The sequence below is a fragment of the Paenibacillus rhizoryzae genome, assembly GCF_059686995.1.
In genome coordinates this window covers 346,030-403,700 of sequence record NZ_JCAALT010000006.1, presented here as the reverse complement: position 1 = coordinate 403,700, position 57,671 = coordinate 346,030, and the positions used below count along the sequence as shown (strand labels likewise).

46 protein-coding genes and 2 pseudogenes (2 of these 48 only partly in view) are annotated in these 57,671 nt (G+C 52.7%); 38 read left to right on the top strand and 10 right to left on the bottom strand.

The genetic code is table 11. The features are described 5' to 3' along the window. Positions 1-2,713, top strand: partial view of a cellulase family glycosylhydrolase gene (locus tag AC6ESO_RS19810; protein ID WP_497092867.1) — the 3' portion only. Its footprint begins 284 nt before the window's first position; only the last 2,713 of its 2,997 coding nucleotides appear in the window; its start codon lies off the left edge, out of view; its stop codon occupies positions 2,711-2,713. A gap of 171 nt (positions 2,714-2,884) precedes the next feature. Here AC6ESO_RS19810 and AC6ESO_RS19805 read toward each other — a convergent pair whose 3' ends face one another. Continuing rightward, entirely contained in the window at positions 2,885-5,014 is a 2,130-nt protein-coding gene (locus AC6ESO_RS19805; RefSeq protein ID WP_497092866.1) for a CBM96 family carbohydrate-binding protein, read from the bottom strand. Positions 5,015-5,287: 273 nt separating this feature from the next. On the opposite strand from AC6ESO_RS19805, the pseudogene AC6ESO_RS19800 reads away from it, so the two are divergent. From AC6ESO_RS19800 to AC6ESO_RS19775, 6 genes and pseudogenes are all read left to right on the top strand, one after another. Next, positions 5,288-5,494: pseudogene (locus tag AC6ESO_RS19800) on the top strand (YiaA/YiaB family inner membrane protein); the annotation flags it as partial. Positions 5,495-5,524: 30 nt separating this feature from the next. Beyond that, entirely contained in the window at positions 5,525-5,788 is a 264-nt protein-coding gene (locus AC6ESO_RS19795; RefSeq protein WP_497093011.1) for a YiaA/YiaB family inner membrane protein, read from the top strand. A gap of 332 nt (positions 5,789-6,120) precedes the next feature. Next, positions 6,121-9,537 carry a fibronectin type III domain-containing protein gene (locus AC6ESO_RS19790; RefSeq protein ID WP_497092865.1) on the top strand — a complete coding sequence of 1,139 codons (3,417 nt, stop codon included), beginning with the start codon at positions 6,121-6,123 and terminating at the stop codon, positions 9,535-9,537. 173 nt (positions 9,538-9,710) lie between these two features. Then, positions 9,711-10,241, top strand: a complete 531-nt coding sequence (locus AC6ESO_RS19785; protein WP_497092864.1) for a DUF4358 domain-containing protein — start codon at positions 9,711-9,713, stop codon at positions 10,239-10,241. A 141-nt stretch (positions 10,242-10,382) separates the two neighbouring features. Beyond that, entirely contained in the window at positions 10,383-11,852 is a 1,470-nt protein-coding gene (locus tag AC6ESO_RS19780; protein WP_497092863.1) for an aminoacyl-histidine dipeptidase, read from the top strand. Between the two features lie 191 nt (positions 11,853-12,043). Then, positions 12,044-13,360 (top strand): M48 family metallopeptidase, encoded by a 1,317-nt coding sequence (locus AC6ESO_RS19775; protein WP_497092862.1) that lies wholly within the window; start codon positions 12,044-12,046, stop codon positions 13,358-13,360. Between the two features lie 131 nt (positions 13,361-13,491). On the opposite strand, the gene melA is transcribed toward AC6ESO_RS19775, so the two are convergent. The 3 genes from melA to AC6ESO_RS19760 form a co-directional block, all read right to left on the bottom strand. Continuing rightward, the gene (gene melA / locus AC6ESO_RS19770) at positions 13,492-14,904 is read right to left on the bottom strand and encodes an alpha-galactosidase (protein WP_497092861.1); all 1,413 of its coding nucleotides are present in this window, start codon (positions 14,902-14,904) and stop codon (positions 13,492-13,494) included. A 573-nt stretch (positions 14,905-15,477) separates the two neighbouring features. Beyond that, on the bottom strand, positions 15,478-16,554 hold the full coding sequence (locus AC6ESO_RS19765) for a Gfo/Idh/MocA family protein (RefSeq protein ID WP_497092860.1): 1,077 nt from the start codon (positions 16,552-16,554) through the stop codon (positions 15,478-15,480). Between the two features lie 4 nt (positions 16,555-16,558). Beyond that, positions 16,559-17,647, bottom strand: a complete 1,089-nt coding sequence (locus AC6ESO_RS19760) for an FG-GAP repeat domain-containing protein (protein ID WP_497092859.1) — start codon at positions 17,645-17,647, stop codon at positions 16,559-16,561. A gap of 179 nt (positions 17,648-17,826) precedes the next feature. Between AC6ESO_RS19760 and AC6ESO_RS19755 the strand changes: the two genes are divergently transcribed. The 17 genes and pseudogenes from AC6ESO_RS19755 to AC6ESO_RS19675 form a co-directional block, all read left to right on the top strand. Continuing rightward, a complete protein-coding gene (locus tag AC6ESO_RS19755) occupies positions 17,827-18,654 on the top strand; it encodes a helix-turn-helix transcriptional regulator (protein WP_497092858.1) in 828 nt (275 codons plus the stop codon). A gap of 145 nt (positions 18,655-18,799) precedes the next feature. Then, the gene (locus AC6ESO_RS19750) at positions 18,800-18,943 is read left to right on the top strand and encodes a hypothetical protein (protein WP_497092857.1); all 144 of its coding nucleotides are present in this window, start codon (positions 18,800-18,802) and stop codon (positions 18,941-18,943) included. A gap of 61 nt (positions 18,944-19,004) precedes the next feature. Beyond that, the gene (locus AC6ESO_RS19745; RefSeq protein ID WP_497092856.1) at positions 19,005-19,568 is read left to right on the top strand and encodes a hypothetical protein; all 564 of its coding nucleotides are present in this window, start codon (positions 19,005-19,007) and stop codon (positions 19,566-19,568) included. Between the two features lie 113 nt (positions 19,569-19,681). Then, the gene (locus AC6ESO_RS19740; RefSeq protein WP_497092855.1) at positions 19,682-20,551 is read left to right on the top strand and encodes a phytanoyl-CoA dioxygenase family protein; all 870 of its coding nucleotides are present in this window, start codon (positions 19,682-19,684) and stop codon (positions 20,549-20,551) included. Positions 20,552-21,005: 454 nt separating this feature from the next. Next, the gene (locus AC6ESO_RS19735) at positions 21,006-21,737 is read left to right on the top strand and encodes a class I SAM-dependent methyltransferase (RefSeq protein WP_497092854.1); all 732 of its coding nucleotides are present in this window, start codon (positions 21,006-21,008) and stop codon (positions 21,735-21,737) included. Then, positions 21,734-22,357, top strand: a complete 624-nt coding sequence (locus tag AC6ESO_RS19730) for a hypothetical protein (RefSeq protein WP_497092853.1) — start codon at positions 21,734-21,736, stop codon at positions 22,355-22,357. Before AC6ESO_RS19735 ends, AC6ESO_RS19730 begins: the two co-directional genes overlap by 4 nt. A 38-nt stretch (positions 22,358-22,395) precedes the next feature. Further along, positions 22,396-22,638, top strand: a complete 243-nt coding sequence (locus tag AC6ESO_RS19725) for a hypothetical protein (protein WP_497092852.1) — start codon at positions 22,396-22,398, stop codon at positions 22,636-22,638. Positions 22,639-22,652: 14 nt separating this feature from the next. Then, on the top strand, positions 22,653-23,120 hold the full coding sequence (locus tag AC6ESO_RS19720) for a RidA family protein (RefSeq protein ID WP_497092851.1): 468 nt from the start codon (positions 22,653-22,655) through the stop codon (positions 23,118-23,120). Next, entirely contained in the window at positions 23,117-23,707 is a 591-nt protein-coding gene (locus AC6ESO_RS19715; RefSeq protein WP_497092850.1) for an HAD-IA family hydrolase, read from the top strand. Before AC6ESO_RS19720 ends, AC6ESO_RS19715 begins: the two co-directional genes overlap by 4 nt. A 252-nt stretch (positions 23,708-23,959) precedes the next feature. Next, complete coding sequence (locus tag AC6ESO_RS19710; RefSeq protein ID WP_497092849.1) at positions 23,960-25,690, top strand: sensor histidine kinase; 1,731 nt, start codon at positions 23,960-23,962, stop codon at positions 25,688-25,690. 4 nt (positions 25,691-25,694) lie between these two features. Continuing rightward, positions 25,695-27,263, top strand: coding sequence for a response regulator transcription factor (locus tag AC6ESO_RS19705; protein ID WP_497092848.1), 1,569 nt, complete (start codon positions 25,695-25,697; stop codon positions 27,261-27,263). Positions 27,264-27,372: 109 nt separating this feature from the next. Further along, positions 27,373-28,806, top strand: a complete 1,434-nt coding sequence (locus AC6ESO_RS19700) for an ABC transporter substrate-binding protein (RefSeq protein ID WP_497092847.1) — start codon at positions 27,373-27,375, stop codon at positions 28,804-28,806. A gap of 106 nt (positions 28,807-28,912) precedes the next feature. After that, the gene (locus tag AC6ESO_RS19695) at positions 28,913-29,791 is read left to right on the top strand and encodes a carbohydrate ABC transporter permease (protein WP_497092846.1); all 879 of its coding nucleotides are present in this window, start codon (positions 28,913-28,915) and stop codon (positions 29,789-29,791) included. 1 nt (position 29,792) lies between these two features. Continuing rightward, positions 29,793-30,620, top strand: coding sequence for a carbohydrate ABC transporter permease (locus tag AC6ESO_RS19690; RefSeq protein ID WP_497092845.1), 828 nt, complete (start codon positions 29,793-29,795; stop codon positions 30,618-30,620). A gap of 605 nt (positions 30,621-31,225) precedes the next feature. Beyond that, the gene (locus AC6ESO_RS19685; RefSeq protein ID WP_497092844.1) at positions 31,226-32,317 is read left to right on the top strand and encodes a glycoside hydrolase family 99-like domain-containing protein; all 1,092 of its coding nucleotides are present in this window, start codon (positions 31,226-31,228) and stop codon (positions 32,315-32,317) included. Positions 32,318-32,451: 134 nt separating this feature from the next. Next, complete coding sequence (locus AC6ESO_RS19680; protein ID WP_497092843.1) at positions 32,452-33,405, top strand: hypothetical protein; 954 nt, start codon at positions 32,452-32,454, stop codon at positions 33,403-33,405. Positions 33,406-33,676: 271 nt separating this feature from the next. Further along, a pseudogene (locus AC6ESO_RS19675) lies at positions 33,677-35,455 on the top strand (collagen-like protein); the annotation flags it as partial. Between the two features lie 69 nt (positions 35,456-35,524). Here the strand turns inward: AC6ESO_RS19675 and AC6ESO_RS19670 are convergent. The 3 genes from AC6ESO_RS19670 to AC6ESO_RS19660 all read right to left on the bottom strand — a co-directional run bounded on the left by AC6ESO_RS19670 (position 35,525) and on the right by AC6ESO_RS19660 (position 38,967). Continuing rightward, positions 35,525-36,526 (bottom strand): NAD-dependent epimerase/dehydratase family protein, encoded by a 1,002-nt coding sequence (locus AC6ESO_RS19670; RefSeq protein WP_497092842.1) that lies wholly within the window; start codon positions 36,524-36,526, stop codon positions 35,525-35,527. A gap of 103 nt (positions 36,527-36,629) precedes the next feature. Beyond that, positions 36,630-37,844, bottom strand: coding sequence for a ParB/RepB/Spo0J family partition protein (locus AC6ESO_RS19665; protein ID WP_497092841.1), 1,215 nt, complete (start codon positions 37,842-37,844; stop codon positions 36,630-36,632). 79 nt (positions 37,845-37,923) lie between these two features. Further along, the gene (locus AC6ESO_RS19660) at positions 37,924-38,967 is read right to left on the bottom strand and encodes a YheC/YheD family endospore coat-associated protein (protein ID WP_497092840.1); all 1,044 of its coding nucleotides are present in this window, start codon (positions 38,965-38,967) and stop codon (positions 37,924-37,926) included. A gap of 204 nt (positions 38,968-39,171) precedes the next feature. On the opposite strand from AC6ESO_RS19660, the gene AC6ESO_RS19655 reads away from it, so the two are divergent. The 6 genes from AC6ESO_RS19655 (at position 39,172) to AC6ESO_RS19630 (ending at position 46,814) form a co-directional block, all read left to right on the top strand. Next, positions 39,172-40,107 carry a hypothetical protein gene (locus AC6ESO_RS19655; protein WP_497092839.1) on the top strand — a complete coding sequence of 312 codons (936 nt, stop codon included), beginning with the start codon at positions 39,172-39,174 and terminating at the stop codon, positions 40,105-40,107. Between the two features lie 203 nt (positions 40,108-40,310). Next, a complete protein-coding gene (locus AC6ESO_RS19650) occupies positions 40,311-41,138 on the top strand; it encodes a sugar phosphate isomerase/epimerase family protein (RefSeq protein WP_497092838.1) in 828 nt (275 codons plus the stop codon). Positions 41,139-41,154: 16 nt separating this feature from the next. Further along, complete coding sequence (locus AC6ESO_RS19645; protein ID WP_497092837.1) at positions 41,155-42,030, top strand: VOC family protein; 876 nt, start codon at positions 41,155-41,157, stop codon at positions 42,028-42,030. 202 nt (positions 42,031-42,232) lie between these two features. Then, the gene (locus AC6ESO_RS19640) at positions 42,233-43,981 is read left to right on the top strand and encodes an ABC transporter ATP-binding protein (RefSeq protein WP_497092836.1); all 1,749 of its coding nucleotides are present in this window, start codon (positions 42,233-42,235) and stop codon (positions 43,979-43,981) included. Continuing rightward, on the top strand, positions 43,974-45,866 hold the full coding sequence (locus tag AC6ESO_RS19635) for an ABC transporter ATP-binding protein (RefSeq protein WP_497092835.1): 1,893 nt from the start codon (positions 43,974-43,976) through the stop codon (positions 45,864-45,866). The genes AC6ESO_RS19640 and AC6ESO_RS19635 overlap by 8 nt, the downstream gene beginning before the upstream one ends. Before the next feature lie 273 nt (positions 45,867-46,139). Next, complete coding sequence (locus tag AC6ESO_RS19630; RefSeq protein WP_497092834.1) at positions 46,140-46,814, top strand: TerC family protein; 675 nt, start codon at positions 46,140-46,142, stop codon at positions 46,812-46,814. Positions 46,815-46,906: 92 nt separating this feature from the next. Here AC6ESO_RS19630 and AC6ESO_RS19625 read toward each other — a convergent pair whose 3' ends face one another. Next, positions 46,907-47,284, bottom strand: a complete 378-nt coding sequence (locus tag AC6ESO_RS19625) for a beta-galactosidase trimerization domain-containing protein (protein WP_497092833.1) — start codon at positions 47,282-47,284, stop codon at positions 46,907-46,909. A gap of 43 nt (positions 47,285-47,327) precedes the next feature. After that, the gene (locus tag AC6ESO_RS19620) at positions 47,328-48,395 is read right to left on the bottom strand and encodes a beta-galactosidase (protein WP_497092832.1); all 1,068 of its coding nucleotides are present in this window, start codon (positions 48,393-48,395) and stop codon (positions 47,328-47,330) included. Between the two features lie 154 nt (positions 48,396-48,549). Here AC6ESO_RS19620 and AC6ESO_RS19615 point away from each other — a divergent pair, with 154 nt between their 5' ends. The 4 genes from AC6ESO_RS19615 to AC6ESO_RS19600 all read left to right on the top strand — a co-directional run bounded on the left by AC6ESO_RS19615 (position 48,550) and on the right by AC6ESO_RS19600 (position 51,860). Continuing rightward, positions 48,550-48,906, top strand: a complete 357-nt coding sequence (locus AC6ESO_RS19615) for a helix-turn-helix transcriptional regulator (protein ID WP_497092831.1) — start codon at positions 48,550-48,552, stop codon at positions 48,904-48,906. Between the two features lie 132 nt (positions 48,907-49,038). Next, complete coding sequence (locus AC6ESO_RS19610) at positions 49,039-50,067, top strand: ABC transporter substrate binding protein (RefSeq protein ID WP_494821502.1); 1,029 nt, start codon at positions 49,039-49,041, stop codon at positions 50,065-50,067. A 73-nt stretch (positions 50,068-50,140) separates the two neighbouring features. Then, a complete protein-coding gene (locus AC6ESO_RS19605) occupies positions 50,141-51,064 on the top strand; it encodes an ABC transporter permease (protein ID WP_497092830.1) in 924 nt (307 codons plus the stop codon). Between the two features lies 1 nt (position 51,065). Beyond that, positions 51,066-51,860, top strand: coding sequence for an ATP-binding cassette domain-containing protein (locus AC6ESO_RS19600; protein WP_494821500.1), 795 nt, complete (start codon positions 51,066-51,068; stop codon positions 51,858-51,860). Positions 51,861-52,711: 851 nt separating this feature from the next. Here the strand turns inward: AC6ESO_RS19600 and AC6ESO_RS19595 are convergent. After that, a complete protein-coding gene (locus AC6ESO_RS19595) occupies positions 52,712-53,554 on the bottom strand; it encodes an alpha/beta hydrolase (RefSeq protein ID WP_497092829.1) in 843 nt (280 codons plus the stop codon). A gap of 231 nt (positions 53,555-53,785) precedes the next feature. Here AC6ESO_RS19595 and AC6ESO_RS19590 point away from each other — a divergent pair, with 231 nt between their 5' ends. The 4 genes from AC6ESO_RS19590 to AC6ESO_RS19575 form a co-directional block, all read left to right on the top strand. Next, on the top strand, positions 53,786-54,898 hold the full coding sequence (locus tag AC6ESO_RS19590; RefSeq protein ID WP_497092828.1) for a Gfo/Idh/MocA family protein: 1,113 nt from the start codon (positions 53,786-53,788) through the stop codon (positions 54,896-54,898). 32 nt (positions 54,899-54,930) lie between these two features. Continuing rightward, a complete protein-coding gene (locus tag AC6ESO_RS19585; RefSeq protein ID WP_497092827.1) occupies positions 54,931-55,986 on the top strand; it encodes an oxidoreductase in 1,056 nt (351 codons plus the stop codon). A gap of 36 nt (positions 55,987-56,022) precedes the next feature. Beyond that, on the top strand, positions 56,023-56,853 hold the full coding sequence (locus AC6ESO_RS19580; protein ID WP_497092826.1) for a sugar phosphate isomerase/epimerase family protein: 831 nt from the start codon (positions 56,023-56,025) through the stop codon (positions 56,851-56,853). 141 nt (positions 56,854-56,994) lie between these two features. Next, on the top strand, positions 56,995-57,671 hold the 5' portion of the coding sequence (locus AC6ESO_RS19575; RefSeq protein ID WP_497092825.1) for a hydroxypyruvate isomerase family protein. It continues 82 nt past the right edge of the window; 677 of the gene's 759 nt are visible here — the first part of the coding sequence; it begins with the start codon at positions 56,995-56,997; its stop codon lies beyond the right edge, outside the window.

Here is a 57,671-nt window from a genome sequence, read left to right as displayed (position 1 = left end):
CTGGAATGCAACCCGGTTGCTGTGGGGATATCAAGACGCAAGCAACTATTACGAATTGCTGTTAGGCAATGCAAGCGTTGCGAACAATGCGGCAAACGTTTCTTTGAAGAAAATCGTGAACAATGCGGAAACCGGTTTGGCAACTGATATTGTTTACGGAGTAGGCGGCAAAACAACCACATTGCAAGTCATTCAAGAGGATGACGGGCATATCTCGGTCAATGCCCTTCAAGCGAACACGGTTACCAAATTGTTTGACCGGGTTGAGGATCACGCGTATAATGCGGGCAAAATTGCGATCGGTGTTCGAAGCAGCCCGATTGATTTCGATAATTTCCGCGTAGTTGAAGGTGTAGAAGTGCTGACCGCGCCGGAGCAGCCGGAAGTGCCGGTCGTGGAGACGCCGACTATGGCAGACGGTAACTTTATTGTCCAAGGGAGTGAAATTAAGGACCCAAGCGGAAACACATTCATCGCCAAAGGCGTCAACGTGAACGGCCCGCGCTGGCCTTGGTCTCGTCCGACATTGCCAGACGTGAATATGATCGTGGACACTTGGAAATTCAATACGGTTCGTGTGAACATGTTCCCGCGCATGGAGCATTGGAACATCAACAATAACATGGATTTGGACGGCATCGTAAATGCGTTTACTTCCAAGCATGTCGTAACCATGCTCGAGGATCATGATTTCACGGGCTCGTATCCGGGTGAAACCGGCTCAACCGCCGCGGATGGCAGTTATTCCATGTCCGTGGACGAACTGAAAGCCTATTGGATTACCCTCGCAACGAAGTACAAAGACAATCCGTACGTCTGGTTCAACATCATGAATGAACCGGGGCAGACCGGACAAGGGTATTCGACTAGCGAGTCCATTGCGCGCTGGAAAGAGGTGCATGAGGAAATCATTGCAGCCATTCGTGCGATCGGGGCGGAGAATATCATCGTATTGGACGGTCATTTGTACGGCCAAGAGGGCGGATTCCGAAATGGAACGCCTGACAGCGCGATTTTGTCTACGGGCCAGCAGCTGGCGGCATCGTACGATAATCTGGTGTTCTCGCTTCACATGTATGGGGAATGGTTTAATGGCCAGCAGCGGCTCGCGAACTATCTGGATGAAGCTGCAAGCAAAGGTTTGGCACTGATTATTGGAGAGTATGGCGGGGGAGACAGTCAGACTACGAACGTAACGGCCGCGATGTTCAATGAGGCTGTTCAGCGTCATGTGGGTCGACTTGTATGGGCATGGGAAGGCGAGGATCAATTCGATCTGACAGCCAATACGACCAAAGGCGGCGGCTGGGAAGCCGATAAGCTAGACGGCTCACGTCCGGCGAATCTGAGCTGGCTTGGCAATCAAGTGTGGGATGACAATCATAATTCGTTGACGTTACCGGTGACGCTTAACCTGCCTGCGATGGTCAACGGTAACTTTGAAGACGGCTTGACCGGCTGGTTGAACTGGTCGCGCGCTGAGCTCGCAACAGGAGTTGGAGTCGATAATTCTAAAGCGTTCAAGGTGCCCGCAGGTGGAGCGGGAGGCGGCGGTCAATTTGTTACGATTAAGCCGAACACGACGTATACGCTGACGGTTTGGGGTAAAGTAAGCGGCGCGATTGAATCAGATACCGCTGATGCGGGATTCCAGTATAAACCGACGGAGCAATCGCCGGATTCCGATCAGATCAAATTCATATTGTCGTTTGATTCGACGGCATGGACGAAGAAAGAAGTGACGTTCACGACGGGGACAAGCGTTGCGGGAGCTAACGTATTTGTATGGAAGTCGGCAGCCGGCGTGGACCTGCTGGTCGACAACGTTTCGCTTGCGGAACAACCGCCAATTGTCGTGAATGGCGATTACGAGAAGGATTTGGACGCCTGGATGAACTGGGGACGTCTTGAAGCAGCGGCAGGAGCAGGAATTGGCGGCTCGAAGGCGCTGAAAGTAACGGCCGGCGGTGCTGGCGGCGGCGGTCAATTCGTGACGGTGAAACCGAACACGAATTACAAGCTGACGATCTGGGGCAAGGTGAGCGGCGCAACCGAGGCGGATGGCGCTGCTGCAGGCTTCCAATACAAGCCGACGGACCAATCACCGGATTCCGACCAAATCAAACATGTATTGTCGTTCGACTCGACCGAATGGACGAAGAAAGAGGTCGTGTTCAAGACGGGAGCCAGTGTAGCGGCTTCGAACGTATTTATTTGGAAAAACACAGCTGGCGTCGACTTGCTGATCGACAACGTTCAACTGGTCGAAACAACGGAAGACCCGGGTGAGGTGACCCCTGAGCCGCAAGGTTTGACGCTGGATACCGCTGTATTCAAGAACGAGGCAGGCGCAATTGTTACGAGCGTGCCTGCCGAAGGGATGCTGCTCGCCGAAGTGACGGCAACGAATCATGGCGCGGCTCAGCCAGTGACCCTCGTTGTGGCGCTGTATAACAAGAAAGGCGTCATGAAGGCAATGTCGTCCGTATCGAGAACGTTGAAGGACGGCGAGACCGCTACATTCACCAGCGGTTTCGATCTGCCGAAACGCGCAGAGAAGTTTACGGTTAAGGTGATGGTTTGGAATAACCTCCAGGATAAGGTGCAATTGGCGGACCCGATTGTCATGCTGCCTTTGACTAAGGATGACAAGAAAGAAGAGAAGAAGCAAGAGAAAGAAGAGAAGAAAGACGTCAAGAAAGATAAAAAATAATCGTTGCGGAGCGGTTCCGCTCGAAGAAGCAGCCGGCCAAGGGGAGTTCCTTGGTCGGCTGTTTTTTCACTATGAACAAGTGCTGAGATGTTTGCATCAAGCAGGCGATTGATTACAATAGAAAGCACCCCTTAGAAGTTCCTAAGGGGTGCTCTTTTTAGTTGCGGCCCATCAAGGATGAGCTGCAACCCAATCCACGATGGCACGGTATTTCGGCGCGCTTGCGTTCGATTGGCCAGTGAACGCTTTAGCTCCCCACGCGCCGCCGGAAGACCAAGAACCGGCATGCGCATAATGGTTATAGAGCACGAAATACGGAGCGAATTTGTTCAGCATGTACGTGTATTCGGTGTAGATATTCTGGTTGCCGCTCCATTGATCGGCGTTGGTCAGCACATGCTGTCCGCCCTCGTAGCAGCCGAGCTTCACGTTATATTTCTGCGCGATGGCGACTGCAGTCAGTACGCGATCTGTGAAAGTAGCATCAATATCGGCGTGGAACTGGCTTTGAATGCTGGCACTTGCACCGTCTAGGCCGCTGCCGACATATGGCGCGATGGCAATCATATCGGCTTTCTGATTCGTCGGATTCCAAGTGGTGCTGTTCACGACATTCGCATAACCTTGGTCGAAGATGTCATAGTTGCCGCTGAAGGAGGCAACCCGCACTACGCGTGCGGCCATCTCGGAGCCGTACACAGTCGCGAATTGGTTCCAGATCTGAACGGATCTGTACAGGCTGAATGCGCCGCCTTGATACCATTGATTGGAGCCGGGCAAGCCCAGCGCAACGCCTTGATCGAGTGTATATTGGAACTGCGCGAAGCCGCCGTTCCATGTCTCATTCGAGTATTCAACGTACACTTTCAGCGCCGGTTTCAGCTTTGATTTGATCAGCGCAGCAAGCTGGTTGGCGTAGTTGTTATCCGCCATATGAGGCAGGGTCACCCACATATCCTTATTGGTCCGGTTACAGAGATCGATCATCCATTCATAGGCAAGGCCGGCTCTGATCGGGTCAGATGGCCCGATGTAGCCGATGTCGCTGTTCACGGGATCATTCGGCAAGCGGCGCTGTGACCACGTTTGCACCTTGGAGTTGTTGGTGCCGCCCCAATCCATGAAACGAAGCGTCGTGTAAGGCGCGAGCTCGCTAATAAACGTCGGGTTCCACACATCGTCGCCGTTTGCATAGGCAGTTGCCCAGTTCACGGTTGTTTTGAACGGCGTTTCACCGCTCCACGTGCCCATGAACCAGAAGTTCGTTCCGATCTTCATCGTCCCCGTACCGCCGCCCGGAGGGTTTGTGCCGCCGCCGCCGGTGCCGGTCGTAATGATCAGCTCCGGTTTCGTGCTGCTCTCCCGCGACTGGTACACTTCCCAGCTGCCGAGATTGGAGCTGAAGCCGAAAGTCACGGAGGAGCTGGCTGCGCTCAGCTTGCTCTGCACAGCCGATGTGACATCGAACTCCACATACCCGTTCGCCGTAACCGACTGGGTAGCGATTTGCGTACCTAATGCAGGTTTTGCACCACCTTCGCTCCAGCTCTCGGTCGAGGCACTGTTTACGATAAGGGTATGGTTATTAGCGTGGCTGCTATGGTAGATTCGGACCTTGGCGCTTGAAATGGATGTGGAAATACCGCTAAGCGAGAACTTCGTAAAGAGGTTGTTCCACTGACTGACATTCAATGCTGCATTCGTACCGGCAGCAACATCGCTCTGCGTATCCGTGTCTGCGACAGGATTCAGCGTAGAGGCTGAGCTGGCAGCGTTCGGCGTAATGACGAGTACGGGCTTGTTGCTGCTCTCCCGCGATTGATAGACTTCCCACGAGCCGATATTCGTGCTGAAGCCGAAGGTGACGGAGGAGCTTGCGGTGCTTAGCTTGCTCTGCACGGCTGCGGTTACATCAAGCTCGATGTACCCGACAGCGGACACGGCTTTCGTATTGATTTGCGAGCCTAAGGATGGTTTAGCAGAGCCTTCGCTCCAGCTTTCGGTGGAGGCGCCGTTCACGATTAAATTATGATTCGTGGCGTGCGTGGAATGATAGATTCTGACTTTCGCGCTTGCGATGGAGCTCGGCACGCCGGACAAGCTGAATTTGGTGAATAAGTTATTCCACTGACTGATGTTCAATGTCGTATTCGTACCGGCAGCGACATCGCTTTGCGTATCTGTGTCTGCGACGGGATTTAACGTAATATCTGTCGCCGCCATTACCTTGGTATCATCGCGATAAGCAGTAAAGGACCAGATTAGGGCAATTGCCAGCACAATCGAAAGCCATTTCCTCATTACATATGCCTCCTTGAATAGTGGTGTAAGAATGCCTTGTTTCGTGAATTTAAGCGCTTTCAACCTCCTTCAGTAAGAGGTTACCAAAGTGGATTTTTATGGTAAAGGCAAAGTTGTGCACTGGTGAGGGGGGAATTGTGTGCAGCATAGAAAACGGCAGCTCGGGCTAATACCTGGTACTAGAACAAGATGGTACTTATGGAGGTCGAAGGTCCGCAGTATGATTAAGCCATAACAAATAACCGAACAGGTTATACGGGAGGGCTTTAAGCCATGATGGAAACGACGACAACGAATCGCAAAAACTTTTACCGCCGCCGTAATACACCGACGTATACGTTTATGGCATGGGCAGCATTCGTATTGGCATGCGGCTTCGAATTCGTGGGGATTTACACGCTGGAGCAGCCGCTGTCGGTGCAAGGCTATTATGCGGTAACAGGCGTTCTGCTCATCATCACCTCCTTCCTGCTGCAGAAGGTTGCGCGGGATAACGACGAAGATAATTTTCTGAAGGAGTTTAATCCAAGCTACCGCAAAAGAAACACAGCGGCCTTTACCTTCCTCTCATGGGCCGGCTTCGTGCTTGCGATTCTCGCTGAATATATCGGTCTCTACACCTTGGAAGAGCCGTTCTATGTCAAAGGGTATTACGCCATCGGCGGTGCGTTCCTCATCGTTGCTTGTCTCGTCTTGCAGAAAACCATTCGCGATAACGAAGAGGATCAGCTGCATCTCAAAGAAATAGCGGATGAAAACACGGCTAATTTGTAGGCAATATCCAGAGACTTTCCTCACGATAGATGAGGAAAGTCTTTTTATTTTTCACCGCATCATTCCACATAAATCGAGGCGTGAGGTGAAGGCCAATAGCGATTCGTGAATAGTTATAGGAGATCGTGTAGGTGAGGTGCATGAATTCCTATTTAATACAATCGCTCAGTATGTATTTTCGCATTTGTTACAGTTTACGGGACTCAGGCGACATGGCAGGATGGAACTTGAGGGGAGGGATGGCTGAACTTTTGAAGAGGCGGCATGACAGGCGGATTTGTGGTTCATTAGGGCAGGCGAGATGAAATCAATGAAATGAGGGATTGTTGAGGATGAGAAGTAAGAAGGGCAAGAATGGAACGTTGAAGTTGCGGGTCATTACCATTTTATCTGCATTATCGCTTATGCTTCCGATTATTCCGGCTACGTCCGCATTTGCTGCGACACTAAATGTAACCGCTTACGGTGCGAATGGAAGCGACACGGCTGATGACTTGGCGGCCATTCAGAATGCGGTCAATGCTGCCGCAAGCGGCGATACGGTGCTGCTGCCAGCCGGTACTTATTATTTGTCTGCGAATGTGAACGGTAAATCCGGTGTCAAGATTGCGGGTGCCGGACGCGATTTGACGACGGTGAAGATGACATCAGGCTCAGCCTCCACGATGTTCTTCTACCTTCATAACGTGACCAATGCGGAAGTGGCGGATATGACGCTGGACGGCAACAACAGCACGGTATTGTTGTCCGCCGTGACGTCCGAATCTGGCGACAGCAACAAAATGCGTCACCTGCGAGTTAAGGATTTGGCAGCTTCCGCAGGCTTCGGTCCTTTCGCACTCTATGCGATTGGGTCAACCAATCTGGAGATCTCCGATAACATCGTGAACAACAGCGGCGTGAATTCGGATTGGGGCGCAGGCGTACGCGCAGGCTGGGGTTCGAGCCATGCGCTGATCGAGAATAATACGATTTCCAATACCGGTCGCGGGGGGATTTTCCTCAACGATGACAGCCCTTATGCGACGGTGCGCGGCAATACGATTACAGGAACGGGCAAGAAGATGGAAGGTCTCGGCATCGAGCTGCATACCAACGTTGACTATTCCGTCATCGAAAATAACAACGTCGACCATTGGATCAGCGCAGTGCGTTCCAAATACATTGCTGTGCGAAATAACACCGTGAAAGCCAACGATGGCTCGGTGGGCAACATGGGGCTTGAGGTCATGGTCGATCATGGCGTTACATCCGGCAACCTCGTCGATGGCGGCCAGCAAGTAGGGATGCAGCAATCGCCTGGAACAGGCTATCAGCTGTGGAACTACAATACGGTTCAGAACATCGTCATGTGGGGCATGCAGCTCCAAGGCGCGGGAACCGGATTTACCGAGCAATATCAGTACTTTTACAAAAACACCTGGAAAAACGGACCAACCGGCAATCCTGCCGCAGCCTATCCCGGTTATGACGGCAATGCGGTTCGGATCCATGGCGATACGAAGAACATCGTATTCGACAGCAACCAAATCCTCAATAACGGACGCAAAGCGATTGAGATTACGACGGCTAGCGGTACAGACCGTATTAGCTTCATTAACAACACGATTACAGGCAATGGCGGTCCATCGATTGATCAATATCCGTCCTCTGCAGCGGATCTGGAGTGGTCCAATAATACGGTAAGCGGCAATGGTACGAATACGCAGCTTACGAGCAGAGGCTTCAGCGATGCGAAGCCGGTCGCGAACTTCACGGCTCCGCTGACCGTGCAGCTGGGACAGCCGATTACGTTTACGAATACGTCCACGGATAACGGGACGATCGTTGAGAATCTGTGGGATTTGGGTGAAGGCATCCCGGTTACAACGGCAAGCCCGACTTATACGTACCAGAAGGCGGGTACTTACAAAGTCATTCTTGGCGTTTGGGATAACGGAGGAAGAGCAAGCGTGAAAGAGCAGACGGTCACGGTATTTACGGGACCGCCGGATACGACGGCTCCTACTGCTCCGGGCAGCTTGTCTGCACCTGCGAAATCGAATGTTACGGTAGATCTGTCGTGGACAGCATCCACGGATAATGTAGGCGTCATTGGCTATGATGTGTACAAAGGCGGTACATTGATCGGTTCTACAACGGGTGCAAGCGCAACGACGTTCACCGTGACGGGTTTGACGCCAAGCACGGCGTACAGCTTCACGGTTAAGGCAAAAGACGCTTCCGGCAACGTATCCGCGGCAAGCAATACCTTGAACGTGACGACAGATGCCGGCGATACGCAGGCACCGACGGCGCCATCGAATTTAGTTTCGCAGGCGAAGAACGATACGAGTGTCAGCTTGTCGTGGTCGGCGTCTTCGGACAATGTTGGCGTAACGGGCTACAACATTTATAACGGTTCAACTTTGGCGGGCACGACTGCCGGCGTAAGCGCAACTTCCTTCACGGTTGCGGGCCTCGCGTCGAACACGGCGTTTACGTTCACGGTCAAAGCGAAGGACGCATCGAACAATATTTCGGCGGCCAGCAACGCGCTCACCGTGACAACGGATCCTGCCGCGAACTGGGTGAATTGTGCGGGCGAGAACAATCCGTGCAACTTCACCGGTACGAAGCAAGTTCGCTATGGGGTACCGGGCAGCTACGTATACGGAACGTTTACGAACACGGTAATGTGTTCCAACAACGGCTTCGGAACGGATCCGGCAGTTGGGCAATACAAGACATGTGACGTCAATCAAGCTGGCGGAACAGGCGGCGACACGCAAGCACCGACGGCTCCAACCGGGCTGACTTCGCCATCGAAAACCTCGACAAGCGTTAGTTTGTCTTGGACAGCATCGACCGACAATGTCGGCGTAACAGGCTACGATGTCTATAACGGAAGCACGTTAGCAGGTTCCACTACCGGCGCGACAACCTTCACAGTGAGCGGCCTTACGGCAAGTACGGCTTATACCTTCACAGTGAAAGCGAAGGATGCGGCGGGTAATGCATCGGCAGCGAGCAGCGGTCTGAATGTAACGACAAACGCATCTTCGGACACAACAGCACCAACAGCTCCAACCGGGCTGACTTCGCCATCCAAGACGGATACGAGCGTGAATCTGTCCTGGACGGCCTCGACGGATAACGTCGGCGTCACCGGCTACAACATTTATAACGGAGCAACTCTTGCAGGCTCCACAACAGGTGCAACGACATTCACAGTCACTGGCTTGACCGGGAGCACGGCATACAGCTTCACGGTCAAAGCGAAGGATGCGGCGAATAACTTATCCGCTGCCAGCTCCGCGCTGAACGTCACGACGAATGCACCGTCTTCAGGAACGAACGGTTTGCTGGGCCAATATTATGCCGGCGAGTTTGGTACGCTGGCACTGAGCAGAACCGATGCCACCATCGACTTCGATTGGGGCGGCGGACGGCCGACGGACGATGTACCGGGTGAATGGTTCACGGTGAGATGGACAGGTAAAGTGCAGCCGCAATACTCGGAGACCTATACGTTCTACACAAATACAGATGACGGTGTGCGTCTGTGGGTGAACGGCGTACAAATCATTAACAACTGGGTCGCTATGAACGGGGAACTCAGCGCAACCGTTACACTCACCGCTGGTGTGAAATACGACATCAAGATGGAATATATCGAGAACGGCGGTAACGCGCACGCGCAGCTTTCCTGGTCGAGCGCTTCGCAGGCGAAGCAAATCATCCCTACAGGCCGCTTGTTTACAAGCTAGCAGCAGCATCTCGGCCAGCAAAAAAGGACTTTCTTTCAGCTTTTGCTGAGGGGAAGTCTTTTTTTGTACAGAAATTGGGAACGGTAATGATGTAACCTTTCAGCCACGGCTGCCGTCAATAGACGCATACGATACGATAGCTTGACCACCTCACACCAAGGAGAATGTACCCAATGAAGAAAATCATGATACTCATGCTGACCGTCGTCATCGCAATCGTACTCGGCGCATGCGGCAGCAAGGAACCAAACAAGGAACAGAACCAAGGGCAAAATCAGAATCAGGAGCAGGCCGCCGAATCGAAGCTGTCTGCGAAAGAGATGATTACTCAAATGACGAAGCAGGCGGGGCAGCCGATGTTTATGGAGCTCGACAAGTTAACGTTAAAGCGGTTCTATCAGATCGATGCGGCGCTGCTGGAGGATTTCAATGTGCGCATGCCGATGGCGAACCTGTCCTCGAATGAAGTCGCTATTTTCAAAGTGAAGGATGCTAAGGATATTCCTACCGTGGAAGCAGGAATTAAGCAGCGAGCTGAGGAAGTGCAGAAAGAATTCCAATCCAAGAAGGCCGATCAATATGAGAATGCCAAGAACTATAAGCTGCTGACCAAAGGCAAGTACGTGCTGTTCATCATCTCAAGCAAGCAAGACGAAATGACGAAGGTTTACGAGAGCTTCTTCGAGAAGAACGGCGGCGTATAAAATAAAACGGTCTGGCTGCAGGCGCAACTGGATTCCTCGCCATGCATGCGTTAAACTAGACGGTATTGAATGGAAATGGCCTGACTTTGCCTGCCTAGGGCAAGTCGGGCCTAATCTGTGTCTACATATAGGAGGATTACGATGCCGGAACTAAATAGAGTATATACCGGAGATTGCAAGGTTCTTCGTTTCTTCGAAGAGCTGTCCACCATTCCAAGGGGATCCGGGAACGAGAAGGCGGTCAGTGATTTTGTGAAGCAGTTTGCGGAAGCGCGCAACTGCACCGTGTTTCAAGATGAACGTCACAGCTTGATCATTAAGAAGCCGGCGGCGGCGGGGTATGAACAGGCACCGACGGTTATTTTCCAAGGTCACTTGGATATGGTTTGCGAGAAAAACAAATCGACCGAGCATGACTTCACCAAGGATCCGATCCGCTTCAAGCTGGACGGCGATATGATCTACGCGCAGGATACAACGCTCGGGGCGGATAACGGTATCGGGGTTTCGTTTGCGATGGCGCTAATCGATGCAACGGATCTGGCGCATCCCGCACTGGAAATTCTGCTGACGACAGAGGAAGAAACAACCATGGCCGGCGCGGAGCATATCGATGCGTCGAAGCTGAGCGGGAAGATGCTCATCAACTTCGACTCTGATCGCGAAGGCGTGCTGTTCGTGAGCAGCGCCGGAGGCGCATCGGCATTCCATTCGGTGCCGATCGCTTGGCAGGATGGAGGCGGCTCAGGCGAATCGTACACCATTGCTGTGCAAGGATTGAAGGGCGGTCACTCCGGGGACGACATCATTCACGAGCGCGGCAACGCCAATAAGCTGCTCGGACGGGTGCTGGATGACCTGCGCCGTCATACGGCATTTGAATTGGCCGCAATCAGCGGCGGAATGAAGGTCAATGCTATTCCCCGCGAGGCGGAAGCGGTGGTAGGCTTAAGCGAAGATGGGCTGCGCGTTGCGGAAGAGCGGATTGCGGAGTGGAATCGGATCCTGCAGGATGAATATGAAGTATCGGATCCGGGAGTCAAGGTGTCGATTGACGCTGGTAGCGGCAGTGGGGCGGCTGCTCGCTGGTTCGCAGAAGAGACGAAGCTGACGGTGATCCGTCTGCTCGCGCTGATTCCAAGCGGCGTGCTCAGCATGAACAAAGCGATTGAGAACCTCGTTCGGACATCGACGAACATCGGGACCTTGTCGACGCGCGAGAATGAGGTTGTCTTCGAGAGCCTCATTCGCAGCTCGCATCGTTCGCAGCTGGATGCGGTGCTGCAGCAGATGGCAACGCTCGGCGAGGCAGTCGGCGTGACGTTCCGTCACGATCATTATTTCCCGGGCTGGCCGTACCGCTCGGATTCGAAGATGCGCGAAGTATTCCAAGCGGTCTACGAGCGCACGTATAGCAAACCGCTGGAAGTGAAAGCGATCCATGCCGGTCTGGAATGCGGCATCTTAATTGAAAAAATGCCGTATCTCGATGCGGTTTCCTACGGGCCGAACATGTACAACTTCCATACACCGGAAGAGCATGTGTCGATTTCGTCCGTGGAACGGACTTGGGATTTCCTGCAGGAAATCATGCGTGAATTGAAAGCATAGAGAAGATGCGCTGCTGTAGCAGCATGGTGCGAGAAGGCGCAAGGGAGAGTTCCCTTGCGCCTTCTTTGTGTTCATTGCAGCTCCCCTCGGATTCTCGAAAATCGATGTAACCGCGTTTATATTTTATGTGCTAAACTATACCTTGCATTTAATGAGATTAAGAGTAACGCGCCGGGAGAGGATAGCTGCACATGTCCGAAAACATAGCCTTGGTTCAAGAGAATAAGGCGGCGGTTCAAGCCGAGCAATGTCCACAATGCCATTCACACGTTGCGGCACATCCGAATTTCATGTCTTGGTGCGAGTGCGGCTGGAATCTGAAGCCTCATCGACAGGAACATGAGTCATCTATTTTTGCTTCCTTTTATGAGCGGCTTGGACAACGGGTAGGAAAGCAGCTGCTTAGCGATATGGAAGTACTCGAGCATTTATTGCCTAAACCGACGAAAACCAGGCTGTTTACACTTGTAATGGCGACGGTCATTCATGCGATTTCCCTGGGCATGGTGCTGCTCTGTTTATTCGCGTTGACTATATATCGAGAGTACCCGGTGTTAGCGATTCTTGCTGCCCCAATGCTGATTTTATTATGGACGCAGCGTCCGCGGATCCCGAAACTAAGCAAGGATGAGAAACGGGACATCGTGCCAAGAGAGCAATTTCCTACCCTGTATGCCTTCGCGGATCAGATTGCGGATTATCTCCATATGCCTCATTTTGAGGGCATTCTTATCGATGAAGAATTTAATGCGTCTTACCGTCAAGTAGGGTTAAAACAGAAACGGTATTTGACGTTAGGGCTTCCTTTATTCAGCATCCTAAGTCCGGCTGAGAAGGCTGCGCTCATCGGACATGAGGTGGGACATGGAATCAATGGCGACTCCACTCGAAATTTATATACCCATACTGCAATTATTACGCTGGAAAATTGGTTTAGATTGCTCGCTTCAAGGGGTGAAGATGAGGTTCTGGTTGAAGGCAACTTATTTGGACTCGTCTCGAATGTTGTAGGGATGCTAATGAAGATGGTTTCCATAATTCCGCAATTGCTTATCAAGCTCTTTGTTCATTCGATTTATTACGATAGTCAGAAGGCCGAGTATATGGCAGATTATCTCGGGGCAAAAGTTGGCGGTACAGAGGGCGCGTTAGGATTATCGCGTAAACTGTTTTGTGACACCACCTTTGTGCTGTCGCGTCAGCGATTTGTACTACGAGGGGCGAAAGGGAATTATTTTGACGAGCTTAAGGCAGCTGCAGCCTCTATTCCGCCGCGTGAATTCGAGCGCATCCGGCGCGTCGAGATGATGGAAGGCTCGACGCCAGACCGCACGCATCCGCCAACCGCCTATCGCATCCAGACGCTGCAGCATCATGCGCAGCTTGCACCGGGGGCGATTCAGCTGACGGAGGAGCAGCTGAAGCAGCTGGATCGTGAGCTGAGTACAGTGGAAGCGAAGGTGCAGGAGCGGCTTGTTATCCAATTTAAGGAGAATCAATATTACTAAATAGAAAAAGCCTATCCGCTATGGATAGGCTTTGCTGCTGTTTGAATGGTTGCTAGTGAAGGAGGCGGCAGGCGGACTCTCGGTTCGAGGCGTAGGTGTGCTGACCTCCATCATGAGAAACTTGCCTTCTATTACTTCGCTAGCTCCCCGAATCGGGAATAGACCGCGAGTGCCGGATCGATCGGCACATCTGCGCGCTGTACATTCGCCGGGATGTTGATGGTTGGCGTCGGGCGCGGCAATCGGCCCTCGAATTGCGGCAGGTATTGCTGCTGCGCAATCATCATCTCGGTCACCATCTCGCGAATTTGCTTCAGCGTGAGGACCGAGGATGTGAGCGGATCAAGCGCAACCGCTTGCACGACCGTTTCCGGGTCGCCGGTCTTCGCGGCAAGTACGGTTAGGCGCTGCACGTTGATGTTGGTCATGTTCAGAGCGGCGCATTGCGGCGGCAGATCACCATTGACCGTGCGATGCAGGCCGTTGCGGTCTGCGAAGACAAGGCCTTCGGCGCAGCAATCTTCGGGCAGATTGGAAATCATGCCGTTATTACGCAGATTGCCGCTGAACTTGAAGGTGTTGCCTGTTTCCAGCGCTTCGATGATATAAGCGCAATACTCTACACTGCGCGGCGGGAGATCCACCGGCTCGTCGGCAAGGACATCTTTCTCGCGGTATTTGTCCGCAACATACGTACACCATGTGTAGTAAGCGCCGCTTTCGCCGCCGAAGGATGGCTCGTCGCAGTAGAGATCAAGCGCTTCTTGGCTGGAGCGGAACCAGGGGACATATTCGGAGAGGTGACCCGTCGATTCGGTCATGAAATAACCGAAGTGGCGGAAGACCTCGCCGCGCACTTTCTCATTGACATAGAATTCCGGCTCTTCGAATTTCTCGCGCAGACGAGGGTACAGGTCCTCGCCTTTGTGCGTAAGTTTCGTAAACCAGCCCATATGGTTGATACCCGCAGATACGTAGTCGATTTCTTGCTTCGGTACGCCGACATAGCCGGAGATCAGATCCAGTGTGGTCTGCACGCCGTGGCAAAGCCCGACATACTTAATCTTCGTCTCGCCAAGCGCCCAGCAAATCATGGCCATCGGATTAACGTAGTTCAGCAGCATCGCATTCGGACACAGCTCTTCCATGTCGCGGGCAACGTCGAGAATGACGGGAATACTGCGGAGTGCGCGGAAGACGCCGCCGGGTCCGAGCGTATCGCCGATACATTGGTCAACGCCGTAGGAGAGTGGAATTTTGTAATCCTTCTCGAATAGATCGACGCCGCCGACCTGGAAGGACGTAATGACATAGTCAGCGCCGCGCAGAGCTTCACGGCGATCCGTCGTAATCGTAACCTTGGACTTCAACCCATTGTGGGCAATCACTTTATCGGCAAAAGCTTTCACCTGCGTCGTCTTGCTCGTAGACGGGGCCATCAGCACAAACTCCGTCTCTTCCAGCACCTTCGTCGCCATAATGTCCAGCATCAGCGTCTTGCAGAACACAATACTGCCTGCACCAATGATCGCGATTCTTCTCATGGTATCAGCTCCTCAACATTTTTCGGGGCTACGCCCACTTCAACCGGATACGCACAACCGGCACGCACGCCCAACATGCACAACCAGGATGTGCAATCAGCACACACAAACCAGCACGAATAAACCTCAAACCTAGCTTATTAGCCCAACACATCAACCCAACACATCAACCCAACACATCAACCCAACACATCAACCCAACACATCAACCCACACCTCTGTAAACCCTCTGCACGAACCTCCGAATATTCTAACGAACCCTACAGGTCTTATTTCGGCATAATTGGCTGCGAAAATAATCTAACGAACTGTAGGGGGCTTATTTGGTCAAATTTCGAGCAAAATGCACACTTTAGGAGGAAATAGCGTCTCTACGATTCGTTAGTAATTTTAAGGCGTTCATTTGGCCCAAATAAGGCCTGTGGAGTTCGTTAGAATTTCAGGCTGGAGAACGAGCGACCTCAAGTGCTGCCGAATTGTCCCGGCACCTCACGCCAAGCGCCAAGCAGCCCCGGAGCTCCGCACCGCCAGCGCCAGCGCCGGCTCGGCGCCGACAAGCGCGCCGAGCCATCCCTACGTATTCGCGGGCTGCTGCCCGTACGTGCGCGACATGAAATCAATATAGGAGCGGGCGAGGATGAGATCCTCGAGCGCCTCCTTGGAGGTGCATGGCGCTGGGCGATCGCCGCGCACGGCTGCGAGGAAGTTCAGCGCCTGATTGCGCATCGCCGAGACGTTCGGCATGATCGGCTGCACGATTTCCGGCGAGCCAAGCTGCGGATTGTCCTTGTAGATCGTCACTTTGCCCGCCTGCTGACGAACGAGCGGAGCAGGCAGATCGACGCGGACGAAGCCTTGCTCGAACGTCGCGATAACCTGTTCATGCCACTCGATCGACGTTTGGTAAGCCGCCATCTCAAGCGAGACGGTTACGCCGCTCTCGCTCTCGCCGACGAGCAGTACGCCGGCGCGATCGCCGAACGTCAGCTTGTAGTTCTCGCCCAAGAAGAAGCGGATCGCATTGACCTGGTGAATATAATAATTTACGAATGCATCCAGATCCCGCGTCTGCTGATCCGTATAATCCGCCGGACCCTGCTCCAGTACAAGCGAAGGATACGGCTCGCCGGCACTCAGCGGCATGTCGGCCCCGGCAATCCAATCGCCCGGCGGCATCGCAACGCGGATGCTGCGCAGCTTGCCGTAGTCGCCGCTTGCTCGCCATGCATCGACTTCCTTCTTGGCGCGTTCCATCGCAGGATCGGAACGCTTATGGTAGCCCACCATATGGAGCGTGCCGGTTTCTTCACTGATGCGCACCAGCTCCCGCCCGGCTTCAACGGTTAAACAAAGCGGCTTCTCGGTGAAGACGGGAATGCCCGCGCGCAATATATCGGGAATAAGTGCAGGATGATGGCGATACTGCTGCGGCGCCACGATGGCGTCCACTTTTGCCTGAGCAAGCAGCTCGTGATGACTTGCATACACTTCCGGAATCCCATAGCGGTCGGCTACCAATCGCGCCGATTGCGGCCGCACTTCAGCCAGCGCGACAACCTCGCACTGATCTCGCAATACCGCGTAATTGCTAAGATGCGCCATCTGCCCCATGCCGCCGCCGCCGACAAATCCGATACGTAATTTGCTCATTCGATTATCCCTCTCTTTTTCCATGATTTTCGAATAGATATAAGCCGTCCTTGCCTGGAGCGACGATGTCGGGATACCCGTTGCCGGTCAGATCCTGCACCCAGAAGTAGATGCCGGCTCCGGAAGCCTCGCCCGCAGGGCCAAAGTCGATGACATGCTTCTTGAACTTGCCGCCGTCCAGCTTGTAATAGTAGATGCCAATCGGATCATGCGCCCCCGGATCGCCGTCATTATGAGCGCGATAGCGTTTGCCCGATATGAGCTCCAGCTCGCCGTCGAGATCCAGATCTACGAGCCAAAGGTCATGGAACTGGGAGCCCGACATGTCGATTTCGTGCTTCGTCCATGTTCGCGACCCGTCCTCGGCGCGGCCTTGCTCATACCAATGCAGCCCGTAATCATGCGCTTGGCCGACGATCAGATCGATCAGCCCGTCGCCATTCACGTCATGGCCGAGAACCGGCACGCTTGCGCTGCCCAGCGAGAACTCAGGGTGGAACGTCCACAGTCCGGCAAAAGGATCCTCCGGCTGCTCCAGCCAGCCGCCGGACAGCACAATATCCATGCGGCCGTCGCCGTTCACATCGACAAACCCCATGCCGTGGCCGCTTGCCCCTTCGCTGATAACCACCTTCTGAAACTGTCCGGTTCCATGGCCGTCCGCATCGCGAACCAGCTTGTAGAACGCCTGCGGCATCCCCGGCGTATTCGGGAAGATCTCCGGCACCCCGCAGCCGTCAATATCGTAATAACGAATCGTCTCAATGCTGCCGCATTTGTCGATATCGAACGTTTCCCAGGCTGTGCCGGTTTCACCCGGGTTGCGGCGCCAACGAAGCGTCTCGCCCCACCAAGCACCGGTTATGATATCGAGCCGCCCGTCGCCGTCCACATCCATCGGATAATCGGAGAAATCATCGTGATACTCCGAAATCTCCAGCACATCGCAAATGAAATGCTTCTTCTCATAGTCCGGCCCTTCGTACCAGTAGGCGCCGCTGACGATATCGGCAATGCCATCTCCGTTCACATCAAACACAGCACAAGCCTCGTATTTCTCCTCGGACAGCTGTCTCTTCTTGAATTGAAGCAAAGCAAGCACGCTCCTTAGTAAACTATTTAATGTTGTACGGAACCGGTCTTCTGGATTATGCTGAAAATAAAAATGCAAGCGTTATCTATACTAAGATTATGTCATCTGCGCAGGAGAGACAATAAGTGAACTTGGGCGAAAAGCTATTCATTCTTGCGCCGGGTTAGGGGGACGCTATTATGGGGGATTCGACAATATTTCGCAGGCCGCCGCTGTTTCTGGGAGGCAGCTCGTTTGACCTAAGCGGAGATCCGGATCGGTTCCTGCTGGAGCTGCACAAGCACGATGCGAACAGTGAAATATTGCTGATCGAGGAAGGCGAAGGCGAGTTTGAGATTGACGGGAGGAGCTACACAGCCGGAGCGGGAACGATGCTTGTCTACCATCGGGGCGTGTGGCATAAGGAGCAGTCGACGAAGCATCCTTTTCGCGCTACCTATATCGGATTTAGAGAGCTGCAGGTCGAGGAGCTTCCGCCGGATTTCTTTCTCCCGCCGGAAGCGGCGCCAATCATTCATCTGCAAGATCAACTGCCGGCCATCCGCAACCTGATGCGCGATTGTATCTCCGAGTTTCGCAAGGGGGAGCCGGAATCGCAAACCATTACGAATCATTACCTTGCGATTCTGTTCGCTAAGCTGGCGCGGATTGCTCATTACAGTAATGCGGCGGACCGAGCGCGAGTGCCATCGAAGGAAGCGGTTTGGAAGGCAAAGCGGATGATCGAGGAGAACTACAGTGCTCCGCTTACGCTGGAGTCGCTGGCCGAGGAAACCTATTTGAACAAATACCATCTCGCTCACCTGTTCAAGGACGAGATAGGCGTTAGCCCGATCCAGTTTCTAATCTACTGCCGGATGGAGGCAGCTAAGCGATATTTGCGCACCACCAACCTTCAGGTCAAGGAAATTGCCGAGATCGTCGGTTATCAGAGCGAGCCGTCCTTCTATAATGTGTTTATGAAAGTGAACGGCGTCACGCCCCGAAAGTATCGGGATACCGAATAGGCTATTGTGTTCCATTCCCTTTTATTGAAATAATTGAGGTAGCAGTGCATCCGGGAATAAGGACGTGAATGTGATGTTCAGATTATTCATCGTGGATGACAACAAATAAACGGAATACGATCAAAGAATTGGGATTTACGGTTATGTGCTGAAGCCCATTATGCCTAACGAATTCGAGCAGGCGATTCACAAGCTGCTTGCCGAGTTTACGCAGCAGCACCGCATGCAGGGGGTGAAAGACCGGCGGGAGAGCGCCGGTCTTTTGGCTTTTTCTAATGCGGGGAAGTAACCTTTTCCTGGAAGTAATCGTCCGAGGAGTAAGAAGACGAGACGGAGTATAGGAGGACGTTATGAAATCGATCCTTATGATTATGCTGATTTTGATAGTATCAGCTTGCGGCAGCTCCGGAAGCAAGAATCCCAAGGAGGCTGCCATTGACCCAGCCCTACAGAAGAAGATGTCCGCACCGCGGCTGCAGTATAGGGATGATCTGTTCGAGATGAAGCTGAACATCGCCAAAACAACCTATGCCAAGGATGAGCCGATCGTCTATTCAGCCAGCTTGACCTACATTGGCGACGGAGATTCCATAACTATTTGGGGTGGGCACACTTATATCGGATTCACCATTACGGATGGGAAGAAGTTCAATATGGAAGGCGCCAACACGACTGAATTAGTAGCGACTAAGCTCGCGAAAGGCAAAACGACAGAATATCCATTCTTTAAAAGCGGCGGTTACGGCGCGGATGATCCCGATGCCGACTTCTGGCGGGCTTTCTATGCTGAGAAAGAGCTTCGGCTTCCTCCGGGCACCTACTATATCTCAGCGGTTTGTAGTTTCTCGCTTACTCAGGAAGTCGTGGACAGTCATTACAATGGTGAGGTCTATACGACGATAACAGTGGAGTGAACAGACTGATTTGGTGGAAGTTTTGACAAAATCGTGGAAAGGAAAATAAATACATCCGCAGGCTGTGATGATACATTTAACATGTAAGCACTACAGGTTACGGGGGTATCGGAATGGCCATTCACCGTGCAACGCGTGGAAGTTTATCCAACTTGCAGCTGGAGCAGTACAATCGGGACGGTTATCTGATTTTGGAGAACTTATTGAACGAAGAAGATATGGCAGCGCCGCGGCAGGCAATGTCTGATAAGGTATCTATTATTGCCGATGATTTGGCTGCGAACGGGCTGATTACGGACAAATTGGAGCATGAACCCTTTCAATACCGGCTCGCGAAGCTGTTTGACGGACTAACGGATAAGGACTTTCTCAAGTTTGGACGCGGATGGAGAGACCGGCTTGAGGGGTACTACCATCTCTTGAGCAATCGGAAAATCATCGATGCGGTAGAGTCGCTGATCGGGGAAGAAATCTTCGCAAGCCCAGTCTATAATGTGAGGCCTAAAGTGCCTCGCGTGGCGGCAGGCGCAGTGCCTTGGCATCAAGACAAATCCTACTGGCCGGATTCCAATGCGAATCCCGTCATCACCGTATGGATTTCGTTCGTAGACGCCACACTGGAGAACGGCTGTCTCCATATTAAGCCGCGCACCCAGAACACGAAGCTGCTGGAATGGCATGCGGAAAGCTACAGCGGCACGGGCTACACCGCGCTGCACGAGAATCAGCTCGGTTCTCGCAAAACCATCGCGCTGCCGGTGAAGGCTGGTACCGCCATCTTGTTCAACGATCGGCTGCTCCATATGTCGACGCCGAACAATTCCGATCATGTCCGCTGGAGCGTGGACCTGCGCTATCAGCCGACGGATCAAGATCCCATGCCCCAGCACGGCGCAGGGTTCCTCGCCAGAAGCAGCAAGTTCCCGGAGCGCGTTGCGACGCTGGAAGACTGGCTGGCCGAACGGCCGGAGCATGAAGGCTAGACGGGAACTCGCGCAAGCGCATAAATGCTTGAAAGGCAAGCCACTTGATGCGGCTTGCCTTTTTTAGCTGCAGCTTCATTGGACGCAGCTTCATTGAACGCGCGGCTGCTGAAGGCCGACATCGGCTCGTTGCAACTAGCAGCAGGTGCGCTAACGAACCACACAGGTCTTATTTGGGCAAATTTCAGGGGTTTCAGATTCTAACGAACCGTAGAGGTCTTATTCTAGCGAAATTGGCCCAAATCTCTCCCTAAAACACCAAATAAGGCCTCAGTGGTTCGTTAGCTTTTTTTCGGTGCTATTTCCCCGCGAATAAGGCCCGTGCGGTTCGTTAGAACAAATTGCCGTCGTCCATCTCGGGCCAACACAGCCGTAAAGCTATAAATGTCAGCATAAAAAGGAAAATGTTGCTGGTTTGCGAAATAAGTAACATGTAGAAAGCAGGTGCGACAACATGAACCATTTTGCTGAGGCCAGGGAGCAGGAAACGAAGTACCACGAAGCGCTTTATCGCGAGGCAGAGCTGTTTGCACCCGGAACTTGGCTTGCTAAACCGGTTGCAACCGTCATGAATTTGCTGCAGGAGTTCAGCCAAGGCGAGCCGATCCATGTACTTGATCTGGGCTGCGGAGTGGGGCGAAACAGTATTCCGATTGCTAAGGTCGTTCAACCGGCAGGAGGTTCGGTTGTTTGCGTCGATTTGCTCCCCATTGCCACCGCGAAGCTGGAGCAGTATGCCGTTCAATATGAGGTGCGAAGCGCTATTCAGACCGTAGTAGCGGATGTCGAGCATTATGAGATCGCACAGCATGCTTACAACTACATTGTCGCCTGCTCTTGCCTGGAGCATGTCTCGGATCGCGATGCCTTTCAAGCTGTCGTCAGGCGGATGATCCGTGGAACGAAAGCTCAGGGGATCAATTGCATCTTGATCAACACGGAAGTGGTGGAATACGATATCGAGCTGGGCTCGCAAAGCCCCGGAGTAATAGAGTTGCCGATGAAGACGGAAGAAACCATCCATCTCTTGAGAGAGCTCTACCGGGATTGGGATATACGCACCGAAAGCTACATCCCCCAGAGCATCCCCGAGAAGAAGAATGGACGGGCCATCGAATTTAGAGGCAATTGGCTGACTTTTGCCGCGCAGCAACGAATCCAACCCCCGGAGGAAGAATCCCATTGAACATAAGAGGTATCATTCTGGAAGGCTACTCGAATGCTGGCAAAACCTCACTGCTGCGGGCAATCAAGAAACTTCAGGCGCAGGATGAAACGGCAGAAAACAGCGCCATCGTCCTCGGCGAGCATTATTCACAGGTTCTGAACAACGTCCAAGGCTCGTTAGAGCGGCTGTCGCGAGAGGATCATCTGCAGCTGTTACGAAGCAGAGTCGACATGTTAAAGCAGTTAAATGAATGGGCCGTCTATCTGGGGCCGCATGCTCGGAAGTCGAGAGGGCTATTTTATGTGCTGGAGCGGTTCCACTTGAATCACCGGGTTGCTTTTGCAGAGGAAGATACGACTGAGATTACGAGACTTGAAGAGGATTTGGCAGCGCTTGGCGCGAAGTGCGTGCTGCTCACGATTTCTCCGGAGGTGACGGAGGAACGGATCAAGAGCAGAGTTCCGTCGGAGTGGGTCCATAAGTCCGAGGCCGAAGTGAGACAAGCCTGCCAAGGGCTGCTGGACACGCAAGAGCGGTGCCGCATTCATGCGCTTTTGTCCAAGGTGCCGACCGTAGAGGTCAATACAGATCAGAAGAATTGGGATGAGCTGGCAAGGCTCATGATGGATCAAATCTAAGCAAGAAAACTTTCAAGCACGTTTAAGGAAGGTGTAGAATGGAAAATAAAACCTATATGGTGCTCGGTGCAATCTTTATGATGGTTGGCGCAGGCATTTACACGATCGAGCGACTCGTGAAGATGATTGCTTACGCAGTGGCGACCGCGAGCAGCGCAAATCTGGATTTGTATGCGAATCATCTTGGCGGCGTCGGCATGTTTTTCGGCAACTTCTTCGTCTGGTTCTTCTTGTTAATCGGATTTGTACTGATGGCTTTTGGATTTCCAGCAAGAAAATAAGAGGAGGTATCCGTATGGCTGAACAATCGGTTGAAGAGCGGTTAAAGGCATTAAACATTGAGCTGCCAAGCGCGAGTGAACCCGCCGCCAAATATGCCAATTGTATGATCGTGAACGGTCTCCTGTTTGTGTCAGGCAAAGGGCCGGCCGGGAACCCGAGGGGGAAGCTTGGGATTGATTATACGACAGAGGATGGCTATCGGTTCGCCAGACTGGCGGGTCTTGAAGTGTTAGCTGTGTTAAAGGATACGCTGGGCTCGCTCGATCGCGTAAAGCGGGCAGTGAAAATTCAAGGCTTTGTTAATGCAGGACCCCATTTCGAAGAACATCACAAAGTGCTGAACGGCTATTCCGATTTGCTGTTTGAAGTGTTCGGCGATAATAAAGGAAACCACGCAAGATCCGTGCTTGGGGCAGTCTCGCTGAGGAATAACCTGCCTGTGGTGGTGGATTCGATATTTGAAGTTGATGCAACATCATGAGCAGACCTCAATTAGTGCTGGATGTGGGAGGCGTGCTGCTGACGAACTTCACACCGGAATTCTGGGAAGAGGTAGCGGGGCGGGCAAATGTTTCGTTCGACACGCTGCGGACTGCTTTCAAACGAGACCTGCGTGAAGATTTATGGACGGGCCGGGTCGATGAGGGGGCGTTCTGGCAGTGGCTGGGTCAGCAAGATTCGGGGCTTGATGTGCAGCTTGCGCGAGCAGGCATGTCCAAACATCTGAAGCAGCTTCCTGCATTCCATCGCATTCCGGCGTGGAGCGAATACGCAGATATCCATCTGCTAAGTAACCATCGTCATGAGTGGCTTGCCCCATTGCTTGCTCCCATTCACAGCCACGTAGCAAGTGTGACCATATCGAGTGAGGCCGGATGCTGCAAGCCGGATCCTTCTATCTATCGAATGGTGAGCTCTCGCATACAGCAAGCGGCCAATATCTTGTTCGTTGACGATGCGGAGCGAAACTTGAAGGCAGCACGGGAGCTGGAGTGGGAGACACTCTTGGCGGATCGCGACGGCATCTGGGTGGAGCAGGTTGATGCGAGATTGCGAGCTGTCGTCTAATGAGGGACACACAGCCGAGCCCAGTCCATTCCAGGAGTGAAATTTTATTGTGAAGCTGAGAGACGGATTCCGTGCTCTCGGCTTTTTTATTTGCAGCAATTCCTAGTAGATTCTCCCATTTTATCCAGAGATGCTGCCTGTAAAATAGTATTCTATTCAGGACAGCCGCCTTCCCTCTTGAATATCCTATCGTTTATAGCATAATAGAGGCAAACCCCACTAGCAGCTACTAACCGAATAGGAGACTCCTCTATGAAATGGCTGACCTCGCACCTGCTAGATCCCATTCGCTCCAGGTTGTTTTACAAGATGCTCATCATCTATTCGCTGCTTACTCTAATTCCGTTAATTATCGTCAGCTCCACCTTCTACATTCGTTCCAGTCATCTGATCGAGAAGAAAGCCACCGAAGAAGCGCAGCAAGGACTGTCCGGTTCGGCAGAGAAGTTTGACGAAGTGCTTTATGCCGTAAAAAGCCAAATGCTCCCCATCAGCGAAAATGTACTCCTCCAAGCCATGTTCCGCAACGTCAAGAAAGGCCAAGTCAACGCAAGCTTAAACGCATCCGTCTCGGAGCTGCTGCAATCCGAGCTGGCGACGGCGAAGCTCAAGATCGGCGATTTTGTCGGCGATTTGTACGTGGTTGGCATTAATAACAAGGTGCTGTACAGTACCCACGCTAAGAAGCGGCTGCTCTACGCGGAAGCGTTCTGGAAGATGCCGTTCGAATTCGATCGTATGCCGGAATGGGCGTTCTTTAATGACGATAAACGTATGGCCTGCGTGGTCAAAATCTTCGATGAAGGCCAGCGCCCCTCAGTCGATTCCGAGATCGGCCGGTTGATCATTACGCTCGATGCCGCCAAGGTACAGTCGCTGTTCATGGATTACGCCCCAGGCACCTTTTATATTACGAATGCAGATAATCAGATCATGGCCGCCTCCCTGCAAAATCAAATCGGACACTTGCTCGACAGCCGCAAGCTGCAAAGCGAGCTGGTCATTCAACAGAAGTCGCGTTACTCCGAGTTTCAATATGTGCTGCTCGCAAACCCCGGTACCGGCGGGCTTGTACAGAAGCAAGCGTTGTTCTCGATCGGCGTCACGGTTGCAGCATGGCTTGCCATTACGATTGTGACCTATGTCATCCTGCGCAGAATAACGATCCCCATTCAGCGTTTAACGCGGTTAATGCGTGCCGCGGAGCGGGAGGAATACCAGCTCATCAGCGGCATTACCACGACGGATGAGATCGCGATGCTCTGTAATGGCTTCAACAGTTTGGTGCAGAGGACGAGCCATCTGATCGAAACCAATTATAAGAACGAGTTGCTGGTCCGCGAGGCGGAGCTTAAAGCCATCCGCATGTACATTAATCCCCATTTCCTCTACAACACCATGGAATATATCAGCATCATGTCCCATTCGCCGGAGAAAGCGAAGCATATCCCGCAGATGGTGCAGCATTTATCCGGGATTTTCCGATTCTCGATTACACCGGGCAATCAGTTTGTCGAGCTGGGTACCGAGATGGAGTTTGTGCGGAAATATCTCGAAATTCACCGTTACCGCTACGGGGAGCGCTTAGCCTACACGATCGACCTGCCTGATATGTATCGCAAAATCGCCGTCCCTAAGCTTCTTCTCCAGCCATTGGTGGAGAATGCTGTCGTTCACGGCATCGACAGGCTGCCCGAAGGAGGCTCGATCTCCATCACCGTGAAGGAAGAGCAATATGAGCTGGTCATCGAGATTGAGAATAGCTCGCTCGTTAACGGAGCACTGTTGGAGACGGCGGCAAGCAGCGGTGACTCCCTGTTGAAGCATCCGAAGGGATTGGGCACCGGGCTTGATAATGCTAATGCCAGACTGCGGCTTCATTACGGGAATACCTACGGGATCACCTTGCTCCACCTTGATGGAACAACCATGGCGAGGGTGCTAATGCCAATACAGATCTTGCAAGATAACGAGGAGGGCTGAGCACATGCGGATTATGATTGTGGATGATGAACGCGAGATTCGCGAATTTCTGGCTGGCATGGAAGGTTGGGCCTCGATTGGCTGTGAGGTCGCTTGGACGGCGGCCAATGGTGAAGAAGCACTCGGCATATTGAACGCGTGCACATCGCTTCCGGATGTCATTATTACCGATATTCGCATGCCTGTTATGGACGGCATTACGTTTGCGGAGCATGTGCGCAGGCGATATGCGGATATGCCGATTATTTTTCTGACGGCCTATCATGAGTTCGACTATGCTCGGCAAGCCGTGAAGCTGGGCGTTTCGGATTTCATGACGAAGCCTTTCCTGCCGGAAGAGCTGATCCGCACGGTCGGATCGCTTCGTGAACATGAGCCGATGCTGGCTGGCTGGCGTGAGCATGATCAGTTCTTCGAGCTGCTGGCAGATGAACAGCATTCAGCAGCGTATAAGCAGCAGTGGCTGCAAGGCAACGGACTGCAGGACGGTGATTTCATCCTGTTGTATGCAGAGCTTGATGCACCTCGCGACTCGGATAACGAGCATTTTCCGTTTGCGGCGGCACATCTGCGCGGACAAATTGAGACGGCTGCCGGGGGCATCGGCCTGCAAGGCTGGACCGCGTCATCCGCGAGCGGGATTTACTTGTTCGTCCCGCTAAAGCAGCAATCCGGCCTGATTGCCAGCCGGGAGCAATTAATGACCTTTGCCAAGGAAATCGCATCGGTCAGCGGGTCTCGCGCCATGTCGCTGTCTGTCGGGATCAGCCAGACCTTCTCGACCTTTTGCAGGCTTCCCGAAGCGCTGCGCCAAGTGAAGAAATGCATGGAATACCGCATGCTGCTCGGCAAAAACTCCGTCATCGCCTACGATGCGATGGAATCGTTCCTGACGGAGAAAGAGAAGGAAACGGACGCATCGCTTAGCTTAATTGCAGATGCGCTGCGCAGCAACGATCCCGAGGGGATTCGCGCACTACTGAAGGATTCTTATCGCAGTATGCTCTCTGTCGGCGCAAGTAAGAAGGACATGCAGCATTACGCGCTTCATTTGATAGAGAAAGCAGAGGCGGCGCTGGCAGATCTCGGCATTCGCCCTTCGCATGGCTTGTCCGTCGACATCCGAGAGAAGCTGATCAAAGCCGTGCTGCTCACTGACATTATGAAGGAACTGGAGCGTCAGCTCATTGCCTATCAAGTCTTCATGCAGCAGGAGCTGCAGGATTCGCCGCTGAAGGTAATTTCGGATGTGAAGCAGATTATTCGCGAGCGGTTCGCCGAGGAACTGACGCTGCAGGCGGTGGCGAATAAGCTGAACGTCAACTATTCCTATCTGAGCCGGCTGATCAAGAAAGAGACTGGCCATAATTTTACCGATATGCTGTGGGATTACCGGATTGAGGCGGCCAAAACGAAGCTGCTCCGCGAGGATCTCAAAACCTATGAGGTTGCCTACGCGGTCGGCTTCAAGGATACGGCCCATTTTAGCTTCATGTTCAAGAAGAAGGTGGGTCTCTCTCCGAGTGCCTACCGCGCTCATGTTAGAGGCGGACAAGGGGTCGCGGAGGAATAAGAAAGCAATTCCAGCATAGAAACGGTAAAATGCAGCTATCCTCTCAACTTCATGTAAGCGCTACACTTAACTTGTGAGATAACAGAAATGAAAAGAGGGTGTTGTGGCAATGAAGCTCAAAGGACTATCAGCGCTGGCGGGTGTACTGCTTCTGACAACGGTCATGTCAGCTTGCGGCAATTCAAACAACAACGAGGGCAATACGGCGAAGAACAACAGTAGTGCAACGACTGATACCACTACGAATACGGCTGCTACGAATGATACCAGCACGAACGAAGCGGCTACAAATGATGCGGCTACCAACGATGCAGCTGCACCCGCTGCCAATGACAAGGAGTTTACAATCCGCGTTGGCGCTTGGTTTCTGGATGATCGCCCGCATATGGTGGCGTTCAAGAAATCCGTTGAAGAGGGTTACGCGAAGCTTTATCCGAAGGCGAAGATTCAATGGGATGTCGTGCTAGGCGCGACTTACTTTGACAAGCTGAAGGCGCAATTCGCTTCCGGCTCCGCACCGGATGTCGTGTTCTACCAAGGGGTGGATTTTGCAAAATCCGGCAACCTGCTTGATCTCTCCGCCGAGCCATGGGTTCCGCGTCTGAACGACGGCGGCCAGAAGGATTTCCAAACCCACGCAGACGGCAAAACATTCGGCGTACCAATGGGATTGTCCATTGGCGGCGGCGTTTGGTATAACAAGAAGATTTTCTCCGACCTTAGCATTAATCCTCCGAAAACAACGCAAGAGCTGTTCGACGCCGCTGAGAAAATCAAAGGCGCCGGCAAAACGCCGATTACGCTCGGCTTCAAGGATCAATGGACAGCGCAGCTCTTCTTCACAAACTGGATGAGCTCGTATCAGCTGGCCGACCCAACGCTTGGAAAGAAAATTTACAACGGCGAAGTGAAGCTCAACGAAGATCCGCTTATCCAGAAGGTATATACCAACTTCGAAACGATGAAATCCAAAGGTTACTTCAACAAGAACGCGATCAGCATCGACTGGCCGCAATCCGGTCAAATGTTCGCTTCCGGCGAAGCGGCTATGATCGTTCAAGGTCCGTGGATGCCCGGTGCGAATGCGGATAACATCTCCAAAGGCGGCTTCGAACCGTTCGATATCGGCTACTTCCCGCTTGCGAATGACGAAGGCAAAGTAGCAATGGGCCTCGGCAGCAACGAAGCGCTCGGTATTAATGCGAAGACCGAACTGCTGCAGGAGTCCAAAGACTTGATTAACCTCATGACGACGCAGGACATTATCAGCCCGTTCATGAAAGGTGACGGCGCACTTACTTCCTTCACCGATGTAACGGTGAAATACGATGACCCGGCTATGGATGCCGTTCAAGAAGCGGTTGCGAACAGCACGGTTGTGACATCGAACATTACAAGCTACATTCCGGCGAGCGCGACTACGAACATGCTTGATCTGCTCACTAAAGTGGTATCCGGTATTAAATTCAACCCGGATGATCTGAAAGCGGCGCAAAGCAGCTTCGAGAAAGACAAAGCGACTGTAACTCCACCGGCAGAATAAGCATGGGGCCATTCTAACCACGCAGCAGCATCCACAGTATGATGAACACGTTCAGCCGGAAGGCTGAACGTGTTTTACAAAGTCCAACCTGAGTAGGTGAAGTCAAATGAGTTTGAATCGCAAGCAATATTGGATCGCCTGCTTGTTTCTGGTGCCGGCGCTTGCCATCTTCGGCATGTTCTTCTATTATCCGTTTCTGCAGAGCATCTACTATTCCTTCACCGAGTGGAACGGGATAAAAGCACCGCGTTATATCGGACTCGACAACTACAAGTATTTGTTTAAGGATGTGCAAATGCTTGATGGCATGAAGAATACGCTCAAAATGGTTCTGTTTGGTCTCGTCGTACAAAATCCGCTGGCTCTATTGCTGGCAGTATTGCTCAATCGAAAATTTCGGACACGCGGCTTTCTGCGTACCTCTTTCTATTTACCGGTCATTATCAGCCTTGTTGTTACCTCGGTTGTATGGGGCGAGCTGCTGAAATATGACGGCTTTATCAACGGCATTCTGCAGCCCACCATTGGCGAGGCGAATGTGCAGGACTGGCTAGGCACGGTGTATACGTCATTCCCGACGATTATTCTGCTGACGCAGTGGCAGGCCATTGGGTATTGCGCATTGATTTATCTCGCCGGCCTTCAAGCGATACCGGCAGATATTTACGAGGCTGCGGATATGGAAGGCGCGAAAGGGTTTGCTTTGTTCCGCATGATAACCTTCCCCATGCTGATGCCGTCTGTGACGATCGTGTTGTTTCTGACCATCGTAGGTGCGCTTCGCCTGTTCGATCTGCCTTTCTTGCTGACGAATGGCGGGCCGGGCTCGTCCTCGTACACGCTGTTTCTGGCAGTCTATAATGCGGCCTTCAAGAATCAGAGCTACGGATATGCGACGGCTGCGGGAATTGTGCTGGCAGTCTTCATTATCATCGTGACCATCATTCAGCTCAGCATCACGCGGCGCAGGGAGGTTGAGCTATAGCATGGGACTGAATAAGAAGCCCTCGATCGTGCTTGAGGTACTGTTGTTTATAGCTGCTTTATGCTTCTTGTTCCCGGTCTTCTTCCTGGTGGAGATGAGCTTCAAGGAGCCGCGTTATTTCTTCAAACCCTTTGAGCTGCCTCATAGCTTATATTTGAACTATTACAAATCGGCCTTCACCGATATGGCGTTCTTCCGCGGGTTATCCAACACGCTGCTGGTTACGGCAGGTGCGCTTGGGCTCACCATTCTGGTAGCCTCGATGGCGGGTTATGTGCTGTCGCGCAGGCAGGAGAAGCTGTTTCGCTTCGCCTACCTGTTCTTCCTCTCCGGGATGGTTATTCCGACGATGGGCTCGCTCATTCCGCTCTTTACGATGGCGGTCGATATCCATTTGATGAATACGCATACGCTGCTCGTGCTTATCTACACGGCGGGCTTCATCCCGTTCGCATCGTTTCTGTATGCCGCATTTACGAAGTCGATTCCGCGGGAGCTGGAGGAGTCGGCCAGCTTAGACGGCTGCGGGCCGTTTCGGCTGTATTGGCGGATTATTTTCCCGCTGCTGCTGCCGGCCACGGGGACGTTTATCGTGACGAATGTGTACGGGGTATGGAATGATTTTCTGACCCCGCTCATCTTCCTCAACCAGCCGGAGAAAATGACCCTCATGCCGCAAATCGTCCAATTCATGTTCAACAAACAATCCGTCAACTACGGCCCCGTGTTCGCCGTCAGCGTACTGGCGGTGCTGCCGCTCGTCGTCCTGTTCGCGTTCACGCAGAAGTACATGCTCCGCGGCCTGACCGCAGGAGCGGTGAAGGGGTAGGGCGGCTGGTCGCGGTGAAGCGGGGAGCCGCTTGCCGCGGGGATGTTCGCTAATCGCGAGATGCCGCCAGCTAGGCTTGCGGCTGCTGCGCTGATCGCGGTGGAAGTGGGGGAGAGTTGCTCAGAGAACAACACGTTTACGGAAAGTGGCTGAATGGGTGAAAGAGTAGCTCTGATAGCAACACATCCACGGAAAAGTAGCAGATTGGGTGAAAGAGTAGCTCAGGGAGCAACACATTTACGGAAAAGTAGCAGTTTGAGTGAAAGAGTAGCTCTGAGAGCAACACATTAGTGGATAAGAGTAATTAAGAGAGGTACCAGTTACATCACATAGGTGGGAAAGCGGCGAAAAAGATCAGGAGAGGTATGGGTTACCTCACATTGACGGGACAGCGTTGATAAGTAATGAAGAGCGGTACTAGTTTCCCCTTTGTTGGTGATCATCGCAGCAAGAAGCGCACAAGGAGATCTACATTAGCGAGAATGAGGTCAAATCGGAGCAAGAAGCACACCACGAGATCTACATTAGCGGACCAGCGGAACTTTTAGCTAGAAGTGGCGTGCCGCGAGCGCGACTAGTATATTCGCAGGAGGCGATGATCAGTTATGGCAGAGCATAACCAACCGTACGAAGTAGCGGTGTACTATTTTCCACAGTGGCATCCGGATCCGAAGAATGAAGCGGCCAAAGGGGAAGGCTGGACGGAGTGGCCGTCGCTTCGGGTGGCGAAGCCATTTTTCGAGGGGCATGAGCAGCCGAAGGTGCCGCTCTGGGGAGAGCTTGACGAGTCTGACCCTGCGGTGTCGGAGAAGCAGATTGATGCAGCCGCGGATCATGGCATCACTTCCTTCATCTATGATTGGTACTGGGATTTGGGCGGCGGCGAAGGGCCATTCCTGCATCGCGCGCTTGAGGATGGTTTCCTGCAGGCGCCTAATCGCGACCGGCTGCGCTTCGGCATCATGTGGGCAAATCACAATGAGGTGTCGCGCGAGCGGTTTGATGCGATGACGGACTATTTAATTATCCGCTATTTTAACGAGCCTAATTTTCTTAAGATCGAAGGGAAACTCTATTTCTCCATCTACGAATGCCATACCTTGATCAAAGGGCTTGGCGGCATCGAAGAAACGAGAGACGCGCTCCAGTCCTTCCGCGAGAAAACACGTGAAGCCGGCTGCGGCGAGCTTCATCTCAATTTGGTGGAGTGGGGGTTGAACGAGGCCAATCGTGACATCATCGGACCTGACACGAATGAGCTGATCCGCACGTTAAGCATAGATAGCGTTACTTCTTACGTGTGGGTCCACCATGTGGAGCCGGCATCGTTCCCAGACTCACCATACGCGGATTGTGCCGCAGAGGCTGTCGCCAAATGGCCCGAGTTCCGCGATGCGTTCGAGGTTCCCTACTACCCCAATTCGACGATGGGCTGGGATCCTTCGCCGCGCTGCAGGCAAGATATTCCGCTCGTGCGCGGTGAATATCCGTACACGCCAATCCTGACCGGCAATACTCCCGAGGCGTTCGAGGCGAATCTTCAAGAGGTGAAAGACTATCTCGATCAGTCCAACCTCGCCACGCGGCTGTTCACCATTTATGCATGGAACGAGTGGACCGAGGGCGGCTACCTGGAGCCGGACACGATTCATGGCATGAAGTACTTAGAAGCGATTCGCAACGTGTTTGGCAAGTAAGCTCCACAAACGCGATGAAAACGCGGTTCCTCCGGGAATCGTGTTTTTTGCAATTTTCTGTTTATTTCATTCCCATTTGATCTCAATGTGGAGTATACTCGTTTTTAAAAACATTTGTGAGGGGGAGCCAAGCCATGTCTGCGCAAAATAAACCCGATCGAGGCGAGCTCAAGCGAATTCTCCGCGAACTGGGGCAAGAGGAGCTTATCGAAGTGTTGTCCGAGCGCATGTCCGGCTCGGACCTGAGCACGCTGCTGCTGGAAGTGTTCAGGCAGCGCGCCGCCAAGCGGCAGCCAAGCGATCTGCTGCGCAGCTACAAGGAGAACCGCTTCGTAAAGCCGGCGGTCGTTGATCCGCTTATGCTGAAGCAGCTGGAGCTCGATTTGCTGCGGATTGCTCAGCAGCAAGCTTACGCACCGGTTCAACTGTCGCCCGTTGCGCCGCTTGGCTCCTGCTCCATCGTGGCGCCGGCGGATCAGAACAAAATCATTTCCGCCCTCCGAGGCACCGAGGTCGTCGCCGATGTGACGAACCTGCTTGCGCTCTACATCGCGGACGGCATCAAGTCCGGCGACCTGACCAACGCACCGGAGATGCTGCGCTACTGTACGACGCATCGCCATGTCAGGGCACAGAAATTCCCGGATGCGCCTGGGATGCTGCCGCATTTTGGCCTATACGCGATGGTCACGTCGGGGAAGGACAGCGGCTCCTACTCCTTTGAGAAGCAGGCGGTATGGGAGCATATTGCGGTGTACCGCGAGATGTTCCGAGCACGATTCGGAGGAGCGGAGACCGAGATTATCATGAATGCTCGTCCGGGTTACACGGATGCTGAAGGACTGAACAGCCGCCTGATTCAACATATCAAGGAGCAAGCACCGGAGCTGACAGTTACCGTCAACAGCGAGCCATCGGACAACGCCTACTACAAGGGGCTTCAATTCACGATCAAAACAACCATCGACGGCAGGGTGCATTATATTGGCGATGGCGGTTACGTCGATTGGACCCAGCAGCTGCTGGGCAGCAAGAAAGAGCGCATGCTGATCAGCGCCATCGGACTCGACCGTCTGTTGCTCGACTAAATAAGCTTAACTACTAGAGAGTGTTGGATAACTCGACCTGTGAAATAAGCACATTTTTAATATATGGACACCCAAGCTGAACACCGACCTAGACAAACTCCATAATATGAACAAAATGGAAATCTAGGTGGCTATATAGATGCATAAATCCAACCGGAAAAATTGTAAAGTAGGTCGTCCAAAAAAGAGAGACAAATGTAAAGAGGACGTCGTTAAGAAAAGGGAAATCGTAAGGTGCCCTCCTCCTAAAATAATCGTAAATGCTCCAATGGGAGCAACGGGTGTCAAAGGCGCAACAGGAGCGACAGGCTCAACAGGAGTAACAGGTGCAACGGGAGCAACTGGTGTCAGGGGGGCAACAGGAACTACAGGTTTAATAGGACCAACAGGTTCAACAGGTGCTAGAGGTGCGATTGGATTGATAGGGTTATCTGGTGCTACCGGTGCCACCGGAGCTACTGGTTTACCAGGGGCGACTGGTCCTTCAGGTGGACCGATAGGACCGACAGGAAACACGGGTCCAACAGGGCCTACCGGAGCAACAGGATTAGTCGGAGCGACCGGAGCGACCGGTTTAGCTGGAGTAAATGGATTAGCTGGAGTAACTGGAGTAACCGGAGTAACTGGAGCAACCGGATTGCAGGGATTTATCGGGGTTACCGGAGCGACAGGAGCAACCGGGTTAGCTGGAGTAAATGGAGTAACTGGAGCAACCGGGTTGCAGGGATTTATCGGGGCTACCGGAGCGACCGGGGCAACCGGTGCAACAGGAGCGACCGGGGCAACAGGTGCAATAGGAGCTACCGGAGCAACAGGGGCGACCGGGGTGACAGGAGTAACAGGAGCAACAGGTAATACCGGAGCAGCTGGTGCGACAGGAGGAACAGGAGCAACTGGTGCGACAGGAGGAACAGGTGCAACAGGCGTGACCGGGGCGATAGGAGCAACGGGAGCAACCGGAGCAACAGGGGCGACCGGAGTGACAGGAGCAACGGGTGAGACCGGAGCAACAGGAGCAACAGGGGCGACAGGAGCAACAGGTGAGACCGGAGCAACAGGAGCAACAGGAGCAACCGGGGCGACAGGAGCAACAGGAGCAACCGGGTCGACAGGTGCAACTGGTGCAACAGGAGCAACAGGAGCAACAGGAACTATCGGAGCAACAGGAGCTACCGGAGCAACAGGAGCTACCGGAGCAACAGGAGCAACAGGAGCAACAGGTGCAACCGGGGCGACCGGAGCAACAGGAGCAACAGGAGCGACCGGGGCAACAGGAGCAACCGGAGCAACAGGAGTAACCGGTGCAACAGGTGAAACCGGGGCGACCGGAGCAACAGGAGCAACAGGAGAAACCGGGGCGACCGGGGCGACCGGGGCGACCGGGGCAACCGGGGCAACAGGAGCAACAGGAGAAACCGGGGTGACCGGTGCAACAGGAGCAACAGGGGCGACCGGAGCAACAGGAGCAACAGGAGAAACCGGGGCGACCGGTGCAACTGGTGCAACAGGTGCAACCGGAGCGACAGGTGCAACAGGGGCGACCGGAGCAACAGGAGCAACAGGAGAAACCGGGGCGACCGGAGCAACAGGTGCAACCGGAACAACAGGAGCAACAGGCGCCAACGCAGTCTTGAACTTTGCAGATTTTTATGCGTTGATGCCTTCCGACAATGCAGCGACGGTTGCTCCTGGTACAGACGTAAGTTTTCCGCAGAATGGTCCTTCCAGTGGGACTGCCATTGCCCGAACGAGTCCCAATACATTTAACTTATCTGCAACCGGCACTTATCAGGTGCTGTTCCAGGTAAGCGTGGACGAAGCGGGTCAATTGGATTTGACACTCAATAACGTAGAGCTACCTTATACGGTGGTCGGGCGAGCAACGGGCACTTCTCAAATAATAGGAATGGCTCTTGTGCAAACGGTAGCTGCCAACTCCATACTCACTGTAAGGAATCCTGCTGGCAATGCCACGGCACTAACCATAACTCCTGTCGCCGGAGGAACAAGGCCAGTTTCAGCGCATCTTGTTATCACCCAACTCGCCTAGTAAATCAAATAGTTTGCATAAAAAAAGGCGAAGTCCCGGAGCATTCACTCGGGGATTTCGCCTGTTTTATTACGCTTTAGCGGCAAGCGGTGCAAAAGCGCCGCGATACGCTTCAATGATTTCATCTTCCCAAGTCTCGTTGTCGGAGTTCGGAATGCGATTCTCCTGCTTCATCACTTCGAACACCTGGCGCATCCCTTCTTCAAGGGAAACGGTCGGAACAAATTCAGGCACATCGCGCATCAGCTTCTCGCAGCTGTAGTAATCATTGTGCATGAAAATTTCTTCGCAAATGCCGAATCGGCCGGAGTCCGTGGATTTCAAGGTTTGCAGCGGCACGCCAATAAGCTCGACTTCTCTGCCCAGCACTTTCATGGCCAGCTTATGATGCTGCTCCCATGTCGTGAAGCCGCGCGGTACCACGTTGTACGTTTGGCCCAGACAGTGCTTCTTGCCGAGTACGCCTGCGAATGCTTTGGCCGCATCATCGACATGAAGGAAGGAGTGAGGTGCTTTGCCGTCACCGCAGATGAGCAGCGGCTTGCCTTTGAGAATGCGGTCGATCCAAGTGAAGTCCCAGGCAACCTGACGCAAAATGCCGATTTGCGGGCCGTAGGTCGTCGACGGCTTCAGAATCGTAACCGGGAAACCCTCGCGGTGGTAAGCTTCCATCAGCGCCGTGTCGGCATCAACTTTACCTTGGCCATAACCGCTGATCGGACGAAGCTGGTGATCCTCGGTAACAGGCATCCACTCGTAATCCACGCCATACGTACAAACCGTGGAGCATTGGACAAAATGCTGCACGCCGCGGAAGGCGCGAATGCTGCTCTCGGCATCCTCGCGGTTAAAGCTGATCATATCGATGGCCGCATCGAATTTCTCCTGCTGCATCGTTTGCTCGAATTTGTCGCGTTCCTGGCGATCGCCATTGATGACGCGCACGCCGGCAGGCAGTTCAACGCTGCTTTGACCGCGGTTATAACAAGTAACCTCGTGGCCTTGTGCCACCAGAAGACGAACAATGCTTGTACTGATATTGCCGGTACCGCCTAGGATAACAACTCTCATGTCTAAACATCCTCACTCTCTCGTCTTTAATCCTGTGAAGAAAAAAACCTCCTGCTAATAGTACCACAGGAGGCTGTTCGATTGGCAATCCTAATCTGCCCAATCACCCATGAACGCGGGCGGCAGCGAGCTCGCGAAGGGAACGCCATGCTTCGGTGCGCTGTTCAAGAAGAGCCAAGAGCTGGTCGACCCCCGCGACAAAAGCGTACAAATCCGCTTCCGGCGCTGCTTCATCCGGAAGACTGACGGGTATCGGAAGCGTCGACAATAGCAGTCGCGCTTCTTCGAGGGCAGCCTCCGCTGAATATGCAGCTGAACCGACTGCTGCAGCTGCGGCATTGCTGCCGCCGAGGAGCTCGGCTCCGGCTGCATTCACGGCCGCGGCCAGAGCCGAGCTCAGGGCAGATCCGCCCGCGGCTACCGGCGCAGCTGCCGTTCCCGTGCTAGCCGCACCTGCGGATGCAGCCGCTGCGCTAGGCGCCGCGCCTCGCGCTGCCAGCGCTTCCGCTTCGGCCGCAGCCTCCGCCGCTCTGCGCGCTCGCTCGGCCTTCGCCTCGGCCGCGAGCTCCGCTTTCTCCGCCGCAAGCTCGGCGGCGCGCTCGCGCTCCGCCTTGTTCTGCTGCACAGTGGACCACGTTTGCAGCAGCTCATGCCCGTTCTTGTACAGGAGCTTGTCCTTCGTGCCGGACGAAATTTCCTTATCCTTGAACAGCTTAGCGATCTTCTTCACGTCGCTGACAGGCAGCGCATCGCGGGCGATGATAAGCGCGAGCGGATCGCGATGCTCAATCGGAAGATCCTTAACCGGCAGCAGCTGGTCTTCGGTCAGCTTGCCCTCCCGAATTTCCGTGCCGCTGACAATCAGCTTCCGCACGGAGTTGCCGAACTTCAGCAGCTCGCATTTGTTCTTAATATAGCTCTCGGGCTTGCCGAGCTTGCCGGCGAGGTATTTAATCGAGCTGTTGAATTTCGATTCATTCATGAGCTTGTGGAAGGCTTCTGCTTCTTCAATCGGCGAGAAGCCCTCGCGCGTCAGATTCTCCGCGATCTGCTCCAGATAAATCTCCATTTCATCGGTCACCGTCGACACGATGCAGGGAATCGTCTCTTTACCGAGCATTTTACTCGCTTTGTAACGTCTGTTGCCGTAAATGATTTTGTATCGTCCGCCTGGGGTCGTGCGCACTTTAATCGGGGAGAGCAGGCCAATCTCCTCGATGCTTTTCATTAGCTCCTGAAGCGCTTCTTCATCGAACTGATAGCGCGGCTGGTCGGTATCTTCATCGATTAGATGAGTCGCAATTTGAATAATATCCATATAATTTCTCCTATCTTCACAGTAAGAGTCACCCGTATTATATACCAGGAACCATTCTGTGAAAAAGAGAACACAAGGATTATCGCTCAGAATGAGCGAGGTAATAGGCATATTCCAGCGGCCTGCTGTAGATGATGGCTTTGTCTTTAAACCAACGAAGGTCGTTGAACATGCTTTTCTGGGGTTTTCCGTTTAGTTCGATAATCCATAGCTTTCCTGCATCATCTAAAGCGAAATCGACGCTCAATTCGCCCAGTGAACCCATATGAGTTTCAGCTAGTTGCGCAGCCACTGCACTTATCTCATGAAGAGATTGAAGCATCTCTTTTGCCTTTTCCGGAATAAATAAGAGGTGGAAAATTTCAGCGGCGTCATAAATGAACTCGCAAACGCTCGTATTGAAATAATCCTGGTAGGCCACTCTGCATGCGATGGTGGAAACCGTCCATTCACCCCGAATGTCTTTTTGAACCAGAACCCGAATATCGCAATAACGATGATTAAGTTGACGTATGCTAACTCCTTGTTGAACCATATAGTTTTCTGATCCGAGAAGCTCATCTAACTTTTTCGCGATGCTCTCATTCGCTCTGCAAATATATTTTGGAGCTAAGGCATTCAGGGAGATATGTGTATCCCCTGTAGTCGTTTGCTCGATTCGATAGACGGATTTCCCTTTATACCCATACGTTGGCTTAATATATACGATTTTATATTTCTCTATTAGCTCTGATACGCTCACATCATTGTATAGATAGGTGTCTGGTATATAGGGGCTGAGTGGTGACTGTTTCAATAAGGTATAGAGATCCCATTTGTTAAAAAAGTTGATATTATTAAAGCATTTGTTCGTGCCAATCACGTTCTCCAGGCGTTGAACGGTGATTGTTTTTTTGTTGAAACTGCGATTATAGACGACATCAGGAAAAGGAAACAGTCCTTGTTTCCATAAGCCCTTATTTAAGCTAAGTCCATGGATGCGTTCTTCCTTCCAATCGATATCCGCCGGGGTAAAGGCAAAAAGCTTCATGTTCAGTTTGTCATACCGCTGATAGAGCTTCAAAATACTTTTTCTGTTGATTCTCTCGGTTACTAAAATCCCTACTAACGGTTGACTCTCCAATCTATCCACTCTCCCAGTCTTTGATCACTATTACTAGTAAATGCCGGAGTGGAATTTTTGATAGGGACAACAACATACTAGTATGGAAAAATAGACATTAATTTCCACCCATTTTCAGATATGTAGGCAACTACTCCCATCCATTTGCCGGATGATGAATATGATGAAACAGCTTTACTTTACTAAATAAGGAGACGAGACTATATGGGTAAACATAACTGTCCTCCAGGTCCTCCGGGACCGGAAGGACCGCGCGGGCCCCAAGGACCTCCGGGACCTCTGGCAGAAGGGGCGCAATTGCTTCAAGGACTTGCCGGCGCAATCGGAGCGGCAGGACCCGCAGGACTTGCCGGAGCGCTTGGACCAGCTGGGTTAGCGGGACTTGCCGGAGCCATCGGTGAGGCCGGACCTGCAGGTCTGGCAGGTCTGGCTGGGGCACTTGGGGCAGCAGGGCTTGCCGGAGCAACAGGACCAGCGGGACCGCCGGGACCAGCAGGGCCGGCAGGAGCAGCAGGAGCTGCAGGACCGGCAGGAGCAACGGGAACTGCAGGATTAGCAGGGCCTGCAGGGCCAACAGGAGCAACAGGAGCTCCGGGAGCTGGAGGATTGATTCCATTTTCGACGGGGATCATCATAAGCGGTGCAACAGTAGTATCGGCAGCGCCGATATTAATGGGCTTTGGTAGTCACACGGTTGAAGTCATTGACGGTTCCGGAGAATCGACGATGCCGCCGGAAGCAGGCGGATTTGCTTTTCCGATTCCGTTTGCGGGTACCGTTCAGAATTTGCAAATCAGCGCTGATCTATTGGTTGCTTCCGTGGTTTCCATAAATACCCTCGGCCTTCAATATGATTTCACAGTATTCCTCGCACCGTCGGTTCCTAATAACGGGATTGATCACAGTGCTTCACCTTACGTGACCACTCCGCTAACCAGTTCGCTACGCTTCGGATTTCCGAATAATATTATTACAGCGGGCACTTTCCGTGCCGCAACGAATATCAACGTGGGGTCATTGGTAGTGGCTGCAGGTGATCGAATTGGGATTCGGATAAGGACGCTGCAATCGACGGATCCCTCGGCAGCAGATATCACGCAGCTCTCATTTAGTGCCAGTCTGTCGTATACGCCTTCTTAAAGAGAATGTCAGAGTCGCAGGCTATGATGGAAATTTCATCATAGCCTGTTTTGCATGCAACCATGCATCAGTAGTGGTGGTTGCAATATGTAAAAAATGATAGATGTTTTTGCCTTCCCGAAATTGGTAAATCATCCGTAATATGATACGATGTAGACATTCCGTGTTCATTTTATAATGCTTCGATGAGGAGGTTTTACTAGGTGTCTTATTTATCTATTAGCACGTGGAGTTTGCATCGTCTGTTAGGTCCGCTTCGTTTCACGTCGTGGAACGCCGAGACCGGCCAGCATGAGCAGAGTGTTCAGGAACAGCCGCAAGCGTTGACCTTGCTGGAGCTTCCGGCAGAGCTCGCGAGAAGAGGGTACCATGCCGCGGAAGTTTGCCATTTTCATTTTCCATCAACAGAACCTGATTATTTAGCGCAATTGCGGGAAGCATTCCGCGCTGCGGCATTGTCCTTTGATACGCTGCTGCTGGATTACGGCGACTTAACCTCCGAGGACGAAGCGAAGCGCGAAGCAGACATTCGCTTCATGCGCGAATGGATTGACATCGCATCGCTGGCAGGCGCGAAGCAGATTCGCATCATTGCCGGAGAGGCGAAGCCGGATCAAGAAGAAGCGATCCGGAAGTCGGCAGCTGGCCTGATCGAACTTGGTCATTATGCATCGAGCAAAGGTGTACGCGTCGTTTCGGAGAATTTCAAGGCGCTCACCTCAACAGGCTCATCGAGTGTTAAACTATTGGAGAGCATCGGCGACGCAGCCGATTTCATTACAGACTTCGGCAACTTCGCATTACCTGCCAAATATGCGGAGTTTGCGATGACCTTGCCGCGCAGCGTATCCGTTCATGCCAAAGCACAGTATGATGGCGATGGATTGCCCGATCGCGAAGAATTTCTCAAATGCTTAGAAACCGTGCGCGCGGCCGAGTTTAACGGCGCAATCGTGCTAATCTATGATGGTCCCGGCGACATGTGGGCAGGGCTTGATCGGATTAAAGAGATCGTAGCGGAATATTTATAGAGAAGAGGTGATTGGAATGTCCTTTGTCATCGATGCCGCAACCCGAATTGGAATCGTCTATTTGCGAGTTAGTAATTTGGAGCGTTCGCTTGCGTTCTACCGCGAGGTTGTAGGATTGCAGGTTCTCTCTCAAGGAGAAGGAACAGCGGAGCTGGGGGCACAGGACAGCTCTGCACCTCTGCTGCATTTGCGGGAAATCCCGAATGCCGTGCCGCGTCCGCGCCGATCGGGAGCAGGTCTGTACCACTTTGCATTGCTGGTGCCGGACCGCAAATCGCTCGGACTGGCGCTGCGCAACCTCATTGCAAGCGGCATCCACATCGGGCAGGCTGATCACTTCGTAAGCGAAGCCCTATATATTGCAGATCCCGATAACAACGGGATTGAAATCTACCGAGATCGTCCGCGCGAAGAATGGGAACGCGATGAGAAGGGGCAGTATGTCATGGGCCTTGACCGGATCGACTGGGATGGCTTGCTGGCTGAAGCAGGAGATACACCTTGGAGCGGACTGCCTGCCGGCACAACCGTGGGACATATTCATCTTCATGTCTCCGAGCTGCCGACTACGGAACATTTCTACCACGATGTACTCGGCTTCGAGCTCGTCGCTCAAATGGCGGATTCTGCGCTCTTCATCGCAGCAGGCGGCTACCACCACCACATTGGACTCAATGTGTGGGCAGGCATCGGAGCAGAGCTTACACCGGAGAACGCGCCGGGACTCGATTATTTTGAAATCGTGCTTCCAACCGAAGCCGCGCAAATGGAGCTCTTCGCACGTTTGCAGGCTGCGAGTGTACCTCTGCAAACCGACCGCGGCACGGTCATCGTACGCGACCCGTCCGGCATCGCGATCCATCTGATCGTCCAATCGCAAGCGCCGCGCTAATTGAAATGTTGTGACGCAAAGCCTCTATTATCCATCTACCTGGAAGAGGCTTTTTTGCTGAGTAAAATGTGTGAAAATTGCAAATTTTGGATAATTGTGCGTATGTGCAAGTTGCTTGATTTATGTGGGCAAGCAACGGTTAGGGGTATACACAATTTTGTGTGAGGATATGCAATTTTTGGTAAGGGGGAGGAGCGGTTTCATGGCAAGTCAGCGAGGGTTGCTGGTGACGTATATACGGAACAACTGGTATATCTACGCATCCGGCGTTTCGTTTTCCATTGTTGCGAATATCTTTCAGGCTTATTTTCCGAAGGTGCTCGGTAATTTCACGGATCAACTTCAGCAAGGTGGACTGACCAAAGCGACCGTTTGGGATTCCAGCATGATCTTACTCTTAATCGGTATTGCATACGGGGTGCTGGGCGGTATCGGGCAGTTTCATATTATGTATGTGGGCCGGAAATTCGAGTGGTACACACGCAGGCGGCTGTTTAGCCATTTCACCACGCTTGGCGAACAGTACTATTCGAAGAACGGTGTCGGTAAGCTGCTCAGTTATGTAATGAATGATGTGACGACTGTTCGAGAATCGATAGCAATGGGCGTCAATCAGACGGCGAACGCGGTGATGCTCATCATATCTGTTATCGTCATGATGATCCTGAGCGACATTCCGATTTATCTCATTCTGGTTTGTATCTCCCCGCTGCTCTTCATTCCATGGGTTGTGGTGCGGATCGGACCTAATATCCGTAAGCGCTCCCTTGCTGTGCAAGAGTCGCTTGGCGCCATGACGGAATCTGCGGAAGAGCAGTTCGGCGGCATTCGTGTAACGAAGAAATTTGCCGTAGAGGACATCATGAATGAACGATTCGGTAAATCGGTGGACCGGATCATGGACAATCAACTGAAGCTGGTTCGCATCTCGTCGTATTTTCAAGCACTCATTCCTTTTCTCGGGGCACTATCCCTGATCATTACACTGGCTTACGGCGGATACTTGGCACTTGGCGGCACGATTACGCTCGGTAACTTCGTTGCCCTTACGCTCTACGTTCGCATGATGGTTAACCCGCTGCAGGCAATCGGAAATGTAATCAATACGATTCAACGTTCACGCGCATCGGTCGAGCGATTGAATGATTTGCTGAATAGACAGCCGGAAATTAAAGAAGAGCCTGCTGCGGTGGAGGTCGATTGGGAGCGCGAGACGTTGTCAATCAATGATCTGTCCTTCGCTTATCCGGATTCGCCGGAAGAGGCGCTTAAGCATATTTCGCTTCAGGTGGCACCGGGCAAGACCATTGGCATCGTAGGGAAAACCGGTTCCGGCAAAACAACGCTTACCAAGCTGCTGCTCCGCGTCTACGATCCTCCGCTTGGAGCCGTAACGATCGGCGGCAAGGATTTGCGCAGCCTGAAGCTTGAGAACTTGCGCGGCGGAATTGCTTATGTACCGCAGGATGGGTTCCTGTTCAGCTCGACGATTCGGGATAACATTTCGTTCTACAAGCGCAGCGCAGACTTAGCCCAAGTGGAGAAGGCAGCGCGGCATGCTAAGATTCACGAGAGTATCATGTCGTTTCCCGATGGCTTCGAGACGAAGCTTGGCGAGCGAGGCGTCACGCTCTCTGGCGGACAGCGTCAGCGGACTGCCCTTGCGCGCGGCATGATGATGGATGCGCCAATTCTGATTCTTGACGACAGCGTAAGCGCCGTCGATGCCGTTACGGAGACCGCCATTATTGATACGATTCGCAAGAAGCGCAAGAACAAAACAACGATTATTATCGCTCACCGGATCAGTGCTCTCCAACATGCCGATGAAATCATCGTGCTCGACGAGGGACGGATTGTGCAGCGGGGAACGCATGGGTCACTGCTTGCGCAGGGCGGCATCTATGCCATGCTCCATGCCATTCAGGAGGAGGGAAGCGGCGTTGGCTAAACTAATCCACAACGCGCAGATCGACGCGAGAACGGACATTCCGGGTTCATCCGGAACTGGCAAAGAGAGCAACAAGGAAGCTTACAAGGGGCTTATCGCTTATGCGAAGCCGTATCGGTTGACCTTCTTGGCGGTGTTTGCTTGTATTATCGTTGCGATCGCGGCAGATTTGCTGCAGCCTTACCTGGTTAAGATCGCGATTGATGATCATTTGATGAAGGGCGATCGCAGCCCGAACACGCTCTTCCTCATTGCCGGCCTTTATCTGCTGCTTTCCATCGCAGGATTTGTCTTTACCTTCTTGCAAAATAATCTGCTTCAGAAGGCCGCGCAGGGGATTGTTGCTACGATTCGCAAGAAGCTGTTCCGCCATATCTCGAAACAGTCCATGTCGTATTTCGACCGCGTGCCAAGCGGCAGTCTCATCACGCATGTGTCGAGCGATACGGAGTCGCTCAATCAGTTCTTCTCGCAAGTGCTGCTCAGCGTGCTGCGCGATGGCCTGACACTGGTGTTCATTATCGCGTTAATGTTTCAACTCAATGTAAAGATGACGCTCTACTGCCTTATTTTGCTGCCGATCATCGCACTGAATGCCATTGCATTCCGTTCTTATATGCGCGTCACTTATCAGATGGCGAGAACCAATTTGTCCCGCTTAATCGCTTTTGTCGCAGAGAATTTGGCGGGGATGCGCATCATCCAAGTGTTCCATCAAGAGAGAGAACAGCAGAAGCAGTTCGATGAGAAAAACCGGCTCTACTTCCGTTCCAACCTGCGGGAGATTCGCACGAACGTGCTGTTTAACCGCTCTTTTGAAATGATGGGCAACTTGTCCGTTGCTTTCGTCACTTGGCTTGGCGGGAATGCGGTGCTTGGCGAAAGTCTGCCGTTCGGTGTACTCTTCGCGTTTATTACGTACATTCGCCAGTTCTTCCAGCCGATCAATAATATTTCGCAGCAGTGGAATACGCTTCAATCCGCAACGGTATCGTTGAACCGGATTTGGGGCATATTCGGTACGGTGCCGGAAGTGCGGGATGCAGAGAAAGTGCGCAGCTTGGATGATTCCGCTGTGAAGGGAAAGATAGATTTTGACGGCGTGAAATTCAGCTATAAGGATGGGCAGCCGGTTATCCATCATCTGGATTTGCATGTGAAGCCGGGTGAAATGATCGGGATCGTCGGTACAACCGGTGCTGGCAAAAGCTCACTCATCAGTCTGCTCTGCCGATTCTATGATGTGAAGGAAGGCCGCGTCACGATTGACGGTACCGATGTTCGCGATCTGCCGCAGGAGACGCTTCACCGGTTGATAGGCTTGGTGCAGCAGGAGCCTTATCTCTACTCCGGCAGTATTATCGACAACGTCCGGCTGTTCGACGAGACGATTACGAGGGAGCAAGTCATGGAGGCGTGCAAGCTCGTAGGGGTAGATACGCTGATCGGACGGATGAAGGACGGCTACGATACACGCTTGTCTGAGCGGGGAAGCGGACTGTCTGCCGGTGAACGCCAGTTGATTTCGTTTGCGAGAATCATCGTGTTCAAGCCGAAAATCCTCATCCTTGACGAAGCGACAGCCAACCTGGATTCGCATTCCGAGCAGCTCATTCAAGAGGCGCTGACAGTCGTCTCCCAAGGACGCACGACCATGGTTATTGCCCATCGGTTGTCCACCATTATGGGGGCCGATCGGATCATCGTCATGAAGCAGGGCGAGATTGTTGAGGAAGGCAATCACAGGGAGCTGCTCGCGCGCGGCGGCTACTACGAGGAGCTGTACCGGCACTCGCAAGGTCGGACAGTGCAGCTTGCCACGGGAACCGGCGGCGTCACTGGCGGTGTCGCAACTCCGAAGAAGAAGAGCTGCGGAGTGGGATAACGGGGATAACTATGGCAGTTATCCCCAGAATGTTGGCGAAATGTGGATAGTTTGTTAGTAAAGCTGTGGATAGTGCGGCGTGGCTCGCCATTTAGGCGAGAAAAACAAAATGTCGAGCCTTCCTCCGAGAGAGGGCGAACAGTGATATTTTTGCAAAAGAATTGCAATAATAGGGCATAGCTTGGCCGGTAACGTCAATAGACAAGTCGAATTGTTCTGTGAGATAATCAATCAACTACTATGATACTCAGTCTGACGTAAGGAGTTTGAGGAATGGAATACCTATTATTGCTGGCAGAAATCATGCTGGTCAATCTCGTGCTTAGCGGCGACAATGCCGTTGTTATCGCGCTCGCGAGCCGTAATTTGCCATTGCAGCATCGGAAGAGAGCGGTTTGGTGGGGAGCGATGGCTGCTGTAGGGCTGCGGATTGTTTTGACTGCAGTTGCCGTATATTTGCTCAAAATTCCGTTCATCCAAGTAGCCGGTGCTTTGCTATTGTTCTGGGTAGCGATAACGCTGTTGAAGGATGATGGAGAAAGTAAAGACATCGAGGGCGCGCAATCCCTCTGGAAAGCGATTCGCATTATTGTGATGGCTGACTTTATTATGAGCTTGGACAATGTACTGGCGATTGCCTCCATTGCCAACAATAATATTTGGCTGATGTCACTGGGGGTCGCGCTAAGCATTCCAATCATCGTATGGGGCAGCCAATTGATTATGACGCTGCTGCATAAGTTCCCTATTTTCATTTACCTGGGTGCCGGGATTCTAGGCTATACAGCCGGAGAAATGCTGGAAGAGAGCGAAACCGTAAAGTCGGGGCTGCACAAGATTTCCGAGTATGCGGACGATGTTTTTCCATTCATCTGCGGCTTGCTTGTCATTGGGATTGGCTACTTACTGCAGAAGCGTGGGCGGCGCTCCGAAGTACAGGAAGCATAAGGTCCGTTCTTCGAATTAAACAAAGGCTAGCTGTGGGGGATTCAGAATCCCTCACAGCTAGCCTTTTCCGTTTATTGTTCAACAACTCACGGTTACCCGACCTGCGATTTCCTCTTCAACAACAGAACCCCGTTCGACTCAAGCTGAACCGCCTCGCTGACCGCGGCGCCGGTCTCAAGATCCTCGTATGCACGTCCATCCAGTTCTACGATTTGCCCCTTGCCACTGAAATGCATCACGAAGATATAATCATGCTCCCCATCCGATCGCAGCTGTGCAGTCACGCCTTCCGGCAGATCCGTCTCCAGTGAACGGCTCACGCCAGCCTCTTCCACAGTACGGGCGTAGAAGTCTCGCAGAAAATCTCCCTTCAGCCGCGTCGCCATATGATATGCGCGGCCTGCGCCAAGTCGATTCACGGTCAGCGCCGGCTGCCCCGCATAGAAGTCACTCTCATAGACGCCGAGCACTTCCGCACCTTCTGCATGGATGATCTCACAAATTTCGTGCGACTCATACGTGCCGATGAGCTTCAGCGAGAATCAAACCGTTGCGGTCATGGTCATACAGCCCTTCGATTTCCTCCGCCCAGATCCCCAGCGTCTTACGCAGCGGCCCAGGGAAACCACCGAGATGGCATAAATCGGTAGCGCCGACAATACCCGACCAATACGTCGTGACGAGCGTGCCGCCGTTCTCCACAAACTTTTCTAAGCGGCGGCCTGTCTCTTCCGTGCACAGATACAGCATCGGCGCGACGATTAGTTTGTAGCCGGACCAGTCCTCATCGGAGCCGACAACATCGATGGGAACTCCGAGCTCCCAGAAGGCTTTATGATGCGCAATGACGGTTTCCTCATAATGAAGCCCAATGTTCCGCGGTCCCTGCGAGTCCTTGATCGCCCACCGATTATCCCAATCGAAGAGCAGCGCAGTTTTCGAAGGCGTCGCACTGCCCAGTACCTCCGACAAGCCGGACAGTGTCTTCCCGAGCGCGGCCACGTCGCGGAATACGCGCGTATGCTCGGTTCCGTCATGATCGACGACGGCGCCGTGAAACTTCTCGCTGGAGCCGCGGCTTTTGCGCCACTGGAAGTATTGCACCGAATCGGAGCCATGCGCCACCGCTTGAAGGGAAGATAGGCGGTGCATCCCGGGACGCTTCAGCTTGCTGACCGGCTGCCAGTTCGTTAAGCTCGGCGTGCTTTCCATAAGCAGAAAAGGTTTCCGCTTCAAGGAGCGGTACAAATCGTGATAGAAGGCAAAGAATGCCGCCTGTCCGCTGTCGTCGGCGGCTGAATGCCAAGTCGGATAGGCATCCCACGAAATGACATCGATTTCTTTGGCCAGCTTGCGGTAATCGAGCCCTTCGATCATGTGCATATTGGTTGTGATCGGAAGCGTGGGATTGAACGGTCGAACCGAAGCAACCTCATGTCTGCAGAAGTCCGCCGTTTGGTCGCTGACGAAACGCCGCCAATCCAGATTATGAGCGTGGACCAGGAATTCGCCATGGAAAGCCGGGGATTCGATTTGCTCCCAATTGGAATAGGTGTGAGCCCAGAATTCTGAGCAGGACAAATACGATCTCTTCGAACCTACTAACTTTGAAGAGCTATGGGAAAAGCTTGAACAGCTATGGCATCTGATCAGTGTGTGCGGTGAAGACGGATATTGGGAGGCTTCTCTTGGTGCATATGATCTGCTGTTGACTGCTATTCGGGGGAAAAGCGACATGGAGCTGAAGCAATCCGTTACTCCCGGGGGCGACGGTAACGCCGCATTGAAGGCAGGTGTTCAGATGATGCATGACCATTATAATGAACGATTGCTTCTTACTAATGTGGCCCGAGCGTCCGGTTACTCTGTTCAGCATTTTCATCGGTTATTCGTAAGCAGCTATGGGATGACGCCGAATCAGTACATGAATCGCATCCGAATGAAGCGGGCGGTGCAGCTCTTGGAGGAGCTTGGAGGTGCGAGCGGCAGCGTGGAGAAGGTTGCGATGCAGCTTGGGATGGAGACGAGTTATTTTATCCGATTGTTCAAGAAAACGTATGGAACGACTCCTAAACAATGGAAACTCAATTAATTTGTTTAATAAATTGACGAAATTGTGTCCTCGCCGTTAGAATAAGGATTATCACTTTGGCACTTTTCCGAGTCAAAGCATATGTGCGTTAACGGGTTACTAGACAAACATTTATGAAAAGGGGTAATAATTTTGAAGAAAAAGATGATTGCTTCTCTCCTTATCTCAGCGGCTGCACTTGTAGCGGTAACTGGCTGCGGGGCCAAAAATGACAACACGTCAGGTTCTGGCAACAACGCAGATTCCAAAACGTATTCAATCGCGATTTCGCAGTATGTAGAGCATCCGTCGCTTGATGCAACACGTGAAGGTTTCCTGGCAGCACTGAAGGATGCCGGTATTACGGAAGGTGACAACCTGAAGGTTGATATGAATAACGCGCAAGCGGATGCCAGCAATAATCTATCTATCGCTCAGAAGATCGCTTCCAAAGATTACGATCTCATTCTAGGTATCGCAACGCCATCTGCACTTGCTGTTGTACAAGAAGAGAAAGAAAATCCGGTATTGTTCGCGGCTGTAACGGACCCGCTTGCGGCGAAGATCGTCAGCAACTTGGATAAGCCCGGCGGTAACGTTTCCGGTGCATCGGACACGAACCCTGCCGCGATTACGCAGCTGATGGAATTTATCGCAAGCAAATTTACAAACGTGAAGACAGTAGGTATGGTCATCAACGAGGGCGAGCCGAATGCAGTTATTATGGCTGACCTGGCTGAGAAAGCTCTTGCTGAGCACAACATCAAGCTGCTTAAAGCGCCTGTAACGGCTACTTCCGAAGTAAGCCAAGCGGCTGAATCGCTGGTTGGCCGTGCGGATGCCCTTTACATCGCATTGGATAACACGGTTGTAAGCAGCGTTGACTCCATCATTAAAGTAGCTAACGATAACAAAATCCCATTCTTCTCGAGCGATCGCGATACGGTTGAGAAGGGTGCTTTTGCAACAGTAGGCTTCAAATATTACGACCACGGCTACCAAGTTGGTCAAATGGCTGTTGAAATTCTTAAGAACGGTAAGAAACCAGCTGACATGAAAGTAACGGTGCCGGAGAAGCTGGATCTTATTCTTAACCTGAAAGCCGCTGAAGCGCAAGGCATCACGGTAACAGACGATATGAAGAGCGAAGTGAAAGATCAAGACAACAACATTATTAAATAAATAAAGGTTGATCGGAGTGGGCGGTTCCTGTCGCTCGCTCCTTTTTTATTTACTAAATAAGGAGGCAATGACGATGCTAGGATCAATGATCGGAGCGGTAGAGCTGGGTCTGCTGTATGCATTAATGGCGATCGGCGTCTACATCACGTTCCGCATACTCGATTTTCCCGATTTGACTGTTGACGGCAGCTATACGACAGGCGGCGCTGTTGCGGCGATCATGATTACGCATGGCTACGAACCGTGGATTTCCACCATCTGTGCTTTTATTTGCGGGTTGGCTGCGGGTGCAATTACGGGCCTTCTTCATACGAAAGGCAAAATCAATGGGCTTCTTGCCGGTATTCTCATGATGATCGCGCTCTACTCCATTAATCTGCGGATTATGGGTAAGCCGAACGTTTCGCTTGTGAATACAGATACGCTGTTCTCCGCTATTTCGGACAATAGCTGGGTGTACATTCCGGTTCTTGCCGTACTTGTGCTGCTCGTTAAGCTGCTGCTGGATGGGTTTCTTCATACGGATGTGGGCCTTGCGCTTCGTGCAACCGGCGATAATGCCCGGATGATTCGCAGCCTAGGTGCCAACACGGATACGACCAAGATCATCGGCGTGAGTCTATCGAACGGACTCGTTGCGTTATCCGGTGCGTTAATTGCGCAGGAGTCGGGTTTTGCGGACATGTCCATGGGGGTCGGAACGATCGTACTGGGACTTGCTTCGGTTATCATCGGGGAGGCGATTTTCGGCTTCCGCACCGTGTTTCAAGCGACATTGGCAGCCGTTCTCGGCTCCATTGTGTACCGGATTATCTACGCGCTCGCACTGCGCGTCGAGTTCTTCGATGCATCTGACTTGAAAATGATTACGGCCCTAATCGTAGTCGCTGCGCTGGTCATCCCGACTGTTCGGCGCTCGATGAAGCAGAAGGCTTTGGCCCGGAAACGAACCCAGGAGCTGCTTGTCGCAGCTGGCAGCAAGGGAGGTCGAGCTTAATATGTTGGAAATTGCTCAAGTATCCAAGCTATTCAATCCCGGAACGCCGGATGAGAAAATCGCGCTCATGAACATTCAGCTGAAGCTGAACCCCGGCGATTTCGTTACGGTAATCGGCAGTAACGGCGCAGGTAAATCGACGCTGATGAACATCATCTCCGGCGTGATGAAGCCGGATATCGGCGAGGTTCGCATCGATGGCAAAGCGATTCACCATCTGCCGGAGCATGAACGCAGCCGCTGGATCGGGCGCGTCTTCCAAGACCCGATGGCAGGTACCGCTCCGACGATGTCGATCGAGGAGAACCTGTCGATGGCTTACATGCGCGGCAAGAAGCGTGGCCTCAGCTGGGGTGCCAGCAAGGCGAAGCGCAAGCTGTTCCACGAGCAGCTGCAGCGCCTAGGGATCCGGCTCGAGGAGCGGATGAGCGCGAAGGTCGGCTTGCTGTCCGGCGGCGAACGCCAGGCGCTCAGCCTGCTGATGGCGACGTTCACGAAGCCGCAAATTTTGCTGCTGGACGAGCACACGGCAGCGCTTGACCCGGCTCGCGCGGAGCTTATCACGGTGCTCACCGAAGAGATCGTCCGCGAGATGAAGCTGACGACGCTGATGGTGACGCACAATATGGAGCAGGCGATTCGCCTCGGCAATCGCTTGATCATGATGGATAAAGGCCGAATCATTCTGGACATCCCGGAATCACGCAAACGCGACCTGACGGTTCCGCAGCTGCTCGGCGAATTCGAGCAGATCAGCGGCCGCCAGCTGGCGGACGATCGGATTGTCTTGGGGTAGAGATGTTAAAGTCGAGAATAGGCTGCGCGATGCAGCCTGTTCTCGACTTTTTTGTTGTGGCGCGGCGCGCCCGGTGAGTGGAAGGGGCCGCTATCCTCCGTGCCCCATGCCCGCATCCGAAGAAAAGCAGCTTCCGCACATGATCGTCCTCACCATAAGCGGCATATCCGCTAATAGTGGAAGGGAAGGCTCGAATGAAGCAAGTTAAGCGGTTATTCCGCTTAAAGTGCCTGCAGCAGCGAAAAAGTAACCTTTCTCGCATGATTTCCGATGCCATAAGCGGCATATCCGCTAACATTTGAAGAAACGGCCCAATGGAGGCGCTTTTAGCGGCTATTCCGCTTAAAGTGCAGGCAACCGAAGAAAAGTAGCATCCTGCGGATGATCTCCATCGGCATAAGCGGCTATTCCGCTTAAAGTGCAGTCGACTGTAGAAAAAGTAACCTCCGCGCATGAAATCCACCGCCGATGGTGAGGCTGAGAGTCTCAAAACGCGACTCTCACCGGCGAAACCGCCCCAAAAAGAAACTGAGAGTCGCAAAATCCGACTCTCAGCTCCGAAAAACCGACAATCCCGCTCACGCCGGAGCGCGAGAGTCGCAAAACACGACTCTCACCGGCGAAACCGCCCCAAAAAGAAGCTGAGAGTCGCAAAATCGGACTCTCAGCTCCGAAAAACCGACAATCCCGCTCACGCCGGAGCGTGAGAGTCTCAAAACGCGACTCTCACCGGCGAAACCGCCCCAAAAAAAAGCTGAGAGTCGCAAAATCCGACTCTCAGCTCCCCAACTCCCGCGCAGGCCGCGGTTAGCGCCACGCCGCACGCCGCATCTCGCGCCAAGCGAGCTACATTACTCCCCCAGCTGCTTCGCCAGCCATTCCTTCACCGTGTCGAATACGTCCTCGCGATCAAGCTCGTTGTGAAGCTCGTGCTTGAGGCTGGGCCACTCGATGAAGGTGCATGGAGTGCCGGCTTGGTCGGCAAACTGCCGACTAGCTTTGATGGAGGTTACTTTATCGCTCCCACCATGCATGAGCAGCAGCGGCAATCGCCACTCGGCAGCATGTTTTAAAGCCCACACCCCGGCACTTTGCACGCTGAGGAAGAAACGCGCGGTGATGGAGCCATGGCCAAGCGGATCCTCTTGATACCGTTTGATCATGATCGGATCAGAAGTCAAATGGTCCCCGTTCAAAGGTCTATTGTTAGAATAGGACGGGAATAATCGATTCACGATCCGCGCGATCACTACTTGGAGCGGGGGCGGGTTGAAGGCGAGCATTAGCCATGGCCCGGTGACAATAACGCCGTTAACATCCGGTTTCCGCCGGAGTACGTAGTTCAGCGTAACATTGCCGCCCATGCTATGTCCGTATAGGAATACCGGCGTTGCCGGGAAGCTCTCTTTTGCAGCTATAAGCATGGAATCAACGCCGCGAAGCAGTGCATCATAAGACGGTGTGTGCCCGCGTTTGCCTTCGTTCTTCCCATGTCCTACCTGATCGAAGCCGAAGACCGCGTACCCGGCTGCCGTAAACATTTCAGCAACATGCTGGTAACGACCGATATGCTCACCCATTCCGTGGATGAGACATACAACGGCTCGAATGTCCTGCCGATTCTCGGGCATCCATTCACAAGCATGACGAACGGTACCATCTTCGCATTGCAGCTGAAAAATACGTTCACTCATCGTTCTGCCTCCCGTAGGCGTTCATTCCGCCAGATGCGATTTTTCCGAATTGTTCTTTACATTGCTAATTCAAACTTTACCATAGTAGAACCGGGAAAATAAACGCGAACGTCAATCGCCTAAATTTTAGACTGGAAAGAAAGCAGGAGTTACGGCATTATAGAGAGAAGTTCAACGGTAGCAAGTTTATTCTAATAAACCAAATCGTCATGTATCAGGAAAGGTGGACGTATGCGTAAAACGAAAGTAGGTATTATTGGCTGCGGCGCAATCAGCGGCATTTATCTGGAGAACTGCACGGGCAGCTTCAGCGGCGTGCTTGAAGTTGTAGCCATAGCGGATCTGTTCGTAGCATCTGCGCAAAAGCGTGCAGAGGAGTTCGGCATCCCTAAGGCGTGCTCGGTTGAAGAACTGCTGGCAATGCCCGAGGTCGAAATCGTCATTAACTTAACTTCCCCGACTGTTCATACTGAAGTAAACTTGCAAATCCTTCATGCCGGCAAACATGTCTATGCGGAAAAACCGTTCGCGCTAACACGTGAAGATGCAGACCGCGTTCTAGCCTTAGCCCGTGAAAAAGGTCTCCGTGTCGGCATCGCGCCGGATACATTCCTGGGTGCAGGCCTTCAAACCGCCCGCAAGCTGATCGAAGATGGCTGGATCGGTACACCGTATGCGGCAAGCGGTTTGATTATTATGGGTAACGCTTACGATGCGATGCATCCGCAATTTCAAAACTTCCTGCAAACCGGCTGGGACCCGCTTTTCGATATGGCGCCTTACTACCTGACGGCATTCGTTAATTTGCTAGGTCCGGTTCGTAAAGTGTCGGGCTCCGTAGGCAATGTGAACCGCGAGTTCACGGTGACGAATCCGAAATCGCCTCGTTTTGGCGAAACGGTGCCTGTTACGGCGCCTATGCATGTTTCGGCTTTGCTGGAGTTTGATAACGGTGTATCCGCAACGCTGCAAGTCGGCAAAGAGAGCTTCGGCTACACGCCGCGTCTTGAGATTTACGGCACAGAAGGCAACCTGGTAGTCAATGATCCAAACATGTTTGACGGTGCGATTACGCTGCAGCAGTCGAACGGTACGGTGAAAGAGTTCCCGTATTCCCACGGTTTCTCGAAGAACAGCCGCGGCATCGGCGTAGCCGATATGGCGTATGCGATTCAATCCGGCAGACCGCACCGCGCTAGCGGAGAGCTGTCCCGCCATGTTCTTGATATTACGATTGGCATACTCGATAGCGCTGAGAGCGGCAAACATATTGCTGTTACAGCACCATGCGAAGTTCCGGCTCCACTGCCGCTTGGCTTGAAATACAATCAACTAGACGCATAGCACATAGGATATAAGATGGGGGTCTTAAAATCATGAGCGAAAAAATCCGAGTTGGACTGATCGGTTACGGTTTTGCCGGCAGAATTTTTCATGCGCCATTTGTAGATGCTGTTGAAGGGCTGGAGCTGGCTGCTGTTGTTGAGCGCAGGTCCGCCCATTCCAAGGAGAAATATCCTGGGGTCAATGTCGTAAACGATGTCCGTCATCTGTACGAGGATCCGAGTATTGACCTTATTATCGTTACGACGCCAAGCACGGATCACTATGCGTTCGTGAAAGACGCGCTGCTCGCTGGCAAACATGTGGTCGTCGAGAAGCCGTTCACGCCGACTTCTGCAGAAGCGGACGAGCTTATTGCCCTTGCGAAAAAGCAAGGCAAAGTGCTCAGTGTCTACCATAACCGCAGATACGACGGCGATTACTTAACGATTAAGGAGCTGCTTCGTCAAGGTATGATCGGCGAGGTGAGAGATTGCACCTTCTCATGGGACGGTTTCGATCCGGTCATGCAATCGACGAATTGGCGCGAAGGAGCACAACCGGGTACCGGTGTATTCTACGATCTGGGCGTTCATTTGTTCGACCAAGCACTCACGCTCTTCGGCATACCGGATTCCATCAACGGCGATGTTCGGGTGCAGCGCGAAGGTGCGGAGGCACATGATTTCTTTGATGTGACGCTGTTCTATGGCGATCGGCAGAGAGTGCGGGTGAAGTCCTCGAAATTTGTACGTGAAGCCAGCCCGCGTTATGTATTGCATGGCACGGAAGGTTCTTTCGTCAAATACGGAACGGATCCGCAGGAGGCTGCGCTGATTGGCGGAGCGATGCCGGGCGATCACGGATTCGGTATGGAACCGCGCGAAAATTGGGGAAAGCTCAATTCTTCGATCGGAAGCATGCATTTTGAAGGCGTTGTTGAAACGTTTCACTCGTCTTACACAGGTTATTATGACAATATTTACAAGCATATCATTGGACAAGCAGAACTGAATGTGAAGCCGGAAGAAGCGAGAAATGCGATCCGATTGATCGAGCTGGCGCTTCAAAGCAGCGAGGAAGGCAGAACGCTGCCGGTTAAGCTGTAGGCTGACGTGCTTCTGCAAAATAGGAGGAACGAAGATATGTTTCCATTCCAAGCGTCATTGAACGCTTCGACATTATTTCCTTTTAAGTTAAATGTGCTGGAGCAGATCACGGTTGCTGCCGAAGCGGGATATGAAGGTATTGAGCTGTGGGTTTCGGATATCGAAGCATTCCTGTCAGGCGGCGGAACAGCCGAGCAAATTAGAGAGTGCTTGAGCCTCAACAAGGTTGTGTTCGCGAACGCGATTGCTTTCTTTAAGTGGGCGGATGTGGATGCTGCTGTACGTGCAGAAGCTTTTGCCCAAGCGGAGCGTGAGCTGCGCATGCTGGCTGAGCTTGGCTGCCGCGCTGCGGCTGCGCCTCCTTTTGGCGATGTGGCTAATGTTTCGCTCAGCGAAATGGGACAGTATTATGCGGAACTGACGGCGCTTGGCCGCGAGATCGGCATTGATGTCTATTTGGAGTTCTGGGGGAAAGCGAGCAAGCTTTCGACCGTTAACGAAGCGAAAGAAGTCGTTCTGGCTTCCGGCGTCGAGCAAGCACAGGTATTGCTTGACCCGTTCCATATGTACACTGGCGGAAGTAGCGTAGAGGACTTGAAGCAGCTGAAGGGCAGTCAGATCGGCATCGTGCATGCCAATGACTACCCGGCGTCACCTTCGAGAGAAGTCATTACAGATGCAGAGCGGGTATTCCCGGGTGAAGGCGTTGCGCCTTTGAAAGAGATTGCCGAAGTGTTGTATGCTTCCGGCTATCGCGGTTATTTATCGGTGGAATTGTTCATCGAGGACTTCGAAGATCTTACGGCTCTTGAGGTAGCGAGCAAAGGGATTCAGACATTGAAGGCAGCTTTTCAGGTGGAAGTGTAACGAATTGGCGTATTCAGAGGGCTGGGCTTTCGGATGAAATCCGGTGCTCAGCCCTTTTCCAATATCTTCTTTACAGCTGGGCGCTTGCAGACCTATAATCGACTCGAGAAGCGTCAAATCAGGTTCTAAGGGGATGCTGTAATGAAACTATCCGTATGTTTGGATGCTCTGTATCATGGGAAGGATTTCTTCGCCAGTCTGGAGGAAGTTCGCGCCATTGGGTATGACACCGTTGAGTTCTGGTCGTGGTGGGATAAGGACGTGGAACGTCTTGCACAATTTGCAAGCGATTACAACATGACGATTGCTTCCATGTGCGTGAAGGCGGCGAATTTGGTCGATGAATCATTGCGAGAGGCTTATCTGGATGGACTGAGAGAGACGATTGCCGCTGCCAAGCAGCTTAACTGCCGTACATTGATTTTGACGGTTGGGCAGGAACTTGCCGATGTACCGCGGGAGGTGCAGCAGCAATCCATTATTGACGGACTTCGCGCGAGCGCGCCGCTGGTTGAGGCAGCCGGTATCACCATTGTGCTCGAACCGCTAAACACGCTTGTTGATCATAAAGGCTATTATTTATCTTCATCGGAAGAAGCTTTTCATATTCTCCGTCAGGTCGGGAGTCCGAACGTGAAGCTGGTCTTTGACATCTATCATCAGCAAATTACGGAGGGGAACCTGCTTGCAAACATCCTTCCGAATTTGGAGCTGATTGGCCACTTCCATGCAGCGGGCAATCCGGGTCGTCACGAGCTGAGCTCGGGGGAGCTGCATTACGGGCGGATTTTTGAAGCACTGGATGCGGCTGGCTATGA

Excerpts from the sequence above, each read along its gene's own strand:
- AC6ESO_RS19805 (WP_497092866.1), bottom strand. The coding sequence starts at position 5,014 with ATGAGGAAATGGCTTTCGATTGTGCTGGCAATTGCCCTAATCTGGTCC.
- AC6ESO_RS19790 (WP_497092865.1), top strand. The coding sequence starts at position 6,121 with ATGAGAAGTAAGAAGGGCAAGAATGGAACGTTGAAGTTGCGGGTCATT.
- AC6ESO_RS19785 (WP_497092864.1), top strand. The coding sequence starts at position 9,711 with ATGAAGAAAATCATGATACTCATGCTGACCGTCGTCATCGCAATCGTA.
- AC6ESO_RS19780 (WP_497092863.1), top strand. The coding sequence starts at position 10,383 with ATGCCGGAACTAAATAGAGTATATACCGGAGATTGCAAGGTTCTTCGT.
- AC6ESO_RS19775 (WP_497092862.1), top strand. The coding sequence starts at position 12,044 with ATGTCCGAAAACATAGCCTTGGTTCAAGAGAATAAGGCGGCGGTTCAA.
- melA (WP_497092861.1), bottom strand. The coding sequence starts at position 14,904 with ATGAGAAGAATCGCGATCATTGGTGCAGGCAGTATTGTGTTCTGCAAG.
- AC6ESO_RS19765 (WP_497092860.1), bottom strand. The coding sequence starts at position 16,554 with ATGAGCAAATTACGTATCGGATTTGTCGGCGGCGGCGGCATGGGGCAG.
- AC6ESO_RS19755 (WP_497092858.1), top strand. The coding sequence starts at position 17,827 with ATGGGGGATTCGACAATATTTCGCAGGCCGCCGCTGTTTCTGGGAGGC.
- AC6ESO_RS19745 (WP_497092856.1), top strand. The coding sequence starts at position 19,005 with ATGAAATCGATCCTTATGATTATGCTGATTTTGATAGTATCAGCTTGC.
- AC6ESO_RS19740 (WP_497092855.1), top strand. The coding sequence starts at position 19,682 with ATGGCCATTCACCGTGCAACGCGTGGAAGTTTATCCAACTTGCAGCTG.
- AC6ESO_RS19735 (WP_497092854.1), top strand. The coding sequence starts at position 21,006 with ATGAACCATTTTGCTGAGGCCAGGGAGCAGGAAACGAAGTACCACGAA.
- AC6ESO_RS19725 (WP_497092852.1), top strand. The coding sequence starts at position 22,396 with ATGGAAAATAAAACCTATATGGTGCTCGGTGCAATCTTTATGATGGTT.
- AC6ESO_RS19720 (WP_497092851.1), top strand. The coding sequence starts at position 22,653 with ATGGCTGAACAATCGGTTGAAGAGCGGTTAAAGGCATTAAACATTGAG.
- AC6ESO_RS19715 (WP_497092850.1), top strand. The coding sequence starts at position 23,117 with ATGAGCAGACCTCAATTAGTGCTGGATGTGGGAGGCGTGCTGCTGACG.
- AC6ESO_RS19710 (WP_497092849.1), top strand. The coding sequence starts at position 23,960 with ATGAAATGGCTGACCTCGCACCTGCTAGATCCCATTCGCTCCAGGTTG.
- AC6ESO_RS19705 (WP_497092848.1), top strand. The coding sequence starts at position 25,695 with ATGCGGATTATGATTGTGGATGATGAACGCGAGATTCGCGAATTTCTG.
- AC6ESO_RS19700 (WP_497092847.1), top strand. The coding sequence starts at position 27,373 with ATGAAGCTCAAAGGACTATCAGCGCTGGCGGGTGTACTGCTTCTGACA.
- AC6ESO_RS19695 (WP_497092846.1), top strand. The coding sequence starts at position 28,913 with ATGAGTTTGAATCGCAAGCAATATTGGATCGCCTGCTTGTTTCTGGTG.
- AC6ESO_RS19690 (WP_497092845.1), top strand. The coding sequence starts at position 29,793 with ATGGGACTGAATAAGAAGCCCTCGATCGTGCTTGAGGTACTGTTGTTT.
- AC6ESO_RS19685 (WP_497092844.1), top strand. The coding sequence starts at position 31,226 with ATGGCAGAGCATAACCAACCGTACGAAGTAGCGGTGTACTATTTTCCA.
- AC6ESO_RS19680 (WP_497092843.1), top strand. The coding sequence starts at position 32,452 with ATGTCTGCGCAAAATAAACCCGATCGAGGCGAGCTCAAGCGAATTCTC.
- AC6ESO_RS19670 (WP_497092842.1), bottom strand. The coding sequence starts at position 36,526 with ATGAGAGTTGTTATCCTAGGCGGTACCGGCAATATCAGTACAAGCATT.
- AC6ESO_RS19665 (WP_497092841.1), bottom strand. The coding sequence starts at position 37,844 with ATGGATATTATTCAAATTGCGACTCATCTAATCGATGAAGATACCGAC.
- AC6ESO_RS19655 (WP_497092839.1), top strand. The coding sequence starts at position 39,172 with ATGGGTAAACATAACTGTCCTCCAGGTCCTCCGGGACCGGAAGGACCG.
- AC6ESO_RS19645 (WP_497092837.1), top strand. The coding sequence starts at position 41,155 with ATGTCCTTTGTCATCGATGCCGCAACCCGAATTGGAATCGTCTATTTG.
- AC6ESO_RS19640 (WP_497092836.1), top strand. The coding sequence starts at position 42,233 with ATGGCAAGTCAGCGAGGGTTGCTGGTGACGTATATACGGAACAACTGG.
- AC6ESO_RS19630 (WP_497092834.1), top strand. The coding sequence starts at position 46,140 with ATGGAATACCTATTATTGCTGGCAGAAATCATGCTGGTCAATCTCGTG.
- AC6ESO_RS19615 (WP_497092831.1), top strand. The coding sequence starts at position 48,550 with ATGGAGCTGAAGCAATCCGTTACTCCCGGGGGCGACGGTAACGCCGCA.
- AC6ESO_RS19605 (WP_497092830.1), top strand. The coding sequence starts at position 50,141 with ATGCTAGGATCAATGATCGGAGCGGTAGAGCTGGGTCTGCTGTATGCA.
- AC6ESO_RS19600 (WP_494821500.1), top strand. The coding sequence starts at position 51,066 with ATGTTGGAAATTGCTCAAGTATCCAAGCTATTCAATCCCGGAACGCCG.
- AC6ESO_RS19595 (WP_497092829.1), bottom strand. The coding sequence starts at position 53,554 with ATGAGTGAACGTATTTTTCAGCTGCAATGCGAAGATGGTACCGTTCGT.
- AC6ESO_RS19590 (WP_497092828.1), top strand. The coding sequence starts at position 53,786 with ATGCGTAAAACGAAAGTAGGTATTATTGGCTGCGGCGCAATCAGCGGC.
- AC6ESO_RS19585 (WP_497092827.1), top strand. The coding sequence starts at position 54,931 with ATGAGCGAAAAAATCCGAGTTGGACTGATCGGTTACGGTTTTGCCGGC.
- AC6ESO_RS19580 (WP_497092826.1), top strand. The coding sequence starts at position 56,023 with ATGTTTCCATTCCAAGCGTCATTGAACGCTTCGACATTATTTCCTTTT.